The organism is Neorhizobium huautlense (assembly GCF_030811685.1).
Classification (GTDB): domain Bacteria; phylum Pseudomonadota; class Alphaproteobacteria; order Rhizobiales; family Rhizobiaceae; genus Neorhizobium; species Neorhizobium huautlense_A.
In genome coordinates this window covers 115,343-170,659 of record NZ_JAUSRF010000006.1, presented here as the reverse complement: position 1 = coordinate 170,659, position 55,317 = coordinate 115,343, and the positions used below count along the sequence as shown (strand labels likewise).

Below are 55,317 nucleotides of genomic sequence, written 5' to 3'. Positions count from 1 at the left end.
CTCGATGGCGGGCATTATTTTCGCTCTGATCCAAGTCATTCAGATGGCACTGACGCTGTTCGTCTACATCCTTATCGCCAGCGCCATCTTTTCCTGGCTCTATGCGTTCAACGTCATCAACTCACGCAACCAGTTCGTCAATTCGATTGGTTCGTTCCTCTATAACGTCACCGAACCGGTGCTGCGCCCGATCCGCCGCGTGATGCCGAACCTCGGCGGCATCGATATCTCGCCGATCGTGCTGATCCTGATCATCTACTTCCTGCAGATGATCATCGCCAACCCGATTGCACCGGCACTGATCTCGCTGGTTTCCTAAGGGGATCGGCTTGAAAGAGCCCTTCAGCCTTCACGACGATCATTTGCGGCTCTCGGTCCGGCTGACGCCGAACGGGGGCCGCGATTCTATCGAGGGTGTTGAAACGGACGCCGAAGGCAATGCTTATCTGAAGGCACGCGTTTCCGCCGTGCCGGAAAACGGCAAGGCCAACAAAGCGCTGGTTGCGCTTCTTGCCAAGAAACTTCGTGCGCCCAAAAGCACGATCAGCTTCATTTCAGGCGAAACGTCGCGCAAAAAAATCCTCCGGATCGAGGGCGACCCGGAGGATTTGAAAGCGAATCTGGAAGGCCTGATCAGCCCTTGATCAACCTTGGGCCTTGTAACGCTCGATCGCTTCGACGATCAGCTTCTTGGCAACGTCGACGTCCTGCCAGCCGCCGATCTTCACCCACTTGCCGGGCTCCAGATCCTTGTAATGCTCGAAGAAATGCTCGATCTGCTTGAGCGTGATTTCCGGCATGTCAGTGTAGTTCTTGATCTTGTCGTAACGCTGGGTCAGCTTCGGAACCGGCACGGCAATGATCTTCTCGTCCTTGCCGCCATCATCTTCCATGATCATGACGCCGATCGGACGTACGTTGATGACGCAGCCCGGGATGAGCGGACGCGTGTTGCAGATCAGTACGTCGCACGGATCGCCATCTTCCGAAAGCGTGTGCGGAATGAAGCCATAGTTACCCGGATAGGTCATCGGCGTGTAGAGGAAGCGGTCGACGATCAGCGCGCCGGCATCCTTGTCCATCTCGTACTTGATCGGCTGGCCGCCGACCGGCACTTCAACGATGACATTGACGTCTTCAGGCGGGTTTTTGCCGATGGAAATGGCGTCGATACGCATTCTGGTCCTCGAAGTAATTGAACATTCGGGGATTTGGATATCGGGATTTCAGGGACATGGCAACCTGCCATTTACCAAACCCGATTGGGCATCGGGTACTGGCTACAGCCGGAATCAGGGCCAGACGAAACCGATCTTGCGCAGATTGGCACCATCGAAATCTTCCATGCCTTCGGCCAGATCATGACCACCGTGACGACGGAAGAAACGCGTGGCGTTTTCACTGTCTTCCAGGCACCAGACGACAAGGCCGTTGCAGCCCAGCGATTTCAGCAGCCGGCGCGTTTCACCGAAAAGACGGCGTCCAAGGCCGATACCCTGATATTCCGGACGCAGATAGATTTCATAGATCTCGCCATCCTGCGGCAGTGCCTTGGCACGGTTGAGACCCACGGTCGCATAACCGGCAATGGTGCCGGCGACATCGAGCACCAGAAGCGTTGCCGGGCCGCGGGCGGCCTTGCGCCACCAGCCTTCATTGCGACGCTCCAGCATCTGCGTGAGCGGCTTGTGGGGAATGAGGCCCGTATAGGCCTGTGCCCAGGCGGCACGATGCACCTCGGAAATTTCCCTGGCATCGTTCGGCTCGGCGCGCCGCACATCTATGGATAACGTCTTCATAACGTTCACTCTGGTCCGACGGAGGCTGATTCGCCAATCCCGGGAATGACTCCGGTCAGGCTTGCCCACAGGCTAATCGGGTGTTCAATCTTCGTGAAGGTTAACGCTTTTTTAACGACCGCGACAAGCCTGTGTCGTTGCAACGCACATTAAAAAACCCGGCACGAAGGCCGGGTTTTTCCGTCTTGGTTAAGACGCTTGATCAGAGAGCGGCTTTCGACTTGTCGAAGCGCTTGCGGTCGTTGGCGTCGAGGTAGATCTTGCGCAGGCGGATCGACTTCGGCGTCACTTCCATCAGCTCGTCGTCCTGGATCCAGGAGAGCGCACGGTCGAGCGTCATGCGGATCGGCGGGGTCAGGCGAACGGCTTCGTCCTTGCCGGCCGAACGGATGTTCGTCAGCTGCTTGCCCTTCAGAACGTTGACCTCAAGGTCGTTGTCGCGGGTATGGATGCCGATGATCATGCCCATGTAAACCTTGTCGCCCGGCTCGATGATCATCGGGCCGCGATCTTCCAGGTTGAACATCGCATAAGCGACGGCTTCGCCAGACTGGTTGGACAGGAGAACGCCGTTGGTACGACCGGTGATTTCACCCTTGTAAGGCTGATAGTCGTTGAACAGGCGGTTCATGATCGCCGTACCGCGCGTATCGGTGAGCAGTTCCGACTGGTAACCGATCAGGCCACGGGTCGGTGCCAGGAACTTCAGACGAACGCGGCTGCCGCCCGAAGGACGCAGTTCGGTCATCTCGGCCTTGCGCTCGGACATCTTCTGAACGACGACGCCGGAATGTTCTTCATCGACGTCGATGACGACTTCTTCGATCGGCTCCATGGTGGTGCCGTTCTCGTCCTTGTGCATGACGACGCGCGGACGCGATACGGCAAGCTCAAAGCCTTCACGGCGCATGGTTTCGATCAGAACGGCGAGCTGAAGTTCGCCACGGCCGGATACGTAGAACGAATCCTTGCCTTCGGCTTCTTCGATCTTCAGCGCGACGTTGCCTTCGGCTTCCTTGTACAGGCGGTCACGGATGACGCGCGAGGTAACCTTGTCGCCTTCCGTGCCGGCCAGCGGCGAGTCGTTGACGATGAAGGACATGGTGACGGTCGGCGGATCGATCGGCTGTGCCTGCATGGCTTCGGTGACCGAAGGATCGCAGAACGTGTCGGCAACGGTGCCCTTGGAGAGACCGGCGATGGCGACGATGTCACCAGCAATCGCTTCTTCGATCGGCTGACGCTCGATACCGCGGAATGCGAGGATCTTGGAGATACGGCCGGTTTCAACCGTCTTGCCGTCTTGGCTTAGAACCTTGACGGCCTGGTTCGGCTTGATCGAGCCGGAAGCAACGCGGCCGGTGATGATACGGCCGAGGAACGGGTTGGCTTCGAGAAGCGTACCGATCATGCGGAACGGGCCGTCTTCGACCTTCGGCTCAGGAACGTGCTTGAGCACGAGGTCGAGCAGCGGCGCCAGACCTTCGTCCTTCGGGCCTTCCGGGTTGACGTTCATCCAGCCATCACGACCAGAACCGTAAAGGATCGGGAAGTCGAGCTGTTCGTCGGTGGCGTCGAGGTTTGCGAACAGGTCGAAAACTTCGTTGATGACTTCTTCGTGGCGACCGTCCGGACGGTCGATCTTGTTGATCGCGACGATCGGGCGAAGACCGACCTTCAGCGCCTTGCCGACAACGAACTTGGTCTGCGGCATCGGGCCTTCAGACGAGTCGACCAGAACGATCGCGCCGTCCACCATCGAGAGAATACGTTCAACTTCGCCGCCGAAGTCGGCGTGGCCGGGGGTGTCGACGATGTTGACGCGAACGCCCTTCCACTCAACCGAAGTCGCCTTCGCGAGAATGGTAATGCCGCGTTCCTTTTCGAGGTCGTTGGAGTCCATGACGCGTTCTGCAACACGCTGGTTTTCGCGGAACGAACCGGACTGCTTCAGGAGCTCGTCAACGAGGGTCGTTTTGCCATGGTCAACGTGCGCGATGATCGCGATGTTGCGAAGTGCCATATTGGGGTTCTCTGAAGTTGGGGCGCGACAATCGGGAGGAGGCGCCAATTTCGTTGGCGCGCTCTTACCCTGTTTTTCCCGTTTGCGAAAGGGGGCGAAGATTTTCGCCCCTCCCTAACCGCTGCTTGCAAAGAATCAATGACAATTCAAAGGCGAAAAATCAGCCATCACTGCCCGAAAGTTCAGCCATCACGGCAAGCCCTCGTTTCTTCAGCATGGCCGTCGGATCCGGCAGCTTGCCACGGAAAGCCTTGTAGGTGTCTTCCGGATCGATCGAGCCGCCAACCGAATAGATATTGTTCTTCAGCTTGCGGGCCATGACCGGATCGAACGCATTGCCGGTTTCCTCGAAGGCGGCAAAGGCGTCGGCGTCCAGCACTTCCGACCACATGTAGGAATAATAACCGGCCGAATAACCGTCGCCGGAGAAGACATGCTGGAAATGCGGCGTGGCGTGACGCATGACCATGGAGGCTGGCATGCCAAGCTCTTTCAAGACTTCCGCCTGCACGGCGAGCGGGTCCTCGACCGGGCCACGGGTATGAAATGCCATATCGACCAGAGCCGAAGAGGTGAATTCCACCGTCGCGAAACCCGCATTGAACGTGGCTGCCGCGAGTACCTTGTCGAGCAGCGCCTTCGGCATCGGCTTGCCCGTTTCGTAATGCACGGCGTATTTTTCGAGAATTTCCGGCACGGTCAGCCAATGCTCGTAAAGCTGCGATGGCAGTTCCACGAAATCACGCGACACGCCGGTGCCCGACACCGACGGATAGGTCACGTTCGAGAGCATGCCGTGCAGGGCATGGCCGAATTCGTGGAACAGGGTTCGTGCATCATCCAGCGACAGAAGCGCAGGCTTGCCGGCAGCAGGCTTTGCAAAATTGCAGACGTTATAGATGATCGGCAGTTCGCCTTCCGCACCGTTGTTCAGCACCAGCTTGTGCTGCGACTGGAAGGAGCTCATCCATGCGCCCGAGCGCTTCGAAGAGCGGGCAAAATAATCCCCGAGGAACATCGCCTTCAGTGCACCGGTTTCATCACGCACTTCAAAAACCCGCACATCCGGATGGTAGGCGGCAACACCGGAAGCCTCCGTGATATCCACGCCGAACAGGCGCTTGGCGACATCGAAACAGGCCTCGATAATCTTTTCGAGTTGCAGATAAGGTTTCAGTTCGGACTCGGAAAAATCGAACATGCGTTCCCGCAGCTTTTCGGCATAAAAACGCCAGTCCCACGGCATGACCGCATGATTCTTGCCCTCTTCGGCAATCAGGCCGGAAAGGCTCTGCTCTTCCTCCAGCGCCTTGGCGCGCGCCTTTTCCCAGACCTGATGCAGCAGGCCGTTCACCGCTTCGGCGGTCTTGGCCATCGTGTTGTCGAGCTTGAAGGCTGCGAAATCGGCATAACCGAGCAGCTTTGCCTTTTCTGAGCGCAATGCCAGCGTTTCCTTGACGATGCCGATATTGTCGGTCGCACCGCCATTGCGACCGCGCGCCACCCAGGCTTCAAACGCCTGTTCGCGCAGATCGCGGCGTTCGGAAAATGTCAGGAAGGGCTCGATGATCGAGCGCGACAGTGTGACCGCATAAGCACCGGCAGAACCGCGATCCTCGGCAGCGGACGCCATCGCGTCACGCAGGAAGGCCGGCAGACCAGCAAGATCGGCCTCATCCGTCAGGATCAGCGACCAGTCCTTTTCATCGGCCAGAACGTTCTGGCCAAAACTGGCGCCAAGACCGGCCAGGGTTTCATTGATCTTGGCAAGGCGCTCCTGCTCATCCTTGGAAAGTTTTGCGCCGGCCTTCACAAAACCCTTCCAATGCCTTTCGAGAACACGGGTCTGCTCCAGATCGAGATTGAGGGTCGAGCGCGCATCCCACAATGTATCGACACGCGCGAACAGCGCTGCATTCATGCCGATCTTCGAATAGTGCCGCGACATTTTTGGCGCGATGTCTCGCTCGAGAGCCTGAATGGTGTCGTTCGTATGTGCGCCAGCCTTGTTCCAGAACAGTGCCGATACGCGCGACAGCGCATCGCCGGCGATTTCCAAAGCGACGATCGTGTTCTCGAAGGTCGGAGTTTCGGTATTGTTGGCAATCGCATCGATCTCGGCTTCATGCGCGGCAAGCGCTGCATCGAACGCGGCGGCAAAATCCCCGTCCTTCACCAGTTCGAATTTCGGAAGGCCATTCGGACCGTTCCAGTCGACGAGGGCGGGATTGATCTGCGGTTCGGTCGCCATGCGCGCTTTTCCTCTGAATCGATGTGTCTCTGGATCATTACATAGGAGAATGTAGACGGGATTGGGAGGGCAGCATGCGTCAGTCGATCGGCGGCGCGTTTCTGTCACACCTCGCGTGCAGAAAACCTCCATGTTTTTCAGGCTTTTTGGTTTTCCTCAGCGGCATAAATAGGTAAGTGTGCCCGCGACAACGGCAGCAGGATCGATGGACGCAAAGCAGAACACCGACACCTTGACCTTCCTGATTTCCGACAGCGCGCGCGTGCTGCGGGCGGCTTTCGAACGGCGTATCGTTGAAGCCGGGCTGGAGGTTACACCGGCGGAAGCACGCACCCTCCTGAATGTCGAGATATTGAACGGCGCCCGCCAGCTCGACATCGCCGCCCGCATGGGTGTCGAGCCGATGACGGTCTGCGCCTTTCTGGACAAGCTGCAGGCGCTGGACCTGATCGAACGCCAGCCAGACCCCAACGACCGCCGCGCCAAGCAGGTCGTGCTGACCCCCAGATCGCATGATCTCATCAAGCGCATTCGCCACGAACTGGACCAGTTGATCACGCAGGCGACGGATGGCCTCAAGGAAGACGACATCGCGATATTCATGCGCGTGCTCGAAACCGTCCACGACAACCTCGCCGCCGCTCCCTAAACTGCCCCCATATCGAGATCATCCCCGCTCATGACATCTCCTGCGCCGCCGACAGAAAAAACCCGCATGAGCGAGCGCAGGGTTGCGATTTTTGGCGCCGTGCTGACGGCGATCGGCCCGATCTCCATGGCGATATCCACCCCCGCCATGCCGGAAATGGTCAACGCTTTCGGCACAACCCAGGCCTCCATCAAGATCAGCCTCTCGGCCTATTTCGGCGGTTTTGCAGTGGCGCAATTGCTGGCCGGACCGACATCGGACGCGTTTGGACGTCGCGCCGCCACGCTTGGCTTCATGGCCATCTATCTGATCGGCGCATTGATTGCCGTCTTCGCCGCCTCGGTCGAAATGCTGATCATCGGCCGCCTGATACAGGGGATCGGTGCGTCCGTGGGCGTCACCGTTGCCCGCGCCATCGTCCGGGATCTTTTCACCGGCCAGGAGGCGGCCCGGATCATGAACCTGATCGGCATCATGGTGGCGATCGGCCCCGCCACGGGACCGACAATCGGCGGGCTAGCGCTTTCGGCCTTCGGCTGGGAATCGGTGTTCATCCTGATGGCGCTGTTCGGCGCCTGCATCATTGTGGGCGTGCTTGCCCTTCTCAAGGAAACCACAGTTCCCGACCGTTCACGGATCCGTCCGACCCGACTGCTCTCGTCCTATCGGGAGATACTCAGCGAACCGCGCTTTCTGTGCACCTCAATGATCCTCGGTGGGTCCGTCGGTGCGCTGTATGCCCAGGCAACCATGTTGCCATTCGTGTTGATCGGCGCTGTCGGCCTGACACCGACGCAGTTCGGTCTTGCCATGCTGATGCAGTCGGGCGCCTATATTACAGGATCGATCATCCTCAAGCAGGTTTCCCGACGTATCGGCGGCACGGGTGCGGTACGCCTCGGCCTCGCATGCTGCGGACTGGGCGGAATGCTGATGCTGTCATCGAATATGCTTCTGCCGCCCACGCTTATGTCCGTCATGGGCCCCGTTGCGATCTGCACATTCGGCATTGCCTTTCTCACGCCGCAGGTCGTCACGATCGGCCTTGCGCCTTTTCCGCATATTGCCGGTTCGGCCTCGGCACTGATGGGTTTCATCCAGATGAGCTGCGGTTTTGCGGCAGGGCTTGCCGCCGCCGCTGTCGGATCGCCGGTCCTGGCATTTGCCACCATCATCCCGGCCATGGAATTCACTGCCGTCGCCGGTTACCTCGGCTATCTGGCACTCACCCGGCGACGTTGAATTCCGGGCAAAAGAAAACCCGCCCTGCTCAATGCAGGACGGGTCTTTGATCAAGGGATCACATGGCCGAAGCCATCAAGAATCACTTGTTGCGCTTGCCGAGCGTGCGCAGGCGCAGGGCGTTCAGCTTGATGAAGCCGGCGGCATCCTTCTGGTCATAGGCGCCCTGGTCGTCCTCGAAGGTAACCAGCGTGTCCGAATAGAGCGACTTGTCGCTTTCGCGGCCGGTGACCATGACATTGCCCTTGTAGAGCTTCAGCGTCACTTCGCCTTCGACATGCTCCTGGCTCTTGTCGATCAAAGCCTGCAGCATTTCGCGTTCCGGCGAGAACCAGAAGCCGTAATAGATCAGCTCGGCGTAACGCGGCATGATCTCGTCCTTGAGATGCGCCGCACCACGGTCGAGCGTGATCGATTCGATCGCACGGTGAGCGGCCAGCAGGATCGTGCCGCCGGGCGTTTCGTAAACGCCGCGCGACTTCATGCCGACAAAACGGTTCTCGACAAGGTCGAGACGACCGATGCCGTTGTCGCGACCGTAATCGTTGAGGGTCTTGAGCAGGGTTGCCGGCGACATCTCGACACCGTTGATCGAGCAGGCATCGCCCTTACGGAAGCCGACCTTGATCGTGGTTGCCTTGTCGGGAGCGGCTTCCGGCGAGATCGTGCGCATGTGCACATATTCCGGAGCCTCGACGGCCGGGTCTTCCAGAACCTTGCCCTCGGACGAGGAGTGCAGCAGGTTGGCATCGACGGAGAACGGCGCCTCGCCCTTCTTGTCCTTGGCAACCGGAATCTGGTGCTGTTCGGCGAAGTTCAAAAGATCGGTGCGGCTCTTGAACGACCAGTCGCGCCACGGAGCGATGATCTTGATGTCGGGGTTCAAGGCATAGGCCGAGAGTTCGAAACGAACCTGGTCATTGCCCTTGCCGGTCGCGCCATGGGCGATCGCGTCAGCGCCGGTCTTCTTGGCGATATCGATCAGGTGCTTGGAGATCAGCGGACGGGCAATCGAGGTGCCGAGCAGATAAACGCCTTCGTAAACGGCATTGGCGCGGAACATCGGGAAAACGAAATCGCGCACGAACTCTTCGCGGACGTCCTCGATATAGATTTCCTTGATGCCGAGCATCTCGGCCTTCTTGCGGGCCGGCTCGAGTTCTTCGCCCTGGCCGAGATCGGCAGTGAAGGTGACGACTTCAGCGTTCAGTTCGGTCTGAAGCCATTTCAGGATGATCGAGGTATCGAGACCGCCGGAATAGGCGAGAACGACCTTTTTTACGTCTTTGGGGAGAGCCATGTCGAAATTATCCGTCTGTGGTGGTGACGGCTTTGGTGAGGGCCGCCGAATAGGATCGCCGAACTTTTTAGCGAGTTTCATGATCCGCGCAAGGGAAAGCCCGCAAAACGGCGTCAGAGGTGCTGGCGGAAATTCATGCGCTGGTGAAGAATACGGATGATGAAAACCTCCGGACCTCGATAACGATATATGATCCGATGCGATCCTGTAGCGGAACTGAGATATCCGGGATGGACACTATCAATCGGCTTCCCGCGTTTGATACCGCCCGCCAAAGCTTGCATCGAATTTGTCAGATCCCGATAATAGCTGTCGGCTTGGGCGATAGACCACATCTCCCGGGTATAAAGCCAGATCTCGCTAAGATCCCGCTTCGCTCTTGGCGAGAGTTTGTAGCTCTTCTGCTCAGCGGACATGTTTGCGATGCAATTCGGCTAAAAAAGCATCGGACTCAAAGATTTCCGGCTCTCCCGAAGCTTCGCCTTCCTCTATCGCCGCGCGAATTGCTTCGATGGCGGCCTCTTCGCTTTCCATGAGCATCCGCAGTGCATCTTCGATCACGGCGCTCTCGGACGCATAACGTCCGTCGTCCACCTGCTGCCTGACAAATGCCGTCAGTTTCTCGTCCACGCTGATCGATGTGATCTCGCCCATCAGGCCGGCTCCGGTTCAACTTCCCGTCACGTTGACGGATTAGCGACCATCGTACCATATGGCGGCAAACCTTTGAACAGCAGCGTCATAGAGGAGACTTTTCATGGCCGTTACTCATCCCGCTCTGAAGAAGGACAATGTCGCCGTCGTCACCGGCGCCGCTTCCGGCATCGGCCTTGCCACGGCGAAGGAATTTGCGCGGCTTGGTCTCTGCGTTGTTCTCGTCGATCTCGAAGGCGACCGTCTTGCCGAAGCGACGCGTGACGTCATCGCTCTGGCCGAAGACGGCGAGGCCGATGTAGTGGCGATCCCAACCGACGTTTCGCGCATCGATCAGCTGGAGGCGCTGGAGCGCGCCGTCATCCAGCGTTTTGGCCGCGTGCATGTCTTGATGAACAATGCCGGCATCCAGCCCGGTAGCGGTATCTTCGGGCCACAGGCGAACTGGGACAGCGTGCTTGCCGTCAATCTGATGGGCGTGGTCAATGGCAGCCGCGTTTTCGGCCCGGGCATGATCGCGCACAAGGAACCAGCGCTGATCATCAATACCGGCTCCAAACAGGGCATTACCACGCCGCCCGGTGACCCGGCCTACAACGTCTCAAAGGCTGGTGTGAAGGCGTTTACCGAAGCCCTGCAGCACGAATTGCGCAACACGCCCGAATGCAATGTCGAGGCACACCTTTTGATCCCCGGCTTCGTGTTCACGCCTCTTGCCGCCGGTGGCCGCACAGAAAAGCCGGAAGGCGCGTGGACCTCGGAACAGACCGCCGAGTTCATGCTGCAAAGCATCGAGCGCGGCGACTTTTACATCCTCTGCCCCGACAACGATGTCGATCGTGCCACGGATGAGCGCCGCATGGCATGGACAATCGGCGACATTATCGAAAACCGTCCGCCGCTGTCGCGCTGGCACCCTGATTACGCCGAGGCCTCCAAGGCATTCATCACCAAACGCTGATCCATTGGCAGAACCACGAAAGCCGGATACACAGACATATCACCCATCCGGCTTTCGAGTGCACCCATGGATTTCCTGCCCAGCATTGCCACCCTGCTCGCGTTCTCCGCTGCGGGCCTTCTTCTTGCCTTGACGCCCGGCCCGGACATGACCCTGTCCATCAGCCGCGCGCTTGGCCAGGGCCGCAAGCCAGCCATGTACGTGGTGGTGGGCACAACGCTCGGCGTCGTCTGCCACACGCTTCTCGTCGCTTTCGGCATTTCGGCACTGATCACCGCCTCGCCAACGGCATTCTTTATTCTCAAGACGGGCGGGGCAGCCTATCTGCTATGGCTGGCCATCCAGGCCATCCGCTTCGGTTCCAGCCTTTCGGTCCAGAAGGTCGACAGGGCCGAAAGCACTGCGCTTGCCAATATCTCGGTCGGTTTCTGGGTCAACATCCTCAACCCGAAGGTCATCATCTTCTTCATGACCTTCCTGCCGCAGTTCGTGACCGCCGGCGACCCGCACGTCACCGGCAAGCTGATTTTCCTCGGCATCTATTTCATCATCATCTGCATGCCGGTGAATATCGCGGCAGTGCTCGCAGCCGACAAGCTGGCCAACTGGCTTCAAGCCAATCCGAAAGTTCTGCGTGGCATGGACTATACCTTTGCCGGCGTCTTTTCGGTTTTCGCGGCAAAAATCTTTCTGACGCAGGCGCGCTGAACGCATAAAAAAAGCGGCCCGAAAGCCGCTTTTTCTTGAACCCTGCACGATAGGTTCAATCGTCTTCGCCGTGGCCGGCAATCATCATCGCCTCGAAGGCGAGACGGTCGGTCTTGCGCATGCGCTCCGATTCCGATTTCAGCTGGCCGCAGGCGGCAAGGATGTCGCGGCCGCGTGGTGTGCGGATCGGCGAGGCATAACCGGCCTGATTGATGAAATCGGCAAACTTTTCGATCGTCGCCCAGTCAGAGCACTGATAGTTCGTGCCCGGCCATGGGTTGAACGGGATCAGGTTGATCTTGGCCGGAACGCCCTTCAGCAACTGCACCATCGCCTTGGCGTCTTCCAGGCTGTCGTTGACGTCCTTCAGCATCACATATTCGAACGTGATGCGGCGGGCATTCGACAGGCCGGGATATTTGCGGCAGGCGTCGATCAGATCCTTCAGCGGATACTTCTTGTTGATCGGCACCAGCATGTCGCGCAACTCGTCGCGCACGGCATGCAGCGAAATGGCCAGCATCACGCCAATCTCTTCGCCGGTGCGGAAAATTTCCGGCACGACACCGGAGGTCGACAGCGTGACGCGACGCTTCGAAAGCGACAGGCCATCGCCATCGGTGGCGATCAGCAGCGCCGTCTTGACGTTGTCGAAATTGTAGAGCGGCTCACCCATGCCCATCATGACGATATTGGTGACCTTGCGCTCACCCGTCGGCACGAAAGCACCCGGAGGCGTATCCGCACCCGGAAAATCACCGAGACGGTCGCGCGCAAGCAGAAGCTGGCTCAAAATCTCCTCGGCCGTCAGGTTGCGCACAAGGCGCTGCGTGCCGGTGTGACAGAAGGAACAGGTGAGCGTGCAGCCGACCTGGCTGGAAATGCACAGCGTGCCGCGACCTTCTTCCGGAATATAGACGGTCTCGATCTCGACCGGACGACCGGCGCCACGTGGCGGAAAACGCAGTAGCCACTTGCGGGTGCCGTCGTTGGAAATCTGTTCCTCGACCACTTCCGGCCGGGCGATGGTGAAATGCTGCTTCAGCATTTCACGCATGTCCTTGGCGACATTGGTCATCGCATCGAAATCGGAAACGCCGCGAATGTAGAGCCAGTGCCAGAGCTGGTTGACGCGCATGCGCACCTGCTTTTCGGCAACACCCTTATCCTTCAGCGCGGCCCCCATCTCTTCGCGCGTCATGCCGATCAGCGACGGCTTGGAGGCAAAAAGATCCGGATTGGCGACGAGCGGCTTTTTGGCAACGACGCCGGGCGCAAAAACCTCTGTGACTGACATCTTCTATCCCGTTCGAGCACATGACCAGCGCCACCGCGAAACCGGCGCATGATGCAAGGCATGTCTGTTCGTGAAACCTGTAAGGGCCGCGGCAACACATGGCCCGACCTTGTTGAGGCGGGCTTTATCATCAAAACGCCGCCGCGTCACCTGTCTTCGAAAACGAGGAAAGGCCGGTCGTGAAACCGGCCTTCCAGCAACTGCTTGCAAAAAATTCTTACTTGCAGGATTCGATCTGCTTCAGCGCAGCCGAAATGCCCGCCAGCGAATAGGCATAGGAGGTCTTGGTGCCACGACCCGAAACGGCGCTGACGCTCATGTTCGTGCCAGTCTTCATGGCGGCCACCAGTGCCGGTTCTTCGGCAGCGTTTTCGACCCAGGCAGCCTTGTCCTTGGTGAACATGACGAAATTCTTGCCGTCGACGGTAACGGTGACCTTCGAATTCGCCTGCAGGGTGTAACCCATCATCGCTTGCGGTTCGTAGGAAATGTTCTGGCCGGGGCGCTGCGAGACGATGAAGAAAATATCGCCGTGATCGACCGAAGCCGGCTCTTTTGTGGTCGGTACCGACAGGACGTAGCAAACCGTGCCATTGCCCTGCTTGTACGAATAGGCACCCCAAGCCTTGAACTGCTGAATACGGTTCGGTGCCTGCGCGGCGGCAATGCTCGTGCCTGCCAGCATGAGGCTCAGCGCAATGGCAATCTGTCTTGCAAACATGGGTTTCCTGCCAATTTTTTTATGAACGCCGACCGGAAGGCCCTGCGGGCATGGTCGTAATCGCTCTATTTTGACCAAATTTTGGTTACCAAACCGTGAAGACCGGCTTGTAAGCGGTGTGTAAAGGGAAGGAGGTGCACCGCTTGCGGCCCAACTGAACAGTTGCCTGAACCTGGTATTAACCACGTTTTTGACTTTGTTTCACTTGAAGTTCGATTGCGGGCCTGCCAGCCCATGATATTTTACTGACACAAGGAATGGGGCAACAGTTTGTCCTCTTCCAATACGCTGATTTGACATTAGAATACCTGAATGTGAGACGGATTTTTGATTGAATGACTGACGAAGTGCTCAGCGACGGTGACCAGAGAGATCGCTTCGCCGCTTTGGCAAAGGCTGTTGCGGACCACCGTGACCAGCTTGCATTTCGCCAATTGTTCAATCATTTCGCCCCCCGCCTGAACTATTGGTTACACCGCCGTGGCCTTCCCAACGAAGAGGCGGAGGAAATCGTCCAGGAGGTCATGACCGTTCTCTGGCACCGTGCGGAACTCTATGATGCAAGCCGCTCGTCCCTTTCCACCTGGCTGTTCCGCATCGCTCGCAATCGCCATATCGATCTGCAGCGGCGTCTCAAGACACGCATCATCGACGACGCTGAACCCCTTTTGCAGATCGACGATGTGCCCGGCATGGAAACAATGCTGGAGAGCGAGGAACGGGAAGCCAAGGTCCGTGAGGCATTGACGCGCATTCCGGGAGAACAGATGGAACTGGTGCGCGCCTCGTTTTTTCTCGGTTATTCGCACAGCGAAATTGCCGCCTGCACCGGCCTGCCGCTTGGCACCGTCAAATCGAGGATACGGCTCGCCTTCGAACACCTGCGCAAGGCGCTCGACGGTCACGACCGCCTTTCATCGTGAAATCGCTAATTGGCAGGTGACGGGGCGGCCATGTCCGGCTGATCGGCAAGAGCACGGTCTGCCGCATCGTAATGCTCGTCGGTGATATGCACGCTGATCATCTTCAGCGCCGCAGCCAGAACCGCAACATCGTCGGTAAACCCGACCACGACCAGAAAATCCGGAATGATATCGATCGGCAGAACGAAATAGCCGAGAGCCGCGAGCAGCACACCCTTCGCACGCGCGGGCGTTTTCGGATCGGTCGCACAATAGAAGGCAGCGACCAGATCGCGCGAGAACGGCACGTAACGAGCAGCCTTCCTCAAGGTCGGCCAGAATTTGGCCCTGACCTGCGTCTCGCGGCGGTTCTGGGTTTCCTCGTCGCCGGGCAGCAGAATTTCACCGATCTTCACATCATCCATCAAAGCGTCTCCGAAGCGAACCCCGTTGTGCCTCTCATATGGCAATGGCTGGCCGCAGCTTCAATCTTATACGGCAACGCTATCCATCAATTGCGCCAGCTTGAAGTCGAGCTCGGTCAAGCCGCCCGCGTCATGCGTCGACAAAGTCACATCGACCTTCGAGTAGACGTTGAACCATTCCGGATGATGATCGAGCTTTTCCGCATGAAGCGCGGATCGTGTCATGAAGCCGAAAGCCTCGACAAAATTCTTGAACTTGAAGGTTTTCAGAATGGCCTCGCCATCGTCGCGCAATGTCCAGCCGGAAAGCCCGGACAATGCGTTTTCAATGGATTGCCTGTCGAGTTTCTGGGGTCGCATCCAGCACCTCCGAAATCGAGAAGAGCCTCAGTATCGGCTCGTTTCGTAAACCTCACCACCCGCGTGACCGGAATTCCAGACTTCGCTCAGCGGAAAGATTTCTTCGGTCACGTAAGGTCCGCCACCGACTGATTCCTTGGAGGACAGGAGCACGAAGCGGCTTGCCGTAAACGGCATGGCGTGGAAATTGCCGCGACCACCCAGATAATGAACGACATCATCGAGACGGCAGGATTTCAGCCGCCCCAGGGTCACATGCGGCATGAATTTTCGCGGGTCCGCCGGCAGGCCGATGCGCTGGCAGATCCGTTCGATCTCGCCCTGCAGCGCCGCCATTTCCGATGTTGGGGTTACACCCGCCCAGACCGAATGCGGTTTTTTCGACCCGAAGGAGCCGATACCGTTGATGCTGATCTGGAATTCCTGCCGGTCGATGCGGTCAAGCCGATCGACGATCTCGTCGGCTGTACGGTTATCGACATCACCAATGAAACGGAGGGTGATGTGGTAATTCTCCACATCGATCCAGCGCGCTCCGGGAATTCCACCCCGCAGCAAGGACAGGCTCATCGCGACATTGCGCGGTATCTCGAGGGCGGTGAAAAGTCTCGGCATGGGGACCTCCTCGAATCTCTCGGATCTGACAACAGCGGAACATGCATGGCGGTTCCGTGCAAGCTACTATTTCTTCTCCATAAGAATAGAGCGAACAAAGTCCTGCATAACCGGCAACGAGCGCTCGACCATCAGCTTCACGCCCTCCGCATTGGGATGCATGCCATCCGCCAATTGCAGCGATTGCTGGGCCGCGACGCCATCGAGAAAGAACGGGTAGAGCGGCACGTCGTATTTTTCGGCGAGCTTCTTGTAGATCGGATTGAAGCGTTCGGCATATTCGCTGCCCATATTCGGCGGTGCCAGCATGCCGGCCAGAACGATCGGAATGTTGCGTTCCTTCAGCCGCGCCAGCATGGCATCGAGGTTCTTTTCACTCTGCTCCGGCGAGATGCCGCGAAGGGCATCATTGGCGCCGAGTTCAACGATCACGCCCTGCGTTCCATCCGGCACCGACCAGTCGATGCGCGACAGACCACCCGATGTCGTATCACCGGAAACGCCGGCATTCGTGATCGTGACGTTCAGCCCCTCGGCCTTGAGCGCCGCTTCGAGCTGCGCCGTGTAGGATTCGTGCGGAGGCAATTGATAACCAGCCATCAGGCTGTCACCAAAACCGACAATTTGCACCGTTTCGGTCTGCGCCGGGTTTTGCGCGACTGCCGAAAAAGCCGCGAACGACAAACCGGTTATGACGGTGAAGTGAAGTGCGAGCGCTTTCAATCCCATGAAGACCTTCCTAGATTGCCAACCTGTTCGCCGGCCGCGCCGGCATCCCATCATGACCATTGTCTACATGCCAATATAGGACGCCTGCGCGTGACTAAAACCATTATCGAGCTGAAGAAGGCTGATCTTACCCTCGGCAGCGCCGCAGCATCCGTGCATGTATTGAAAAATATCGACGTCCAGATCGGTCGCGGTGAAGCGGTCGGCATTGTCGGCCCGTCCGGCTCCGGCAAATCGACCCTTCTGATGGTTCTGGCCGGACTTGAACGGCTCGACAGCGGCGAAATCATCATTCTCAACACGCCCCTTCACCAGCTTTCCGAGGATGGGCTTGCCGATTTCCGCGGGCGCAATATCGGCATCGTCTTCCAGTCGTTTCATCTGATCGCCAACATGACGGCAATCGAAAACGTCGCCGTTCCGCTGGAACTGGCCAATGTCGCCAACCCGTTCGAGATCGCGCGTCAGGAACTCATCGCTGTCGGTCTCGGTGAGCGCCTCAACCATTATCCCGGCCAGCTGTCCGGCGGCGAACAGCAGCGTGTGGCGATCGCCCGCGCTCTCGCTCCTTCGCCTTCGGTGCTGATCGCCGATGAACCGACCGGCAACCTCGACACCGAAACCGGCCGCCAGATTGCCGACCTCCTGTTTTCCAAGCAGGCGGAACGCGGCATGACCATGCTTTTGGTAACGCATGACAATGCGCTTGCCGACCGTTGCTCGCGCCAGATCCGCGTGCGCTCCGGCGAGATCGTTGCCGAAGGTGCTGCCCCCGGCAGCGTTGGAGAAGCGATCCGCGCATGAGAAACAGCACATCTGCCCGTCTGTCGATCGCGCTTCGCCTCGCCTTTCGTGAAATGCGTGGCGGCCTTTCGGGTTTTTATATCTTTCTCGCCTGTATCGCGCTTGGCACCGGCGCCATCGCCTCGGTCAATTCCGTATCGCGCGCCATTACCGGCGCGATTGCGACGCAGGGCCAGAGCCTCTTGGCGGGCGACGTCCGGTTCGAGCTGAACAATCGCGAGGCAAGCGAAGAGGAACGTGCCTTCCTCAATGGTCTCGGCACTGTATCCGTCTCCACCAATCTCCGGTCCATGGCGCGCCTGCCGGACGGTGCGGACCAGACGCTGGCAGAAGTGAAGGCCGTTGACGGCATCTATCCGCTTTACGGTCAACTCAAGACCGAACCGAACATGCCGATCACCAATCTCTTGACGCACGAGGACGGCATCTATGGTGCGATCGCCGCCCCATTGCTTCTCGATCGCCTGGGCATTTCCGTCGGAGACGAACTGCTGCTCGGCAATGCCCGCATCAGGATCAAAGGCACGATCGTGACCGAACCGGATGCCGTTTCCGAAGGCTTTGGCTTCGCCCCGCGCCTGCTTATTGCCCGTGATGCTTTGGTCGCATCCGGCCTGATCACCACCGGCAGCCTTGTCGAACACGCCTATCGCATCAAGCTGGCAGACCCGACCACCAGCAGGGCGGTCGTGGCGGACGCAAACAAGCAGTTTCCGAGCGCCGGCTGGTCCGTTCGCAGCAGCGACCGCGCAGCCCCCTCCCTGACGGAAAATGTCGATCGCTTTTCGCAGTTCCTGACGCTCGTTGGCCTCACCGCACTCATCGTCGGTGGCGTTGGCGTGGCCAATGCGGTGCGTGCTTTTCTCGATTCGAAGCGCACCACCATCGCCACGCTGAAATGCCTCGGCGCACCGGCTTTCGTCGTGACGATCACCTATCTGTTCCAGATCCTCATTCTCGGCGGAGTCGGCATCCTGATCGGCCTGACGGTCGGGGCCATCGCCCCCTTCGTCGCACTTCGGTTCCTTGACGGCGCATTGCCTGTTCCGGCCGAAGTGACACTTTATCCATCGGCCCTCGGCCTTGCCGCACTCTTCGGCCTGCTGACGACCTTCGCTTTCGCCATCCTGCCACTCGGCCATGCCCGCGAAGTGCCGGCAACCGCACTTTTCCGCGAACAGGGTTTTGAACAGGCGCGCCTGCCATCATGGCCTTATCTTGCAGCCGGCGGCGTGGCTTTGGCCGCGCTTGCCGCATTGGCCATCTTTGCGGCAGAAGACCGCTTTATCGCCTCCGTTTTCCTCGGCGCGGTCGCAGCCGCCTTCATCCTGCTGCGTGTTGTTGCCAGCGGCATCGCCTCGCTGGCGCGCCGTTGCCCGCGCGTCGCCTCGCCGGCGCTGCGGCTGGCCATCGGCAACATCCATCGCCCCGGCGCACTCACACCGTCCGTCGTTCTTTCCCTTGGTCTCGGTCTGGCATTGCTGGTCACTCTGACGCTGATCGACGGTAATCTGCGCCGCCAGCTGAACGGCACGATGACGCAGAACGCGCCCAACTTCTTCTTCATCGATATCCAGAGCGCCGAACGTCAGGGTTTTGTCGACATCCTGAAACAGCAGTCGCCACAGGGAACGATCACGGAAGTGCCCATGCTGCGCGGGCGTATTCTCGCCTTCAACGGCGAGGACGTCGCCAGGATGAACGTGCCGCCACAAGGGCGCTGGGTTCTGCGCGGGGATCGCGGCATCACCTATGACGCCGATCCGCCGGCCGGTTCGAAACTGGTCGAAGGCAAATGGTGGCCGGCAGATTACAGCGGCGAACCGCTCGTCTCCTTCTCGGCTGAAGAGGCCGGCGAGCTGGGACTGAAGATCGGCGACACCGTCACGGTCAATGTGCTCGGCCGCAACATCACCGCAAAGATCGCCAACTTCCGCAAGATCGAGTGGGAATCGCTGTCGATCAATTTTGTCATGGTCTTTTCGCCCAACACATTCAGAGGCGCTCCACATGCCTGGCTGGCGACCCTGACGGATACAGCTGCCTCGCCGCAAACCGAGGCAGCCATCCTGAAAGCCGTCACCAACGCCTTTCCGACCATCACCAGCGTGCGTGTAAAAGACGCGATCGATATCGTTGATCAGTTGGTCGGCCAGCTCGCCACGGCCATCCGCGCGGCGGCCGCCGTTGCGCTGATCGCCTCCGTTCTGGTTCTGGCCGGTGCGCTTGCGGCCGGCAACCGGGCCCGCACCCATGACGCCGTGATCCTGAAAACGCTGGGCGGCACGCGCTCCATGCTGATCCGCGCCTTCAGTTACGAATACATGATCCTTGGCACGGCAACGGCCATCTTCGCGCTGTTCGCCGGCACGGGCGCCGCGTGGTATGTGGTGGCAAAGATCATGCGGCTGCAATCGACCTTCATGCCGGATGTCGCAGTGCTGACGCTGGTGATTGCGCTGGTGCTGACCGTCGGCATCGGCCTAGCCGGTACATGGCGCATTTTAGGGCAGAAAGCAGCACCCGTATTGCGCGAACTTTAACGTGAGGCCTGACGATCGTCAGGTCTGGACATGGGTTGGCGCATTAAATTCTCTTCACTTTCGGGATTCGGGTCTCAAAGCCTTGAATGATAACGCAACTACCAGCATATTCTGCTCATGCTTGCTGGAGCTCCGCAGCGGCGCCCGGGATTTCCCCCGCACACCGAAAAGATCTCGGAGCTTTTGAGAGGAAACCATGGCTGATCCCCACCACTACCAAGACCGCATGGCACGCGGCGGCGTACAGTCGGGCGCGATGATCGATCAGGGCCTGCGGGCCCATATGCTGAAGGTGTACAACCTGATGGCGCTCGGTCTTGCGATCACCGGCCTGGCTGCCTACGGCACCTATACGGCTGCACTCAACAGCCCCGCATTCGCGCAGGCCATGTATGGCTCGCCGCTTCGCTGGGTCGTGATGCTCGCGCCGATCGCGCTTGTGTTCTTCCTCAGCTTCCGCATCCACAAGATGAGCGTTTCTGCTGCGCAGACGACGTTCTGGATTTATGCGGCGCTGATGGGCCTTTCGCTGTCGTCGATCTTCCTGGTCTATACGGGCCAGAGCATCGTGCAGACCTTCTTCGTCACCGCCGCCTCCTTCGGCGCGCTGTCGCTTTACGGCTACAGCACCAAGAAGGACCTGTCGGCGATGGGTTCGTTCCTGATCATGGGTCTGTTCGGCCTGATCATCGCCTCGATCGTCAACATTTTCCTGGCGTCTTCGGCACTCGGCTTCGCCATCTCCGCGATCGGCGTGCTGATCTTCGCAGGCCTCACCGCCTACGATACGCAGAAGATCAAGGAAATGTATTACGAAGGCAATGACGTCGCCACGACCGGCCGCATGGCCATCATGGGCGCTCTGACCCTGTATCTGGACTTCATCAACCTGTTCCTGTTCATGCTGCGCTTCCTCGGAAACCGCGACTAATCAGGAATACATGGATTAGGAAAGGCGGCCTTCGGGTCGCCTTTTTTGTTGCGGGATTTGGCGCAGCCGCATAGCCTCGAAAACATCCCGCCACCGTGACACCCTGCCATGACTTTTCGCCTGCGCGACGCAACCCCCGCCGACCTTTTCGCGATTACCGAAATCTACCGCGACAGCGTGCTCAACGGCACCGCAAGTTACGAGATCACGCCGCCGGATCAGGCGGAGATGACCGACCGCTTCCAGGCGATCAGGGAAAAGGGCTATCCCTACATCGCTGCCGAAGCGGAAGACGGCATGCTTCTCGGTTATGCCTATGCCTCAGCCTTTCGCACGCGCCCGGCCTATCGCTGGCTGGTGGAGGATTCGATCTATCTGGGCCCACAAGCCCGCGGAAAAGGCGTTGGCAAGGCGCTGTTGAAAGAACTGATCATTCGTTGCGAAGCGCTTGGTTTTCGTCAGATGGCGGCCGTCATCGGCGGCGCCAGCCCGGCCTCGGTCGCCGTCCACAAAAGTCTCGGTTTCGAAATGACCGGCACGATGAACGGCACCGGTTTCAAGCATGGCAAATGGCTGGATACGGTTTTCATGCAGATCGCGCTTGGCGAGGGTACGGAGACCGCACCGGACCCGGCGGCTTATCCCGGCTCGCTTTTTTCCGAATAGGAGCGGTCAGTCGACAAGCTTCAGCACCTTGTCGAACACTTTCAGAACCTGCTGCAGATCGTGACCGCGCTTCAGGATCATGCCATGCGTGTTGACGACGGAATAAGCACCCTGCTTGGCAGCAAGTTTCGGATTTTTTTCGATACGGAAGAGCGGCATCTCGCCGGAGCGCTTGAAGACGGAAAACACCGCCTTCTCCTTGGTATGGTCGATGGCATAGTCTTTCCACTCGCCCTCTCCCACCATGCGCCCGTAGATCCAAAGAATAGCATCCAGCTCACGCCGGTGAAACGTGATGGGCAGCGGATCGCGGTTCTGTTTGTACTGGTTGAGATCGACAACGACGCTACCGTCTTCGGGTTTTGATCCCCTCGGAAAATCCGGCTGATCAGTCATCACGGCTCCAGATCGTCTATTGCAGAGATATGACAGTGTGCCTCAGCAGGCATAAAATGCAAGCCGCAGACGGTTGATGTAGCAAAGCCTTGCAAAATCAAAGGATGTAAATTTTTCTCGCCGCATTTCGGTCAAAACAGTGCCCGAATCCGAAGCGAGATTGGCGTTGTTGGTTGACGCCATCGCGTCAAACAAGCCCGGTCCGGAGCGCTGACCCTTACCCCCAGCCCCCCAACGCCTCGGATCGGGCAACCAACACCCTACCGGGCACAACCAGTGCCGGTTTCTCCTCAGAACAGATCGAGCAGAAGAATATCAGTCGCGCTTGCGGCCGGCCATCAGCACGGTTGCGCCGATGATTTCAGCGGGCTCACCGCCCGTCTTGGAAGACTGCAGGAGAATGGCGCAGCCATCCTTCTTGCCCTTGCCCAAGGTACGCGCCGGCACCGTGATCTTCATGTCCTTGCCATCCCACATGCCGACAGTCTGCACATCGTAGACGCTGTGCCAATATTCCATCTGCTTGCCGGTGTTCTCGCCCTTCTGAACCTCGACCTTTTCCTTCTTGGTGAAATAGGCGATGACGATATCGGCCTTGCCGGTGCCGGGACCGATATTGATATCGATCTCCTCACCGTTCATCGCGGCCTTCACCGGTATGGTCAGGCCCTGGCCCGCGCTTTTCATGCCATCCATCTTCTGGTTGATGGCAGCCAGATCCGTTCCGATCAGGTGATCACGGCCGTTGACGACGGCCTGCGGCGTGTAGACGCCGCTGCGATTGAAGGCATGGGCATAGCCATACTGGCGCTCGGTGTTTTCCTTGGAACTCAGCGTATCGGTCCAGCCGAGATAGTTCCAGTAATCGACGTGATAGGAGAGTGCGACGACATCGCCCTGCTCCACGAGTTTCTTCAACGTGGCATCGGCAGGTGGGCATGAAGCGCAGCCCTGCGAGGTAAAGAGCTCAACGACCCCCTTCGGTTCCGCAATATCGCCGGCAACAGCCATACCTGCATAAAACGGGCAAGCAGAAAACAGGCCGATCAGCAATGCGGCACTACGGACAGTCGGAAACATCGAACAAAACCCTCTTGCGAACCGGAACGTCACGGCGGTGACGGAACGGCCACGCACATCTTCCCCTGCAAAATACTCAATCCATCCGGTCAAACGGAAGTCACAACAGGGTGAGGACCAGATACGTGATCGGTTACCCTGTCATGTTTCCTGATGAGTTGCCATGAATTGCTGAAGATTCCAAGAAGGTCAAAGCAGTTTTAGCAGGCCTTGCGTCAGGTAAACTGCCCCGACCCCCGTCACCACCCAACGCGTCCAGCTGCGGAAATTGGCGTCGGTTATCCGTTGCAGGATGCCGTTTCCGGCGCGCGCGCCGAGTATGGCGATCGGGGCAGCGATCAGCACGGCAATGGCATCGACCGTCGGTAGTTGCGAGGCGGCATCCCAGTAGAAGGCGATCTTGGCGAGATGCGAGAGCGTCTGGATCGAAGCCTTGGTGGCGATGACCTTGCGGCGATCCATCTCCGTGCGGATGAAAAAGATATCGACCGTCGGTCCGGCGACGCCGACGCTGATCGTCATGCCACCGGACAGTACCCCGGCGAGAAATGCATGCGAGGGACGCGAGGCGTCGAGCTTCAGTTTGTTGACCGGCAGCCAGACAAGGATCGGCATCAGACCGACACCGATCAGTACCACCAACAGGTTGGGCGTGTAGCTGGTGATGAACAGGATGAGAGCAGAAACCGCCACACCAGAGCACAGGACGGCAAGGATCTTCCAGTCGATATAGGCGCGTGAAAACCATGCGCGCGAACCGTTCGACACCATCTGGATGACGCCCTGGATCGCGATGGCGGTGCCGACTGGATAAAGGAAAAGCAGCACCCAGAGCAGGATCAACCCGCCAGCCATGCCAAAGATGCCGGAGAGCAGCGACGTCAGGAAGACGGTGACTGCCATCCCGATGAAAATGATGAGGGACAAGGGCGGGAAACCTGAGAAATGCGATGCGGGATTTTAGGCGGGACTTTGGAAAGAAAAACACCCGCCGGATGATCCGGCGGGTGTTGTGTTTTTTACGCGGCGAGATCGCGAAGAACGGTTTGCAGAATGCCGCCATTGTTCATGTAGATGACTTCATCCAGCGTATCGATGCGGCAGAGGATTTTGACGTCCTTCTCCGTGCCATCCGCGTAGCTGATCCTGGCGATCTTCCATTCGCGCGGCTTGATATCGCCTTCAAGGCCCTCGATGGTGACGGTTTCGTCACCCTTGAGGTCGAGCGAGGCCCATGTCGTGCCTTCCTCGAAAGTGAAGGGAACGACGCCCATGCCGACCAGATTGGAGCGGTGGATACGCTCAAAGGACTGAGCGATGACCGCCTTGACACCAAGCAGGTTGGTGCCCTTGGCAGCCCAGTCACGCGAAGACCCGTTGCCATATTCGACACCGGCGAAGATGACCAGCGGCGTGCCTTCATCCTTGTACTTCATCGCAGCGTCGTAAATCGACATCTCTTCCTTGGACGGATAGTGGATCGTGAAGCCACCTTCCTTACCGTTCGGTCCAAGCATGTGATTACGAATGCGGATATTGGCGAAGGTACCGCGCATCATCACTTCGTGATTGCCACGACGCGTGCCGTACTGGTTGAAATCGGCAACGGAGACGCCGTTTTCCGTGAGGTAAGCACCGGCCGGCGAGGACGCCTTGATCGAACCGGCCGGAGAAATGTGGTCGGTGGTGATCTTGTCGCCGAAGAGACCGAGCACGCGGGCGCCCTTGATGTTCTTGAGGCCCGAGCCGGTCTTGCCCATGCCGACGAAATAAGGCGGGTTCTGCACATAGGTCGAGTTGTCGTCCCATGCATAGGTATCGCCATCCGGGATCTGCACCGCCTGCCAGTTCTCATCGCCCTTGAACACGTCGGCATATTTTGTTTCGTACAGTTCGCGGGTGACATATGTCTGGATGAATTCCTGCACCTCGGCCGATGTCGGCCAGACATCCTTGAGGAACACCGGCTGGCCATCGCTTCCCGTTCCGAGCGGTTCCGTCGTCAGGTCCTTCTGCACCGTGCCGGCCAGCGCGTAAGCGACAACCAGCGGCGGCGAAGCCAGATAGTTGGCCTGCACATCCGGCGAGATACGACCTTCGAAATTGCGATTGCCGGAGAGAACACCTGAAACGATCAGACCCTTGTCATTGATCGTCTTGGAAATCGGCGCCGGCAGCGGGCCGGAATTGCCGATGCAGGTGGTGCAGCCGAAACCGACGAGGTTAAAGCCGAGCGCATCGAGATCCGTCTGCAGGCCGGACCTGGCGAGATATTCGCCGACCACCTGGGACCCCGGTGCAAGCGATGTCTTCACCCACGGTGCCGTCTTCAGACCTTTGGCAACCGCGTTGCGGGCGAGAAGACCGGCAGCGATCAGCACGGACGGGTTCGATGTGTTGGTGCAGGAGGTGATGGCGGCAATTGCCACGTCGCCATGGCCGAGATCGAAATCGGTGCCTTCAACCGCATAACGGTTATCGAGCTGACCCGGCTTCTTGTAATCGGCGTCCATCGAACCGGCGAAACCGGAAGCAATGTTTTCGAGCGGAATACGACCTTCGGGACGTTTTGGACCTGCCATGGACGGCACGACATCGCCGAGATCGAGTTCCAGCGTGTCGGTGAACACGAGATCGGAGCCGTCGCCGTCACGCCACATCCCCTGCGCCTTCGAATAGGCCTCGACAAGAGCAATCCGGTCATGGGTGCGGCCGGACATGGTCAGGTAATTGATCGTTTCGCCATCCACCGGGAAGAAACCGCAGGTCGCGCCGTATTCCGGGCCCATATTGCCGATCGTCGCGCGGTCGGCGAGCGGCATGTTGTCCATGCCTGCACCATAGAATTCGACGAACTTGGACACCACGCCATTCTTGCGCAGCATCTGCACGACGGTGAGCACGAGGTCGGTCGCGGTCACGCCTTCCTTCAGCTTGCCGGTCAGCTTGAAGCCGATCACTTCCGGCAACAACATGGAAACCGGCTGGCCGAGCATGGAGGCTTCCGCCTCGATACCGCCGACGCCCCAGCCGAGCACGCCGAGACCGTTGATCATGGTTGTGTGCGAATCCGTACCCACGCATGTGTCGGGATAGGCGACGGTTTCACCGTCTTCCTCGTTGGTCCAGACTGTCTGACCGAGATATTCGAGATTGACCTGGTGACAGATACCCGTGCCGGGGGGCACGACGCGAAAATTCTTGAACGCCTGCTGACCCCATTTGAGGAAGCGATACCGTTCGCCGTTGCGCTGGTATTCAAGTTCCACATTGCGGGAAAAGGCAGTCGGCGTGCCGAATTCATCGACGATCACCGAGTGGTCGATGACGAGATCGACGGGCACGAGCGGATTGATCTTTTCCGGATCGCCGCCGAGCGATTTGATACCGTCACGCATGGCGGCAAGATCGACGACCGCCGGAACGCCGGTAAAGTCCTGCATGAGAACGCGGGCCGGGCGATAGGCGATTTCGGCCTCGGTCAGGCCCTTGTTGTTCAGCCATTCGGCAACAGAGAGAATCTGCTCCTTCGTGACGGACTGGCCGTCTTCGAAGCGCAGCAGGTTTTCCAGCAGCACCTTCATGGAAAAGGGCAATTTGGAAACGCCCGGCAGACCGTTCGCCTCGGCCTTGGGCAGGCTGAAATAGACATAGTCCTTACCGCCAACGGTAAGGACGGAGCGACATTGGAAGCTATCGATAGATTTCGTCACGGAAAACAACCCCGCTGATATCAAGAGCCAACACGCGCGTGCGGACGCCTATGCACTTTTAAATGCACTAAGGATGCGGGTGCGGCCATTTCCGCTGTCCGCACGAGAAGATTTGTGGTCTTCAGGTCCGGCGCCAGGTGGAAATCACGCCGACCGCTGGCGTGGTTGCCATGTATATAGATAGTTTCTAAGAAGCCTTCCAGACCCCATGCCGCAAGTCACGTCAGATTTTTTGGCTGGATGATGAAACACAACGAAAGCCCGCAGATGCGACTGACGGTAGAAGCGCTGAGCGCGAGACGCGGAGAAGACCTTATTTTCAAGGATGTCTCCTTCACCCTCAGCGCCGGCGAGAGCCTGATCCTGACCGGCCGCAATGGTTCGGGAAAATCCACGCTGCTGCGGGCAGTCGCCGGACTGCTGCGCCCGGAAAGCGGTCGTGTGACTTGGGAATCGGACGGTGCAGAGCCCGGCACACGGGCATCGGAAGCCTGCCATTATCTCGGCCATCGCAATGCCATGAAAGCGGAACTGTCTGTCCGGGAAAACCTCGAATTCTGGCAGAACTTCGTTGGCGATTTTGCCGGCGGGCGGGGAATGACGGTCACGGGCGCAGCGGACGCCGTTGGGCTTAGCGGCATCACCCACCTTCCCTTCGGATATCTTTCCGCTGGCCAGCAACGTCGTATGGCCTTTGCCAAACTGCTGGTCGCCTGGCGTCCGGTCTGGATCCTCGACGAACCAACAGCGGCACTTGATGTGAGTGCCGAAAGCGTGTTCACCGCTCTGATAAAGGATCACCTCGGTCACGACGGTATCGTACTCGCGGCCACCCATCAGCCGCTCGGGCTGGAGAATGCGCAGGAATTGAAGATGACGGGCTTTGCCGGCGTGATGGAGAGCATGTGGTGATCGCTCTCCTTCTTCGCGACCTCAAACTTTCAGTCCGCGCCGGTGGTGGCGCGCTGATCGGCGTGTTGTTTTTTACCACCGTCGTTGCCGTCATTCCCTTCGGCGTCGGTCCCGACCTCAACCTTCTGTCCCGTATTGGTCCCGCCATCGTCTGGATCGGCGCGCTTCTTTCGGCGCTGCTTGGCCTCGACCGCATGTTCCAGACCGATCGTGAGGATGGATCGCTCGACCTGATCCTCATGCAGGAACATCCGCTGGCGCTGACCGTGCTGGTCAAATGCCTGGCCCACTGGCTGGGCAACGGCCTGCCGCTGGTGATCGCCTCGCCGCTTCTCGGCCTGTTCATGAACATGGACGAGGTAGCGATCGGCGCGACCATGCTGACGCTTCTGGTCGGCACACCGGCGCTGACCTTTATCGGCGCTGTCGGCGCCGCCGTGGCGGTCGCCCTGCCCCGTGGCGGGTTGCTGGTCTCCATTCTGGTCCTGCCGCTGGCGATCCCGGTGCTGATTTTCGGAGTCAGCGCATCCTATGCCGCCGTGCAGGACCCCGCTCCCTTCATGCCGCCATTCCTGATATTGGTGGCAATCACGATGTTTTTTGCCGTTCTTGGGCCCCTTGGTGCTGCCCTGGCATTGAGAAACGCCGGCGATTGACTAGAAGCAAAGCCACGGCCCGCGACACCAAGTAGAAAGCCCTATGCCCCAGATAGCCGTTTTGACCAAGCTGACAGATCTCGCCAACCCAACGCGGTTTTTGGGCCTGGCGTCGCGTCTTCTTCCCTGGATGGCCGGCATCACCGCCATCCTCTTCGCAATAGGCCTCTATCTGAGCTTTGCCGGCGAAGGCGATTACCAGCAAGGCATGACCGTGCGCATCATGTATGTGCATGTGCCGGCCGCCTGGCTCTCTATGATGTGTTATTCGGTGATGGCAGCGTCGGCCATCGGCACGCTGGTCTGGCGTCATCCGCTGGCAGATGTCAGCCACAAGGCCGCAGCCCCTCTCGGCGCTGCCTTCACGCTGATCGCGCTTGCCACCGGCTCACTCTGGGGCAAGCCGATGTGGGGCACATGGTGGGTGTGGGATGCGCGCCTGACCTCTGTTTTCGTGCTGTTCCTGATGTATCTCGGCCTGATCGCGCTCAACCGCGCCATGGATGATCCGGGCAAGGCCGCGCGTGTTTCGGCCGTCCTGATCCTCGTCGGGTTCGTCAACATCCCGATCATCAAGTTCTCCGTCGACTGGTGGAATACGCTGCACCAACCGGCCAGCGTCATCCGCATGGGCGGCTCGACGATCGACAGCACTTTTCTCTGGCCCCTGCTGATCATGGCTTTTGCCTTCACCATGCTGTTTTTCACGCTGCATATCGCCGCGATGCGTAACGAGATCTGGCGCCGCCGCGTCAGCGCGCAACGCCGCATGGCGGCCCGCATGGCCGGCCAGACTTCGGAAAAGGGTGCGTGACATGACCCATACATTCTATATCGCCATGTCCTATGGCATCGCAGCGCTGATCAGCCTCTGTCTTATCACCTGGGTCTGGCTGGATGGCCGGGCTCGAGCCAAGGAACTGGCGGAACTCGAAGCATCCGGCATTCGCCGCCGCTCCGCCCCGAAGCCGGAAGGCAAAGAGGCATGACCAATAGCTCGCAACCAACGGAACAGAAGCAGCCCGAAGGCGCGCGTCGCGGTTTTGGCCGTTATGCACTGGCGCTCATCCCGCTCGCCGTGTTTGCCGGCTTCGCCGCCGTCGCCGGCAAGATGCTTTACGATCAGGATGTCAACGGCCACGATGTTTCGGCCATCCCTTCTGCACTTCTGGGCCAGAAGGCCCCGTCACTGGCCATGCCCGCGCTTGAAGGCGTCAACCTGCCGGCGCTGACAGATGACGCGATCCGGGGCAAGCTGACGCTGGTCAACGTCTTTGCCTCCTGGTGCGTACCCTGCCGACAGGAACATCCGATCCTGAAAAACCTGGCCGAACAGGGCCAGCTGAACATTGTCGGCATCAACTACAAGGATCGCAACGACAACGCGCTGCGTTTTCTGGGAGAACTCGGCAATCCCTACAAGGCGATCGGCGTCGACCCGAACGGCAAGGCGGCGATCGACTGGGGTGTCTACGGCATTCCGGAAAGTTATCTGGTCGGCCCAGACGGCACGATCCTGTACAAGAAGGTCGGCCCGTTCGACAGCCAAAGCCTGACCAACGGCCTATTGCCGGCGATGGAAAAAGCGCTCTCGAAATCCTGAAAACAGACAGGGCCAGCGCTTCAGGCGGCGGTTATGCTGTGAATGGTGGCAGATCCATCGGTTCTCTGTCGACCTTCGATGACGACGCGGTTACGGCCGGCATCCTTGGCTGCGTAAAGGCAGGAATCGGCACGCGCAATCGCCTCATGAACCGAGCGGTCGTTGCGTGAGACGGCGCAGACGCCAAAACTTGCCGTCACCTTGCGGCGGATGCCGGTCGTTTCCCAGCGCCGGTTTGCAAAGGCGTGGCAGATCACTTCCGCATGCACCCCGCCTTCTGTCAGCGACATGCCGGGCAGGAAGGCCACAAATTCCTCGCCCCCGAACCGCGCGATCAGCGCGCCTTCCGGAAGCTGTCGCCGGAACAGTTCGACCAGAATGGTGATGACCACATCGCCGGCCGCATGGCCGTAATCGTCGTTGACGCGCTTGAAATGGTCGACATCGCTGCAGATGACCACGCCACGCTCACCCAGTTCACCAAGCTCGGCAACGGCGCGATCGAAACCGCGACGGTTGAGCGCATTGGTCAGTGGATCGCGATGCGCGGCATCCTGGTGGCCACCGATGACATCGAGAACCGTTGCAGCGAGCGCCGTCAGCGCCATCAGGAAACCGATGATGCTGGCGCCGACCTGCATGACGAAGGCGTAATCGGATGCCAGAAAGCGCTCGAAGCCGACATAGGTCTGATCCGTCATCACCACCGTCATGGTGACCAGCCGCACGAGCGTCTCCAGAAAGACCAGTCCGACGATACCGAACAGGGCGATATCGATAGGGCGGCGAAGATGTCCCACCACGGTTACAAGCGGCAGCGTCAGAAGAGCCAGGCAGAAGAGATCGCTGGTCATCAGCTCGCCGCGCATGCTGTCGGCGACAAGAATGAAATATCCGGCACACGCCATGCCCGCCGCCCAAAGCGCCATACGTGCTTTGCGAAGGCGCGGGCGGCGGAAGCGCAGAAGAAGGGCGTCGCCGTACAGATAGAACCCGGTAAAGAAGAAGGCATTCGCCAGAACGGCCTGCCCGCGTGCCGGCAGGAAACCAAGCAGCATGGGCGTGGCGAAGCCGAGAGCGGCAGCGATATAACCAAAACCCCAGGCAGGGGCACTGCGGTCGCCCAGACGCGCCATCCCGAGAAACACCAGACCGAAGGTCAGGAAAATGAAGGGCAGAAGATAAGCGAAATTATCCTGGGATTCCATGTCGTCCTCGCGACGCGGCCTAAGGGGCTCATCCCCCTCCACGAACTGACAGTCCGGTTCTATGACGCGACTGTTAACGAAACCTGATTGAGAGACAGCAGATACACGCCCTTTACAGGGCTGACTGCCACTCGCGCACCGCATCCACAGGGGAAATCAGCATAAGGACGTTGAGCGTCAGATTGTCGCGGATCAGATAACCGGTCAGCAACTCGAAAAATATAGCGATCGCCACCGTCATCCATACCGGCAGGCGCGCGGCGATAAAAAAACCGATCGCCATGGACACCGTATCCATCGCCGAGTTCAAAATGCTGTCACCGTTATAACCGAGCGCCATTGTGGCAGAGCGATAACGATCGATGATGATGGGCGAGTTCTCGAGGATTTCCCAGGCAGCCTCGATCAACACCGCCAGCGACAGGCGGGCCGAGATCGGCGCGCGGCGCAGCACCAGCCAGCCGAGACCGTAAAACAGAAACCCGTGTATGATGTGGGAGGGCGTGTACCAGTCGGCGATATGCTGCGAATTGCCGGGCGAATTCACGCCCGGTTCGAACAGTTTTATGTAACCGCATTCGCAGATCGGAATACGGCCCATGACATACAGGATGGCGATCTGCGCGATGAACAGAACGAGCGCGCCGATGAGCCAACGGCGCGATTGGGAGCCCGGTTCGGAAAAGCCCGCCGTCGTCACTTGCCGTTATCCGCCGCCGTGTCTTCGATCGTGTGGCGCATGATCAGAGGCATCTGCGAGAGCGTGAAGGCGATGGTGATCGGCATCGTGCCCCAGACCTTGAAATTGACCCAGAACTGATCGGAGAAATTGCGCCAGACGATTTCGTTGATGACGGCGAGGAACAGGAAAAAGATGCCCCAGCGCAAGGTCAGCTTCTTCCAGCCTTCTGCATCCAGCCGGAAGGCGGCATTGAAGACGTAGCCGAGCAGCGACTTGCCGAACAGGAGACCACCGAGCAGGACGACGCCAAACAGCGTGTTGACGATGGTCGGCTTCATCTTGATGAAGGTCTCGTCCTGCAGCCAGATCGACAACCCGCCAAAGACCATGACCACGACGCCCGAAACGAAGGGCATGACCGGCAGGTGCTTGAAAACGATTTTCGAGACGATCAACGAAATCACGGTCGCGACCATGAACAGCGCGGTCGCGATCAAAAGCGGTCCGCCAATGGCGGTCAGTGCCGGAAATTTTTCCGCCAGCCATTCGCCACGCAGGTTGCCGAAGAAGAATACCAGCAAGGGCCCGATTTCCAGCGCCAGCTTGAGGCCGGGATGCTGCTTCTCTTCCTTGGTCGGCGTGGTGTCGCTTTCGATCTGCATGGCATCCAACTTCTTGTGCGAAACTCAACTGGGTTGTACTGGGCAAGCCAGACACGTTCTTCGTGGCATCAATGCGTCAGACCGGCAATGGCATGCGCGAAATCCTTGGCCTCGAAAGGTTCGAGATCATCCACACCTTCACCAACGCCGATGAAATAGACCGGCAGTTTGTGCTTGGCCGCAATGGCCACAAGAATGCCACCGCGCGCGGTACCGTCGAGCTTGGTCATGATCAGGCCGCTGACACCCGCGACATTGCGGAAAATTTCCACCTGGTTCATGGCGTTCTGGCCGGTCGTGGCATCGAGCGTCTGCAACACGGTATGCGGCGCATCGGGATCGAGCTTGTTCAACACGCGCACGATCTTTTCCAGTTCCGCCATCAGTTCCGTGCGGTTCTGCAGACGGCCGGCGGTATCGATGATCAGCACGTCCGACTTGTTGGCACGTGCCTGTTCGAACGCATCATAGGCAAGACCGGCCGCATCGGCGCCGAGCTTGGTGCCGATAAATTGCGAACCGGTGCGATCCGCCCAGATTTTCAACTGCTCAATCGCGGCTGCGCGAAAGGTATCGCCGGCGGCAAGCATGACCTTCAGGCCGGAACCGGAGAGTTTTGCGGCCAACTTGCCGATCGTGGTGGTCTTGCCGGTGCCGTTGACGCCGACGACGAGAATGACATGCGGCTTGTGATCGAGATCGAGCTGCAGCGGCTTGGCGACCGGCGTCAGCACTTTTGTAATTTCGGCGGACATGATGCGGGATACGTCTTCGCCCGTCACATCCTTGCCGTAGCGCTCGGAAGACAGCGTGTCGGTGATGCGCATGGCGGTTTCGACGCCGAGATCGGCCTGGATCAGCAGGTCTTCCAGTTCTTCGAGTGTCTGCTCGTCGAGCTTGCGCTTGGTGAACAGGGCAGAAATCTGGCCGGTGAGCTGCGAAGAGGTGCGGGCAAGGCCGGCACGCAGGCGCTGGAACCATGTGAGTTTTGCAGGAGCGACAACGGCAACCGGTTCGGCTTCCGGCTTGGCGGTGGAAAAACCTTTGGGAAGGACGGGTGTGGCGGGTGACACGCCTTCGCTTTCGCTCGGGGCGTTCGTTGGTTCACCGCTGGTCTCGGCGGGTGTAGAACCACCCTCCTCTGTCCTGCCGGTCATCTCCCCCTCAGGGGGGGAGATCGAATCGTTGCTCACATCCTGCCTCAAGGCAGACACGACATCCTGGGCGGGCGCCTCATCACCTTTTGCACTTTCAGCAAATGGGGTCGAAGCCGGAACATCCGTGATCTCCCCCCCTGAGGGGGAGATGCCCGGCAGGGCAGAGGGGGGTAGATCCGCACCCTCAACCCGCGCGGTTTCCGCCGCAGCCTCAGCTTCCAGCAAGGACAGCGGCACAACGCCAAGATCAGAGGTCTCTTCAACGCCCGGAAGGATCGCGGCAGGCTCTTCCTCAACCGCCTCCACCACATCGCCAGACGGGCCACCGGCCGTCTCGATCTCCACCGCCGCCACCGGGTCAGCGGCAAGCGGCAGGTCCTCATCGCGCGATTTCGGCTCCAGTTCGGCCTGAACGGCCGCGGCATCCGCCGCCCGATCGGGAGCCGGATGTGCAGCCTGATCCTCGACCGGCTTGTCGCCGAAGGTGAAGACACGTTTGATGAAGCTCAATGCCATAAAAGATATCCGTTCCGGTCAGGCCGCCTGCTCGTGACGAGCATCGGCCACGACGGCCATGTCGAGATGTTTGCCGTTGTGCCCTGTTATCATAACGCGCTTGAAGTCGCGGGGAATAAGCGTTGGGGCCGCAACCAGCGAAAAGTTTTCCGTATGCGCCATGCCGTTGTTTTCGACGATGATCACCTGTTCGGTTCCGACCATGCGGTCGAGATGGGCGCGGTGCAGCACCTCTCCACGGGCGCGCAGTCGGCTAGCACGGTCCTTGACCAGCGCGCGATCGACCTGCGGCATGCGGGCGGCGGGCGTGCCGGGGCGCGGACTGTAAGGGAAGACGTGCAGGAAGGAGATGCCGGCCTCTTCGGCAAGCGTGGCCGCGCCTTCGAACATTTCCTCCGTTTCCGTCGGGAAACCGGCGATCATATCCGCACCGAAGGCGATATCGGGCCGCAGGCGGCGGGCCTGCTCGGTAAATGCCAAGGCTTCGGCGCGGCTGTGACGGCGTTTCATGCGCTTCAAAATCATGTCATCCCCATGCTGCAGGGACAGATGCAGATGCGGCATGAAACGCGGTTCGTCGGCAATCAGATCCCAAAGATGATTGTCGGCCTCGATACTGTCGATCGATGACAGGCGCAGGCGACGAATTTCGGGGACCTGTTTCAGCAGCGTTTTAGCGAGATAACCAAGCGTCGGGCTGCCTGGCAGATCGGCGCCATAGCTGGTGGCATCGACACCGGTCAGCACGATTTCGCGATAACCGCTTTCCGTGAGTTTTCGCGCCTGCTCGACCACAGCGCCCATGGGCACCGAGCGGGAATTGCCGCGACCATAAGGGATGATGCAGAAGGTGCAGCGGTGATCGCAGCCGTTCTGTACCTGGATGAAGGCGCGCACATGGCCATCGATATGCTTGACCATTTGCGGCGCGGTCGCCTTGACGCTCATGATATCGTTGACGCGCAGCTTTTCTTCCGACGACACGCCGAAATCCGGCAGGGCGCGATAGGATGTGCTTTTCAGCTTTTCCTCATTGCCCAACACCATGTCGACTTCCGCCATCTCGGCAAAGGTCCCGCTTTCCGTTTGCGCGGCGCAGCCGGTGACGATGATGCGGGCATGCGGATTTTCGCGGCGGACACGACGGATAGCCTGACGCGCCTGACGCACCGCCTCGCCTGTGACGGCACAGGTATTGACCAGAACGGCATTGTTGAGGCCAGCCTTTTCGGCTTCGGCCCGCATCACTTCCGATTCATAGGTGTTCAGCCGACAGCCGAAGGTGATGACCTCGACGCCGCTCAATTCACCCTCGCTTCGGGCTCTTCGTCGCGAACAAAAATGCCGGTGACGGGATCGACCTTGCCGGACCATTCCCATTCGGCAGGGCCGGTCATGACGACGTGGTCGTCTTCCCGCCATTCGATGACCAGCGGCTGGCGGGTCGGAGCCGTCGCGACATCGATCGTAACGGTGCGGCCGGTGCGCCCCGTGCGGGCAGCCGATACGCCAGCGGCACAGGCGGCGGAACCGCAGGCAAGCGTCAGGCCCGCGCCGCGTTCCCACGTGCGGGTGCGCAGGGCATCGCCGGCAATGACCTGTGCCAGCGTGATATTGGCCTTTTCCGGAAACATCGGATGGTTTTCCAGCATCGGGCCAAACCGTTCGAGACAGAAGGTCATCGGGTCCTGATCGACCCAGAAAATCGCATGCGGATTGCCGATCGACATGGCCGAGGGCGAATGCAGCACGGGTGCATCGATCGGGCCGATCTGAAGTTCGATACGGCTCGTGTCGAAAAACTCTTCCGCCAGCGGGATCCTGTCCCAGGCGAAAACGGGCTTGCCCATATCGACCGAGATCGTGCCATCTGCATGCTCCTGCGCATTCAGGATGCCGGCGACCGTCTGGAAGGTGAACGTCTTGCGGCCAGTCTCGGCGCTGAGCGCCTGCACGACACAGCGGGTGCCGTTGCCGCAGGCCTGCGCCTTGGTGCCGTCGCAGTTCAGGATATCGATCCAGGCATCTGTGCCATCGGCCCGCGGATCATGGATGGCCATGATCTGGTCGAACTGCGTGGCCGGATCGGCATTGAGCGCGATCGCGGCAGCCGGCGTCACCATGTCGGCGCGACCGCGCATGTCGACAACGAGGATCTTGTTGCCAAGCCCGTTCATCCGCGCGAATTCGACCTGTCCTGTCATGATGCTGATCCATTCCCGGGCGCTGCGCCCCTATCTTCAAGGCGTATATGGCCGAAAGCGTTGGGAATTACCAGTGGTGACGGATGGCCGGCGGTTACCCGAAAATCCGTTCCACCAGCCCATGCACGCGGCGGAAGGCGGCCTTGGCGCCCTCGGCGGCTTCGATCTCTTCCGCTTGCGACATCGGCAGGTCGTTATAGGCCGAAACGAAATTTCGCCAGTGCAGGCCGCGCCCTTCCGGATGACCGGCAAGATGGCGGGCGCCGAAATCGTCCGACAGATCCAGCTTGATCGCTTCCTTGCGCAGGAAGGCGGCGCCGAGATTGGAGCCTTCGGCGACATAAACCCAGCCGAGTGCTGCGGCAGGGCTGAGAGGTCCGGTGGTGGAGGAGAGTTTTTCCGCCACGCCACCGAGATCGACAATATCCTGACGCAGGGCGTCCAGACGGCAGCGATCGGCAAGGCCCGGAAGCTTTCCATTCAGATCTGCCGACGCATAAAGCGGTGCGACATCGGCATGGAAATGATGCTGGACCTCAAGGAACAGCGCATAGCGCTCGCGGCTGGCAAAAGGCTCCGCCCGCATGATGCGCTTGTCCAGCGTGTCATGTGTTCCCGTCGTCAACGCCTTCAGCCGCTGGATGCGGGTGGCCTCGGTCGGGCGTTCGAGTTCGATCAGCATTTCTTGTCCCTCACACTCATGTTTCGCATGAAGCAAATCAACATGGGTGTCGTCAAGTGCGCGTGGTGGCGGATTGAGATGCAGGCACGTCAAAAATCTCGCCCGGCCGCATGGGACGGAAACGCTCACGGGGGATCTTGCGTGTATCGAGCGCGATATGAAGCGCCTCTACCGGCTGTTCGATACCTTCATTGGTGAGCTTTACCGTACCCCAGTGATGGCCGGCCACAAAAGCGGCGTCGCAAAGCAACATGCCTTCCACCGCCTCTTTCGGGTTCTGGTGCTGCGGCGCCATGAACCAGCGCGGCTCGTAGGCGCCAAAAGGCAGGTTGGCGAGGCGGAAACCGCCATGCTTTTCCTTCGCCGCACGATAATTGATGCCGCTGTGAAAACCGGTATCGCCGATGGGATAGATTTTTCCCGCCGGGGTTTCGAACACGAAGGCTGCCCAAAGCGCCTGTCGGCGGTCATTCAGACCACGTGCCGACCAGTGATGGCAGGGTTCGCAATGGAAGATAATACCGGGCGCGACGGTTTCCTGACCACCCCAATCCATTACCGTGATTTTTGCATCCGGAACCTTGCTGCGGATGATGGCGTCATTGCCGAGAGGGGTAATGAAATGCGGCTTGTCGCGGCCCTGCAGCACCCAAAGGGTTTCGAGATCGAGATGGTCGTAATGATTGTGGGTGACAAGCACGATATCGATCGGCGGCAGATCACCGATGCGAATGCCGGGCGGGTTGACGCGTTTCGGGCCGGTCCAGTTGAACGGGCTGGTGCGCTCCGACCAGACGGGATCGGTGAGGATATTGAGGCCGGCGACCTGTATGAGCATGGAAGCATGGCCGACCATGGTAACGACGAGGCGGTCGCCGCTGACGCGGGTTTCCGGCATGGCCTGCGGAAACGGGCTGGCAAATGTTTCGGGCCAGGGAATGTTACCGTTGCCGAGTTTCCAGCGCAGCAGATCCATCATGCCCGCCGGTTCTTCGCCATTCGGATTGAAGAAATGCGTGCCGTCGAAATGATCCGAGACGGGACCGCTGTAATATTTGTTGCCAGCCATGGCGCTCCTTGCCGTCACACCACCGGCAAGCGCGGCGATGGCAGCAAGACCGGTCCATTTGAAAAAATTGCGACGGTTCATGACGGGCTATGTAAGGGTTGAGTTTGGAGGAACAATATCTTGCTGGTTACGAGCTGACGATTTCTAATCGACACCGGTGCCCCGCTGTTCTGCTGCGATTTCACCCCGATCAAAAGACATAGGCGATGGCGGCTCTTTTTCGGGTGCTTTGAGAACTTTGGCAAGCGCCATTCCGATAGCCTGTTCCATGGTTTTGGCGCCGTACATGCGCTTCACCTCGTTTGCGAGCGCCAGGACTTCTGCGTCATGAATAGTGAAACCCATGCTAATCCTCCTCCACCAGAGAATTGCCGTTTCGGAAAGATAGCGTTGTTTGATACCGCTGCCCATAGCCCAAATCCGGCCCTTCCCTTGACTCTGCGCCCCACTTCATGTTTAAGCCCGGCAACCTGCTGACAAGTCACGACTTGGAGCCGCCGACCGGGGCCGACATATTGAGCCCGGAGGTCAACATCCGACAGCGCGTTGCGCCCTCGGGTGCTTTTTGGCTTTGCGCGCGCCTTGGCGTCTTGTTTTCAGCGGTAAAAGACCCGACGTTTCCGGGCACCCGGAAACGAAGAAGGAAGTTGCGATGTTTGAGAACCTGCAGGACCGTCTTGGCTCCATTCTGAATGGACTGACCGGCCGTGGCGCGTTGAGCGAGGCGGATGTTTCCGCAGCGCTCCGTGAGGTTCGCCGTGCACTTCTGGAAGCCGACGTCGCGCTCGAAGTCGTTCGCGCCTTCACCGACAAAGTGCGTGAAAAGGCCGTCGGCGCCGAGGTTCTGAAGTCGATCAAGCCCGGCCAGATGGTCGTCAAGATCGTTCATGACGAACTGGTCGAGATGCTGGGTTCGGAAGGCGTCGGCATCAGCCTGGCAGCCGCCGCCCCCGTCGTTATCATGATGGTCGGCTTGCAGGGCTCGGGTAAAACCACGACCACCGGCAAGATCGCCAAGCGGCTCACCGACCGCGAAAAGAAAAAGGTGCTGATGGCGTCGCTCGATACGCGCCGCCCGGCAGCCCAGGAACAGTTGCGCCAGTTGGGCGTGCAGACAGGCGTCGATACGCTGCCGATCATCGCCGGCCAGTCGCCGACCGATATCGCCGCGCGCGCCGTGCAGGCCGCAAAACTCGGCGGCCATGACGTCGTCATCCTCGACACCGCCGGCCGCACGCATATCGACGAACCGCTGATGGCCGAAATGGCGGAGATCAAGCGGAAGTCCAATCCGCATGAAATCCTGCTCGTTGCCGATAGCCTGACCGGTCAGGACGCCGTCAATCTCGCCCGCAATTTCGATGAACGCGTCGGCATTACCGGCCTCGTTCTGACCCGCATGGACGGCGATGGCCGTGGCGGTGCAGCGCTTTCGATGCGCGCCGTTACCGGCAAGCCGATCAAGCTGATCGGTGTCGGCGAAAAGATGACGGAGATGGAGGAATTCCATCCCCGCCGTATCGCTGACCGTATTCTCGGCATGGGCGATATCGTTTCGCTGGTCGAAAAGGCTGCCGAAAACATCGACGCCGAAAAGGCGGCTGCCATGGCCGCCAAGATGGCCAAGGGCAAGTTCGACCTCAACGATCTCGCCGACCAGCTGCGCCAGATGAAATCGCTCGGCGGCATGGGTGGCATCATGGGCATGATGCCGGGCATGGCCGGCATGAAGGACAAGCTCGCCGCATCCGGCATGAACGATAAGATGTTCGACCGCCAGATCGCCATCATCTCCTCGATGACCAAGGCTGAGCGCGCCAACCCGGACATGCTGAAACATTCCCGCAAGAAGCGCATCGCCGCCGGCTCTGGCACGGATGCGGCGGAAATCAACAAGCTTCTGAAAATGCACCGCCAGATGGCCGACATGATGAAAATGATGGGCGGCAAGGGCAAGGGCGGCATGATGAAGCAGATGATGGGCGGCCTTGCCTCCAAGATGGGCATGGGTGGAATGGGCGGCATGCCCGACCTTTCCAAGCTCGACCCGAAACAGCTCGAAGCCCTGCAGAAGCAGGCCGAAGCCGCGGGTTTGAAGCCGGGTGGCGGCCTGCCGGGTGGTCTTCCGGGCGGACTTCCGGGTTTGGGCGGCGGTGGCCTGCCGGGTCTCGGTGGTTTCCCGGGCCTGCCGGGTCTGCCGGGCAAGAAGAAATAAGAGGGAGCGCGAAGAATGGTTGACCCGCAAGTGAAGGCAAAGCTTCTGAGCTACCGCCAGTCGATCGACAATATCGACGCGGCGCTGGTGCACATGCTGGCCGAACGTTTTCGCTGCACCAAGGAAGTGGGCCACCTCAAGGCTCAATACGATTTGCCGCCGGCTGACCCGGCGCGTGAAGAATTCCAGATCGAACGCCTTCGCCAGTTGGCGAAGGATGCCAATCTGGACCCGGATTTCGCGGAAAAGTTCCTGAACTTCGTCATCAAGGAAGTCATCAGGCACCATGAAGCGATTGCCGCCGAACATGGCGGCGCCAAAGAGACTGCATAACCAAGTTTTCAAGACACGGCCCGCCGGATGGCGGCCCAAACCTAGGAGAATAACAATGTCCCTGAAGATTCGTCTGGCCCGCGGTGGTTCCAAGAAGCGTCCTTACTACACCGTCGTTCTGGCTGACGCCCGTTCGCCGCGCGACGGCCGCTTCCTGGAGAAGCTCGGTTCCTGGAACCCGATGCTGGCCAAGGACAACCCGGCCCGTATCGAACTGAACGCCGAGCGCATCCAGCATTGGATTGCCAACGGTGCACAGCCGACCGACCGCGTTCTGCGCTTCCTGGCCGACGCCAATATCGCGACCCGCGAAGCCAAGAACAACCCGGAAAAGGCAAAGCCGGGCAAGAAGGCAACCGAGCGCGCCGCTGAAAAGGCTCAGAAGATCGAAGACGCCAAGGCAGCTGCTGCCGAAGCCGCCGCTTCTGCTGAATAATCTTTTCCGACCGCAAGGTTGAGAAAGTTACGGGTGGCATGGCAACATGCCGCCCGTTTCCTTTTGCGAGATCGGCGACACGATAACGGCGCTTGCCCGACAATCTCTGCCGCCGTAAAAGACCGAAAACGACACGAAGGATCGGCACGCCCGTATGGCCAAGCTTGAAAACCCAATCCTGATGGCCACGATCGGCGCGGCGCAGGGCCTGCGCGGCGAAGTACGCGTGCGTCCGTTTACCGAAGATCCGATGGCGATCGGCGATTACGGCAACCTGCGCAGCGAAGATGGTCGCGTGTTCGAGATCCTCGACCTGCGCGAAGCCAAGAACGTCGTGGTCGTGCGCTTTCGCGGCATCAACGACCGCAATGCGGCGGAAGCGCTCAACGGACTGGAACTGTTCATCGACCGCGACAACCTGCCGGACGACGAACTGGAAGAAGACGAATTTTATTATGCCGATCTCGAAGGCCTGGAGGCCGTCGATGCCGAAGGCAAGAGTTACGGCAAGGTGACGGCCGTGCATGATTTTGGCGCCGGCGACCTCTTGGAACTGAAAGGTCCGGGCCGTCGCCCTGCACTGATCCCGTTTTCCGAAGCCGCCGTTTTGGAAATCGATCTTGAAGGTGGTCGCCTTCTTATCGATCCGATGGCGGCCGGCCTGATCGAGGACCCCAATGAGGGCAAGGGCCAGGACGGCTTTCCCGGCGGCAAGTGAACGATGACCTTTCGCGCCACCATCCTGACGCTTTACCCCGAAATGTTTCCCGGGCATCTCGCAACCTCGCTGGCCGGCAAGGCCGCCGTGCGTGGCGAATGGTCGGTTGAACCCGTGCAGATCCGCGACTTTGCGGAGGATAAACACCGCACCGTCGATGACACGCCAGCCGGCGGTGGCGCCGGCATGGTGCTGAAGCCAGATATTCTGGCGAAGGCGATCGACTCCGTCGCAGCAGACAACCGTCCCCGTCTGCTGATGAGCCCGCGTGGAAAACCGCTGACGCAGGCACGCGTGCGTGAACTGGCAGCCGGCGATGGCGTCGTCATCGTCTGCGGCCGTTTCGAAGGCGTCGACCAGCGGGTGATCGATGGCCGCGAACTCGAGGAAATCTCGATCGGCGACTATATTCTGTCGGGCGGCGAGCCGGCGGCGCTGATCCTGCTCGATGCGGTGGTGCGCATCCTGCCGGGCGTGATGGGCAATGTACTCTCCGGCACGCATGAAAGTTTCGAGACCGGCATGCTGGAACACCCGCATTATACCCGGCCGCAGGTGTTCGAAGGTCAGGAAATCCCGGCGGTCCTGACGTCCGGCAACCATGCCGCCATCGAAAAATGGCGGCAGCAGCAGGCGCTGAAACTGACAAAAGAGCGCCGCCCGGACCTGTTGGACTGACACCGCGCCTCAACCGGCGTTCAACGTGCCGGAAACCCGGTCTTTCCGTCATAAAAATGCAACCGACGGGATGACAAGCGGCCGCCTTTGGTGTATTGGCGCGCTCGGACATGGGCAAACGCCCGTAACCGACAAGCAAAGAATGGCGAACCCGCTCTGCCCACAAGGCTGATCCGGCGGCATTGACCGACAAGGTCATGACCAAGGGATGATCATCGAGCGCTCTGGCTGTTTCAGAAAAACGAGAGAGTTACATCGATGAACATCATCCAGCAGCTTGAGGCCGAACAGGCCGCCAAGATCGAAGCACAGCGCACGCTTCCGGAATTCGCTCCGGGCGACACCGTTCGCGTCAACGTACGCGTCAAGGAAGGCGCCCGTACCCGTGTACAGGCTTACGAAGGCGTCTGCATCGCTCGTTCGGGCGGCGGCATCAACGAGAGCTTCACGGTTCGCAAGATTTCCTACGGTGAAGGCGTCGAGCGCGTATTCCCGGTTTACTCGCCGCTGGTCGAAGGCGTCGAAATCGTTCGCCGCGGTAAGGTCCGTCGCGCCAAGCTGTACTACCTGCGCGATCGTCGCGGCAAGTCGGCTCGTATCGTTGAAAACACCGGTACGCGCGCCCGCAAGCTGAACGAAGCCGAACGCGCTGCAGCTGCCGAGGAAAAGGCACGTCTGGAAGCCGAAAAGGTAGCAGCAGCACAGGCACTGGCCGCCGAAAAGGCAGCTCAGGAAGCCGCTGAAGCCAAGGCTGCAGAAGAAGCAGCTGCTGCAAAGGCAGCAGAAGCTTCTGCCGAATAAGATTTGCCGTCATGGCATGATGAAAAGGCGGCCTTCGGGTCGCCTTTTTTATTGCCGTCATGACAAAAGTTAAAAATTGCGGGTGAGCCCGCGTTTGGCGGGAACTCTTGGGCGCTTTCCGCATTTTTCGCTCTGGATTGCCAACCGGAGCTTTTTCCCGTGAAGCCGATCGTCGCCGTACCGTTGAAACTCGCAACCTGCCTCTCCCTGGGTGTCGCTGGCGTAATCGGCGCGGTCTATGCGGCCTCCTTCGTGATCACCGATTACACACCGCATCATTTTGCCCACATGGATGCACCCTTGTGGACCGACAAACCGGTTGTCGTCGATCGCAGCACGCAGCAGCTTGAACGGCTGCCGGCACTTGTTGCAGCCGCAGACATGCCCGCTCAGGAAAACCCGCTCGGCGGCGAGATCGACAGCATTGCCAATGCGGTACCGCCGCAACGATCGGCCGATCGTCTTGAACTGGCCTCATCCCAAAATGACGATCCGATGTTCGAGGGCGCGCAAGCGACAATGGGCGGCCAGGCCGATGGCAGCCTGATCGAATTGAGCGCCGCCCATATCGACTGGTGTTTTGCCCAGTACCGATCCTACCGCATCGAGGACAACAGCTATCAGCCGTTCGATGCGCCGGAACGCCGTGAGTGCCAATCGCCACATGAAGGCGGCATGCCTGTCGCGGATACATCCGGCACGAATGATGCCGCCATGCCGGTGGATACCGCGCAGGGGATCATGGCCGAACAGCCAATGATGGCCGAAGAACCGCAGATGATCGCGGATTCCGGCAGCGTCGATACCGGCTGGTGTTTTGCGCAATACCGCTCCTATCGCGCGGAAGACAATACGTACCAGCCCTATGATGGCGGGCCGCGTCGCCAGTGCGTGCCAAGAGAGCGCAGCTACTGACACCAATCGGCAACGGCGCAGGTATCGGTCATCACACCATCACACTCCCGATTGCCGACATTTCATCGAACTGCTATATAAGCCGTCATGGGATCGAAATTCGGATGTCTCGCCAAGGAAGTTTTTGTGCTGCAGGACCACAAGCGTCTGCCGGCACGTTTCTTCGCGCGCGTTTCCGGGGCGCTTTGCAGCCGACTTAGCTGACCGGGCCGACATGCCCGGCACGGCGGTATTTACCGCCCGCATTCCCTACCTTCAAAACATGACCATTTGAAATGGATGTCAGCCATGAGCGCACCGCGTACCCTCTATGACAAGATCTGGGACGACCACGTCGTATCGGAAGAAAACGGAACCTGTCTTCTCTATATCGACCGTCACCTCGTTCACGAAGTGACGTCGCCGCAGGCATTCGAAGGCCTGCGCATGGCCGGCCGCAAGGTGCGCGCACCGGAGCGCACGCTCGCCGTCGTCGACCATAACGTGCCGACTACCGCCGACCGCCATCTCGGCATCAAGAACGAGGAAAGCCGCATCCAGGTGGAGGCGCTGGCCCAGAATGCTGCCGATTTCGGCGTCGAATATTATTCGGAAAAGGATGTCCGTCAGGGCATCGTGCACATTGTCGGCCCGGAACAGGGCTTTACCCTGCCGGGCATGACCATCGTCTGTGGTGACAGCCACACGTCCACGCATGGTGCTTTCGGTGCCCTGGCGCATGGTATCGGCACGTCCGAGGTCGAGCACGTTCTCGCCACCCAGACGCTGGTGCAGAAAAAGGCCAAGAACATGCTGGTGCGTGTCGATGGCAAGCTGCCGGAAGGTGTCACCGCCAAGGACGTGATCCTCGCCATCATCGGCGAGATCGGCACCGCTGGCGGCACCGGCCACGTGGTCGAATTTGCCGGCGAAGCGATCCGTTCGCTCTCCATGGAAGGCCGCATGACGGTCTGCAACATGACGATCGAAGGCGGCGCCCGCGCCGGCCTGATCGCGCCGGACGAAACCACCTTTGAATATATCAAGGGCAAACCGCGTGCGCCAAAGGGTGCGGCACTCGACATGGCGATCGACTACTGGAAGACGCTGCACAGCGACGAAGGCGCGCATTACGACAAGGTGATCGTGCTCGACGGCGCCAACCTGCCGCCGATCGTTTCCTGGGGCTCCTCGCCGGAAGACGTCATCTCGGTCGAGGGCGTGGTGCCGAACCCGGACGATATCCAGGAAGAAAACAAGCGCACGTCGAAATGGCGCGCGCTGGAATATATGGGCCTCAAGCCCGGCCAGAAGATGACCGACATCACCGTCGACCGCGTCTTCATCGGCTCCTGCACCAATGGTCGCATCGAGGATCTGCGCGCGGCGGCCGCCATGGTCGAGGGCAAGACGGTGGCATCCACCGTCAACGCCATGATCGTGCCGGGCTCGGGCCTCGTGAAGGAACAGGCGGAAGCCGAAGGCCTCGACAAGATCTTCAAGGATGCCGGTTTCGAATGGCGCGAGCCGGGCTGTTCCATGTGCCTTGCCATGAACGACGACCGCCTGAACCCCTATGAGCGCTGCGCGTCCACCTCGAACCGCAATTTCGAAGGCCGCCAGGGCTACAAGGGCCGCACGCATCTCGTCTCGCCGGCCATGGCGGCGGCTGCGGCGATTGCCGGTCACTTTGTCGATATCCGCGACTGGAAATGATTTTTTGCAAGGGCCGGGAATTTCCTGGCCCTTTCTTTTCCGAGCGCTTCATTTCGGCGCGTGCGGCCCCATCAACGCATTGACAGACGTCACGCCGATTTTATGTTGGCGCGACAAGAATCTTCAGCTGCGTCGAAGGCGCCTTCCCCCTTGAACATGACAATGATCGGCCTGGCGCTGTTTGCGGCCATTCTGCACGCCAGCTGGAACGCCTTTTTGCGCTCGGGCGCCGACCGCATGTGGTCGGTGACGGTGATGAGCATTTCCGGCACGATCGTTTCCGTGCCGCTGATCCTCATCTATCCCCTGCCCTCGCCAACAGCACTTGCCTTCATTATCGCCTCCTCGGCGCTGCAGACGGCCTACAGCTTCATTCTGGTCGCGGCCTACCGTTATGGCGATCTTGGGCAGGTTTATCCGATCGTGCGCGGCACGGTGCCGCTTCTGGTGACGTTGGCGAGCATCCTGTTTCTGGGCGTGCATCTGGAAACGCCGCAGATTGCCGGCGTGGCCCTGATTGCCACCGGCATCATGAGCCTCGTTCTGGGGCGTTCCGGCGTTTCCCCGGTGTCGCTCGGGCTGGCGCTCGTCTGCGGTTCGATCATTTCCACCTACGCCCTGATCGATTCAAGCGGCGTCCGCCATGTCGATGAGACGATGACCTATTCCGCCTGGGTTCTGCTGATCTATGGCGTGATGATGGTTGCGGTCTATTGCGTCATGCGCGGGCGCCTGAGCATTGACTTCCGCTCGCGCGAAACACGGAAGGCATTGGGTGGCGGCGTGTTTGCGCTGATCGCCTATGCCGCCGTCGTTGCCGCCTATTCGCTCGGCCCTGCCGGGCCGGTGACGGCGATCCGCGAAACCAGCGTGGTGTTTGCCGTCATCATCGGACGTCTTTTCTTAGGCGAAGCACTGACGCCGAAACGCATCTTTGCCTGCGTGGTGGTGGCGGCAGGCGCCATCCTGATCGGTCGCTGATCAGAGAACCTTCACCACCGTTCCCTTGCGGATGAAGCGCAACAGCCGCTGCATGTCCCGCAACTTGACGGCGACGCATCCCGCCGTCGGCTGATAACCGGGACGGATGAGGTGAAAAAAGATCGCCGAGCCGCGATTCCGTTGGCGCGACGAAACATTCCAGTCGAGCACGAGGCAGACGTCGTAAAGCCCGTCTTCCCGCTTCATCTCCTCATGGCTGGGTTTGAACGGCGCCTTGACGAGCCGATTGTAGCTCGGGTGTTCCGGCTGGTCGCACCACAACATGTCGGGCCGGATGCGGCGCATGGGCAAGGCGGTAGGCAGCGCACGGACGCGATCACCGCGCACGAAACCGTAAAGAACGGGCATGGCGGCGATCGGTGTTGCACCGTCTCCCTCGCGCTTGAACGCGGTTCGGCCGGAGCGTCCGATGGCCGCCGGAAGCGTCACCGGACCGAGCTGGACGAGGGCGCGCGAGCGGTTTCCGGGCACCTGGCGTACGACAATCGTCGAAGCCCCCCTTTTCTTTTGGCAATCTGCTCGCATTTTCCTCACAAGTTTTTGCTTTGCTCATGATTTTATTTGAATTCATAGCAAGCTAGCACTTACATCAAGTGCCCGAAACAGTCGGCCGCGCACCATCCGTGATGGCCCGCGACAACAAAGAGGCAAGTTCTTACATGGCAGCACGCACCATCCTTCTGGTCGACGACGATAACGACCTGCGCGAAACCCTGGTCGAGCAGCTTTCCTTCTATGAAGAATTTAACATTCTGCAGGAAAGCAACGCCACCAAGGCGATGCAGGCAGCCAAGGCCGGCCAGATCGATCTGCTGATCATGGATGTCGGCCTGCCGGACATGGACGGTCGCGAGGCGGTGAAACTGCTGCGCAAGGGCGGCTTCAAGGCGCCGATCATCATGCTGACCGGCCACGACACCGACAGCGACACCATTCTCGGTCTCGAAGCCGGCGCCAACGACTATGTGACCAAGCCCTTCCGTTTCGCGGTTCTGCTGGCCCGTATTCGCGGCCAGCTGCGCCAGTACGAGCAGAGCGAGGACGCCACCTTCACCGTCGGGCCTTACGTGTTCAAACCGAGTCAGAAGCTTTTGACCACCGATGACGGCAAAAAGATCCGTTTGACGGAAAAGGAAGCGGCGATCATCCGTTATCTCTACCGCGCCGGACAGAAGGTTGTGACACGAGACGTGTTGCTGGAAGAGGTCTGGGGTTATAATTCCGGCGTCACCACGCACACGCTGGAAACCCATGTCTACCGCCTGCGCCAGAAAATCGAGCGCGACCCGTCCAACGCGGAAATCCTCGTGACGGAAAACGGCGGCTACAAGATCGTACCGTAAGGATTTTCGACAATGGCACTTGCCGACGACATTCGCCTGCTTTCGCAGGTGCCATTGTTTTCCGACATGGATGGCGACCAGCTGCGGCTGATCGCCTTCGGCGCCGAACGCCGCACCATCGCGCACGGCCAGGCGCTGTTTCGCGAACACTCCCCAGCCGAATCCGCCTTCGTGGTGGCAAGCGGGCGCTTTCAGCTTTCCACACTGGGACGCGATGGCCACATGCAGGTGGAAAAGGAAGTGAGTGCCGGCACACTGCTTTCCGAACTGGCCCTGATCACCATGGTCGAGCGCAAATATACGGCAGTCGCTGTGCAGGACAGCGATGTGCTGAAAGTGACGCGCACCCTTTTCCACCGCCTGCTGGAAGAATATCCGCGCGCGGCGCAGATTTTGCAGGCACGCATCCGAGACAATCTGGTGCGCATGGCGCAGGCGGCGGCGGCGATGGAAAGCCGTTTCCAGTAGGAAATGACGCCGGGCCATTCAGCCCGGATTTTTCATCAGAACTTGAACGTCGCCGTGACCGGCACATGGTCGGACGGCTGGTTCCAGCCGCGCGCTTCCTTCAGCACCTCTATTCTGTCGAGGAAGGGCCCGAGCTCCGGCGATGACCAGATATGGTCGAGGCGGCGGCCCTTGTTGGCGGCTTCCCAATCCTTGGCGCGGTAACTCCACCACGTATAGATCTTTTCCGGCTCCGGCGTGTACTGGCGCATCAGGTCCAGCCAGCCGCCCTTGGCGATGACCTCCTTCATGCCGTCGGTTTCCACCGGCGTATGGCTGACGATCTTCAAAAGCTGCTTGTGCGACCAGACATCGTGCTCCAGCGGCGCGATGTTAAGGTCGCCGACGAGAATGGAGGAAACGCCCGGCATATCCGCCCTCAGCGCCTTCATCTCTTCGAGAAAATCGAGCTTGTGGCCGAATTTCGGGTTGATGGCGCGGTCCGGCTCGTCGCCGCCGGCGGGGACGTAGAAATTGTGCAGACGGATGCGACGCGAACCACGCTCGAAAATCGCCGAGATGTGGCGGGCATCACCGACATTGCAGTAATTCTGGCGATGGTCTTCCGACAGCGGGATACGCGAGGCGATCGCCACACCGTGATAACCCTTCTGGCCGTGAATGATGATGTGCTCGTAACCGAGCGCTTTCAGCGGAGCGAGCGGAAATTCGGGCTCCTGGCACTTGATTTCCTGCAGGCAGAGAATGTCGGGCTGGCGGCGCACGATGAACTGCTCAACGATCGGCATGCGCAGCCGCACCGAATTGATGTTCCAGGTGGTGATGGAAAATGACATTCGAAAGATCCCCTGCTGATGGGCAAGGGTCTATGAAATTTCCGATGTGCTGAAAAGCAGAAAGGCCGCGTTTTCCGCGACCCTTCGGTTTCTCGTCCTGCCCATAAACAGCTTATCGGCGGTGAACGGCCTGGTAATCGATCTGAAACACCTTGTCGTCGAACTTCGTGCCGTTCTGGACATTGTAGATCATCACCGAAGTTTCCTTGTTTTGAAGGTCGGTAATCGTCCACTGGCGCAGGTCGTAGGTCTTTGGATCGAACATCATGGTAATGGTGCTGTCGCCAAAGATGCTCTTGTTGCCGAGCACGATGGTGATCAGGTCCGACTCTTCCTTGACGTCGCGCACGGTCTGGTTCTGCAGATCGATCTTGTCCGACAGAAGCAGGCTCAGCGGCGTCTTGGACAGGGGATAGATGTCCCAGGTCTTCAGCTTCAGGTTACCGATAACCACGTTCTTGCCGTCGGCGATAACGCGGATCGGCGACGGATCCTCGAAATTGAAACGCAGCTTGCCGGGGCGTTCGATGAAGAATTTGCCGCCGGTCTGCTCACCGCGCGGGCCGAACTGAACGAATTCGCCCATCATGGTTTTGACCGAGGAAAAATGGTCGGCGATCTTCTGCGCCGAGGCGGTGCCCTGCGCAAGTGCAGGCAGGCCGATAAGACTACCAAAAGCCGTGGCCGTGACGCCGGTGACAAAAGCGCGGCGGCTGAGGGAGGGCGTCAGGATCTGCGGCATGGTCTTCAGTGTCATTCAGTATTCTCCTTCAGTCTCTTCCTCACCATGAAAGGCGGCGGCTTGATGGCCGCGCCTGATCACAGCGCGGTTACCGATCGAGAATATCGTTCTCTGTCGGCACAAGTATCTCTCTTTTGCCGGCATGGTTGGCCGGGCCGATCAGCCCTTCCTGCTCCATTCGCTCGATCAGCGATGCAGCGCGGTTGTAACCGATGCCCAGCCGACGCTGGATATAGGACGTCGACGCCTTGCCGTCACGCAGCACGATTGCCACTGCCTGATCGTAGGGGTCATCCGAATCGGAAAGATTGGATGTGCCCGCCGGGCCGCCTTCGTCGTCATCCTCGTCGTCTGCCGTAATTGCTTCGAGATATTGGGGCGCACCCTGGCTTTTCAAGTAGGAGACGATTTCCTCGACTTCGTTATCCGACACGAACGGACCATGGACACGCTGGATACGGCCCCCACCGGCCATATAGAGCATGTCGCCCATGCCGAGCAGCTGTTCGGCACCCTGCTCACCCAGAATGGTGCGGCTGTCGATCTTCGACGTCACCTGGAAGGAGATGCGGGTCGGGAAATTGGCCTTGATCGTGCCAGTGATAACGTCGACGGACGGACGCTGCGTCGCCATGATCACATGGATGCCGGCGGCACGTGCCATCTGCGCCAGACGCTGCACCGCGCCTTCGATATCCTTGCCGGCGACCATCATCAGGTCGGCCATTTCGTCGATGACGACGACGATATAGGGCAGCGGCTTCAGATCGAACTCTTCCGTCTCGTACATCGCTTCGCCCGTCTGGCGGTCGAAGCCGGTCTGCACGGTGCGGGTCAGAACCTCGCCCTTGGCAAGCGCCTGTTCGACGCGGGTATTGAAGCCATCGATGTTGCGGACGCCGATCTTCGACATCTTCTTGTAGCGCTCTTCCATCTCGCGGACGGTCCACTTGAGCGCGACGACGGCCTTTTTCGGATCGGTGACGACAGGCGAGAGCAGATGCGGAATGCCGTCATAGATCGACAGTTCCAGCATTTTTGGATCGATCATGATCAGGCGGCATTTTTCCGGGCTGTGCCGGTAAAGCAGCGACAGGATCATAGTGTTGATGGCGACAGACTTACCCGAACCGGTGGTACCGGCAACGAGAAGATGCGGCATCTTGGCGAGATCGGCGATCACGGGTTCGCCACCGATCGTCTTGCCGAGCGCCATGGCGAGCTTGGCCTTGCTGCCCTCGAAATCACGGCTACCGATCATTTCGCGCAGATAGACGGTTTCGCGGGTGGAATTCGGCAGTTCGATACCGATCGCGTTGCGGCCGGGAACGACGGCGACACGGGCAGCGATCGCGCTCATAGAGCGGGCGATATCGTCGGCAAGACCAATGACGCGCGACGACTTGATGCCGGGGGCCGGCTCCAGTTCGTAAAGCGTGACGACCGGGCCGGGGCGGACATGGATGATCTCGCCCTTGACGCCAAAATCTTCGAGCACGCCTTCCAGCATGCGGGCATTCTGCTCCAGCGCATCGGCGGAAAGAGACGCATCGCGGGCAACGGCCTTCGGTTCCGTCAGCAGATGCACGGAGGGCAGCTGGAAACCTTCGGGATCGATAAACGAGGACTGGGCTTCGCGACCGACACGGGCGCTCGGTTTTGGCGGGGTAGCAGCCGGCGTCACACGCGAATTGCCACGGCCGCGCGGGCTCGAGACGAACTCGTCGTCATCCGGCAGGATGCCGGCCGGGCGACGCATGCCGACATCGTCGTCATAATCGTCTTCGTCCTCATGTGACATGGGCGGGGCAGCGATGGCGCGACGCGCCATCGTGCGGTTGGCAAACTCGCCGCCATCCATGGACGGCTCGCGGCGTTCGCCACGGTTCGCCTTGGCGCGGACAGGCTCGTTCAGGCCGCCGAATTCGTCATCGTTGAAATCGTAAGGCTGTTCGTGCTGGCCGCCCATGCGCGACCGCGACTTGATGCCGAACAGACGACGGAACTGGGCCTGCCCCATATACCAGTAATGCGCAAGCGCGCCGAAAGCGAGGAAACCGCCAAAGCCGCCTTCGTCATCCTCGTCTTCATCCTGCGCGGCATTGCGGCGCGGCGGTTCGGGGATATCGTCTTCATCGACTTCCACAGCTTCGCGGTGACCGATCATGCCCGAGGCAAACAGCATCAGCCAGGCGGTCGGCAGGGCAAAGATGCAGCCGAGAATGGTGGCGAGCATGCCGGTGGGGTAAGCGCCGACAAAAAGCGCCGGGAAGCGCAGGATCATGTCACCCAGAACACCACCGATACCGTTGGGGATGGGCCAGGTGAGCGGAGCAGGAAAACAGCCGATCGTGGCGGCACCGGCAAGGGCGGCACCCGCCCAAGCGGCGATGCGGGCAGGAAGGCGATCGATGTGGCGACCGGTGATCAGCGCCATTGCCCAGGCGAGAATGGGCAGCAGGGCCAGCACGCTGGCGAGCCCTAAAAACTGCATCATCATGTCGGCAAAGGCCGCACCCGGTGCGCCGAGAATATTGCTCGGCTGGTTATCCGTGGCATAAGAGAAGCTCGGATCAGCAACGTTCCACGTTGCCAGCGCGGCAATGGCCAGCGCAAGCCCGAGAAAGATCCCGAAACCCAGAAGCGCCAGAACCTGACGCATGACGAAAGCGGTAAGCACGACGCGCGTCGAACGATGCGCCATGGCTGCCGAATTGCTTCTGCTCATTATCACCAGCCTGTAACCAGTTTTGGGCATGGCGGTCGAATCGGCGGCCCGACACGCAATGCGCCCAGATGAGAGCAAGCTAACGAAAGCAGGTTAACGCAACTTTAACCACGCCTGTAAGGGCAAAATTTACCCACGGAAAAGGCCCGGAACACGATGTTTCCGGGCCTTTCGTGTTGTTCAGGATGCACGGCGGTAGCGGTCCGCCGCGTTCAGAACCATCAATCGTGGTAGGCGGCTTCGCCGTGCGAGGCGAGGTCCAGACCTTCGCGTTCGGCTTCGACCGTGACGCGCAGACCGACGATCAGATCGACGATCTTGTAGAGGACGAAGGAACCGATACCGCACCATGCGATGGTGACGAGAACAGCCTTCAGCTGGACCCAGAACTGCGCACCCATGGTGACGCCTTCGGCATAACCGATGCCGCCGAGCGACGAGGAGGCGAAGATGCCGGTGGCCAGAGCGCCGAAGAAGCCGCCAACGCCGTGGACGCCAAACACGTCTGCCGTATCGTCATAACCGAACTTGTTCTTCACCACGGCGACGAAGAAGTAGCACAGCGGCGAAACCAGAAGGCCCATGATAATGGCGCCCATCGGACCGGCAATGCCGGCAGCAGGCGTGATGGCGACGAGGCCGGCAATCATGCCCGAAACGGCACCGAGCAGCGAAGCCTTGCCGCGGGTGAAGGTTTCAACGACGCACCACGACAGGATGGCGGCAGCGGTGGCAACGAAGGTGTTGACGGTTGCGAGCATCGCGCCGCCGGACGCTTCGAGGTTGGAGCCGGCGTTGAAGCCGAACCAGCCGAACCACAGCATGGCGGCGCCAACGAGCGTCAGCGTCATCGAGTGCGGCGCCATCATGTCCTTGCCGAAGCCGGTACGCTTGCCGACCATGATCGCGCCGATGAGACCTGCGAGACCCGCATTGATGTGAACGACGGTGCCGCCAGCGAAATCAAGTGCGCCCCAGCCGAAGATCAGGCCGTTAGCATCCCAGACCATGTGGGCGATCGGGAAATACACGAAGGTGACCCACAGGATGCAGAACAGAACAGCTGCCGAGAACTTGATGCGCTCGGCAAAGGCGCCGACGATCAGGGCAGGTGTCAGGGCTGCAAAGGTCATCTGGAACATCACGAAGATGAATTCCGGAATGGCGACGCCATCAGAGAAGGTAGCAGCGGTCGAATCGACCGTAACGCCCGAAAGGAACATCTTTGCCGTGCCGCCCCAGAAGGCAGACGTGCTGCCGCCGAAGGCGAAGGAATAACCATAGGTCACCCAGATCAGCATGACGGCGGCTGCAACAACCGTGCACTGCATCAGGACGGACAGCATGTTCTTGGTGCGCACGAGGCCGCCGTAGAACAGGGCGATGCCCGGCATGATCATGAAGAACACGAGAAGCGTGCAGATGAACATGAAGGCGGTATCGGCCTTGTCCGGAACCGGTGCTGCGGCAGCGGCTTCAGCGGCGGGTGCGGCTGCTTCCTGCGCAAAGGCGACGGCCGGAGCGAGGAATGCCGAAGCGGCAGCTCCCACGCGTCCAAGGGTAGAAAATTTTGTAAACGACATAGCTGGAAAACTCCCCTGTCCGGCCCGCTTAAAGCGCTTCTGTGTTGGTTTCGCCGGTACGGATGCGCACGGCCTGTTCGATCGAGTAGACAAAGATCTTGCCGTCGCCGATCTGGCCCGTCTTGGCGGACGACGCGATGGCTTCCACGGCCTTTTCGACCACGTCGGCTGCGACGGCGATTTCGATCTTCAGCTTCGGCAGGAAGCTGACGGCATATTCGGTGCCGCGATAGATTTCGGTATGTCCCTTCTGGCGCCCGTAACCCTTCACTTCGGTCACGGTCAGGCCCTGGATACCGACAGCCGTGAGCGCTTCACGCACTTCATCGAGCTTGAACGGCTTGATAATGGCCATCACGATTTTCATGTGGTTTCCCATCCTTCGTTATCTCGGCGCCAATGGCCGATGTTCCCTGATCGACGGCTGATCAGGCACATCGACTGATCCGTACCATTCAAGGCCCGTGCCAGATTCGAAACGACAATCAAGACGTTGAAAAGAATAGTAAAAATACAAAACCGCCAAACTCTGGGAGTTTGACGGCTTCAATATCGCCTAATTTTTTAGCGTAATTTTTTAAATGACGACAAATTAGTCATTTGCCCGTTTGCGAATCAGGCCCTCCTGCGCCACGGACGCCACCAGCACGCCGGAACGCGTAAAAATGCTGCCACGGGTCATTCCGCGGGCATTTCGCGCATTG

Annotated in this window: 60 protein-coding genes (2 of these 60 only partly in view); 27 read left to right on the top strand and 33 right to left on the bottom strand. The window is 59.6% G+C overall.

All coding sequences use genetic code 11. The features are described 5' to 3' along the window. A protein-coding gene (locus tag J2T09_RS10910; RefSeq protein WP_306834195.1) for a YggT family protein crosses the window boundary here: on the top strand, window positions 1-319 show its 3' portion. 26 nt of this gene lie to the left of the window's left edge; 319 of the gene's 345 nt are visible here — the last part of the coding sequence; its start codon lies off the left edge, out of view; its stop codon occupies window positions 317-319. 10 nt (window positions 320-329) lie between these two features. Next, on the top strand, window positions 330-644 hold the full coding sequence (locus J2T09_RS10905; RefSeq protein WP_306834193.1) for a DUF167 domain-containing protein: 315 nt from the start codon (window positions 330-332) through the stop codon (window positions 642-644). Here the strand turns inward: J2T09_RS10905 and ppa are convergent, their stop codons facing one another. The 4 genes from ppa to J2T09_RS10885 form a co-directional block, all read right to left on the bottom strand. Further along, entirely contained in the window at window positions 645-1,178 is a 534-nt protein-coding gene (gene ppa, locus J2T09_RS10900; RefSeq protein ID WP_306834191.1) for an inorganic diphosphatase, read from the bottom strand. A 114-nt stretch (window positions 1,179-1,292) separates the two neighbouring features. Continuing rightward, entirely contained in the window at window positions 1,293-1,799 is a 507-nt protein-coding gene (locus tag J2T09_RS10895; protein WP_306834189.1) for a GNAT family N-acetyltransferase, read from the bottom strand. A gap of 202 nt (window positions 1,800-2,001) precedes the next feature. Beyond that, entirely contained in the window at window positions 2,002-3,822 is a 1,821-nt protein-coding gene (typA, locus tag J2T09_RS10890) for a translational GTPase TypA (protein WP_306834187.1), read from the bottom strand. Window positions 3,823-3,982: 160 nt separating this feature from the next. Next, window positions 3,983-6,073: a M3 family metallopeptidase gene (locus tag J2T09_RS10885; protein ID WP_306834186.1), complete on the bottom strand. Its 2,091-nt coding sequence runs from the start codon at window positions 6,071-6,073 to the stop codon at window positions 3,983-3,985. A 205-nt stretch (window positions 6,074-6,278) separates the two neighbouring features. On the opposite strand from J2T09_RS10885, the gene J2T09_RS10880 reads away from it, so the two are divergent. Next, a complete protein-coding gene (locus J2T09_RS10880) occupies window positions 6,279-6,722 on the top strand; it encodes a MarR family winged helix-turn-helix transcriptional regulator (RefSeq protein ID WP_306834184.1) in 444 nt (147 codons plus the stop codon). A 66-nt stretch (window positions 6,723-6,788) separates the two neighbouring features. After that, window positions 6,789-7,964 carry a multidrug effflux MFS transporter gene (locus J2T09_RS10875; protein WP_306834181.1) on the top strand — a complete coding sequence of 392 codons (1,176 nt, stop codon included), beginning with the start codon at window positions 6,789-6,791 and terminating at the stop codon, window positions 7,962-7,964. Between the two features lie 82 nt (window positions 7,965-8,046). Here J2T09_RS10875 and J2T09_RS10870 read toward each other — a convergent pair whose 3' ends face one another. The 3 genes from J2T09_RS10870 to J2T09_RS10860 form a co-directional block, all read right to left on the bottom strand. Beyond that, a complete protein-coding gene (locus J2T09_RS10870; RefSeq protein WP_306834178.1) occupies window positions 8,047-9,264 on the bottom strand; it encodes an argininosuccinate synthase in 1,218 nt (405 codons plus the stop codon). Between the two features lie 113 nt (window positions 9,265-9,377). Beyond that, the gene (locus J2T09_RS10865; RefSeq protein ID WP_306834176.1) at window positions 9,378-9,680 is read right to left on the bottom strand and encodes a type II toxin-antitoxin system RelE/ParE family toxin; all 303 of its coding nucleotides are present in this window, start codon (window positions 9,678-9,680) and stop codon (window positions 9,378-9,380) included. Continuing rightward, window positions 9,670-9,918, bottom strand: coding sequence for a type II toxin-antitoxin system ParD family antitoxin (locus J2T09_RS10860; RefSeq protein WP_306834172.1), 249 nt, complete (start codon window positions 9,916-9,918; stop codon window positions 9,670-9,672). Before J2T09_RS10860 ends, J2T09_RS10865 begins: the two co-directional genes overlap by 11 nt. Window positions 9,919-10,021: 103 nt before the next feature. Between J2T09_RS10860 and J2T09_RS10855 the strand changes: the two genes are divergently transcribed. Continuing rightward, the gene (locus J2T09_RS10855) at window positions 10,022-10,879 is read left to right on the top strand and encodes an SDR family NAD(P)-dependent oxidoreductase (protein ID WP_306834170.1); all 858 of its coding nucleotides are present in this window, start codon (window positions 10,022-10,024) and stop codon (window positions 10,877-10,879) included. A gap of 66 nt (window positions 10,880-10,945) precedes the next feature. After that, window positions 10,946-11,587 (top strand): LysE family translocator, encoded by a 642-nt coding sequence (locus J2T09_RS10850; protein ID WP_306834168.1) that lies wholly within the window; start codon window positions 10,946-10,948, stop codon window positions 11,585-11,587. 55 nt (window positions 11,588-11,642) lie between these two features. Here the strand turns inward: J2T09_RS10850 and rlmN are convergent, their stop codons facing one another. Then, a complete protein-coding gene (gene rlmN, locus J2T09_RS10845) occupies window positions 11,643-12,884 on the bottom strand; it encodes a 23S rRNA (adenine(2503)-C(2))-methyltransferase RlmN (protein ID WP_306834166.1) in 1,242 nt (413 codons plus the stop codon). A gap of 217 nt (window positions 12,885-13,101) precedes the next feature. Then, complete coding sequence (locus J2T09_RS10840; protein ID WP_306834164.1) at window positions 13,102-13,605, bottom strand: invasion associated locus B family protein; 504 nt, start codon at window positions 13,603-13,605, stop codon at window positions 13,102-13,104. 335 nt (window positions 13,606-13,940) lie between these two features. Here J2T09_RS10840 and J2T09_RS10835 point away from each other — a divergent pair, with 335 nt between their 5' ends. Continuing rightward, on the top strand, window positions 13,941-14,528 hold the full coding sequence (locus J2T09_RS10835) for a sigma-70 family RNA polymerase sigma factor (protein ID WP_306834162.1): 588 nt from the start codon (window positions 13,941-13,943) through the stop codon (window positions 14,526-14,528). 5 nt (window positions 14,529-14,533) lie between these two features. Here the strand turns inward: J2T09_RS10835 and J2T09_RS10830 are convergent, their stop codons facing one another. The 4 genes from J2T09_RS10830 to J2T09_RS10815 form a co-directional block, all read right to left on the bottom strand. Further along, on the bottom strand, window positions 14,534-14,932 hold the full coding sequence (locus J2T09_RS10830; RefSeq protein ID WP_306834160.1) for a YkvA family protein: 399 nt from the start codon (window positions 14,930-14,932) through the stop codon (window positions 14,534-14,536). 66 nt (window positions 14,933-14,998) lie between these two features. Continuing rightward, window positions 14,999-15,292: a 4a-hydroxytetrahydrobiopterin dehydratase gene (locus J2T09_RS10825; RefSeq protein WP_306834158.1), complete on the bottom strand. Its 294-nt coding sequence runs from the start codon at window positions 15,290-15,292 to the stop codon at window positions 14,999-15,001. 27 nt (window positions 15,293-15,319) lie between these two features. Continuing rightward, on the bottom strand, window positions 15,320-15,907 hold the full coding sequence (gene thpR / locus J2T09_RS10820) for an RNA 2',3'-cyclic phosphodiesterase (RefSeq protein WP_306834156.1): 588 nt from the start codon (window positions 15,905-15,907) through the stop codon (window positions 15,320-15,322). A 66-nt stretch (window positions 15,908-15,973) separates the two neighbouring features. Then, complete coding sequence (locus J2T09_RS10815) at window positions 15,974-16,636, bottom strand: arylesterase (RefSeq protein WP_306834154.1); 663 nt, start codon at window positions 16,634-16,636, stop codon at window positions 15,974-15,976. Window positions 16,637-16,726: 90 nt separating this feature from the next. Here J2T09_RS10815 and J2T09_RS10810 point away from each other — a divergent pair, with 90 nt between their 5' ends. The 4 genes from J2T09_RS10810 to J2T09_RS10795 all read left to right on the top strand — a co-directional run bounded on the left by J2T09_RS10810 (window position 16,727) and on the right by J2T09_RS10795 (window position 21,580). After that, the gene (locus J2T09_RS10810) at window positions 16,727-17,440 is read left to right on the top strand and encodes an ABC transporter ATP-binding protein (RefSeq protein ID WP_306834152.1); all 714 of its coding nucleotides are present in this window, start codon (window positions 16,727-16,729) and stop codon (window positions 17,438-17,440) included. Further along, window positions 17,437-19,983: an ABC transporter permease gene (locus tag J2T09_RS10805; RefSeq protein ID WP_306834150.1), complete on the top strand. Its 2,547-nt coding sequence runs from the start codon at window positions 17,437-17,439 to the stop codon at window positions 19,981-19,983. The genes J2T09_RS10810 and J2T09_RS10805 overlap by 4 nt, the downstream gene beginning before the upstream one ends. Before the next feature lie 196 nt (window positions 19,984-20,179). Then, window positions 20,180-20,914: a Bax inhibitor-1/YccA family protein gene (locus tag J2T09_RS10800; protein ID WP_306834147.1), complete on the top strand. Its 735-nt coding sequence runs from the start codon at window positions 20,180-20,182 to the stop codon at window positions 20,912-20,914. 108 nt (window positions 20,915-21,022) lie between these two features. Beyond that, window positions 21,023-21,580: a GNAT family N-acetyltransferase gene (locus tag J2T09_RS10795; RefSeq protein WP_306834145.1), complete on the top strand. Its 558-nt coding sequence runs from the start codon at window positions 21,023-21,025 to the stop codon at window positions 21,578-21,580. Between the two features lie 6 nt (window positions 21,581-21,586). Here J2T09_RS10795 and J2T09_RS10790 read toward each other — a convergent pair whose 3' ends face one another. The 4 genes from J2T09_RS10790 to acnA all read right to left on the bottom strand — a co-directional run bounded on the left by J2T09_RS10790 (window position 21,587) and on the right by acnA (window position 26,769). Beyond that, on the bottom strand, window positions 21,587-21,976 hold the full coding sequence (locus tag J2T09_RS10790; protein WP_306834143.1) for a DUF2794 domain-containing protein: 390 nt from the start codon (window positions 21,974-21,976) through the stop codon (window positions 21,587-21,589). Window positions 21,977-22,291: 315 nt separating this feature from the next. Next, window positions 22,292-22,987, bottom strand: a complete 696-nt coding sequence (locus J2T09_RS10785; protein ID WP_306834529.1) for a DUF1223 domain-containing protein — start codon at window positions 22,985-22,987, stop codon at window positions 22,292-22,294. A 258-nt stretch (window positions 22,988-23,245) separates the two neighbouring features. Next, complete coding sequence (locus tag J2T09_RS10780; RefSeq protein WP_306834142.1) at window positions 23,246-23,983, bottom strand: sulfite exporter TauE/SafE family protein; 738 nt, start codon at window positions 23,981-23,983, stop codon at window positions 23,246-23,248. Window positions 23,984-24,075: 92 nt separating this feature from the next. After that, entirely contained in the window at window positions 24,076-26,769 is a 2,694-nt protein-coding gene (gene acnA, locus J2T09_RS10775) for an aconitate hydratase AcnA (protein WP_306834140.1), read from the bottom strand. A gap of 267 nt (window positions 26,770-27,036) precedes the next feature. Between acnA and ccmA the strand changes: the two genes are divergently transcribed. The 5 genes from ccmA to J2T09_RS10750 are packed head-to-tail and all read left to right on the top strand — an operon-like array spanning window position 27,037 to window position 29,940. Then, complete coding sequence (gene ccmA / locus J2T09_RS10770; protein WP_306834138.1) at window positions 27,037-27,681, top strand: heme ABC exporter ATP-binding protein CcmA; 645 nt, start codon at window positions 27,037-27,039, stop codon at window positions 27,679-27,681. After that, the gene (gene ccmB / locus J2T09_RS10765; protein ID WP_306834136.1) at window positions 27,678-28,337 is read left to right on the top strand and encodes a heme exporter protein CcmB; all 660 of its coding nucleotides are present in this window, start codon (window positions 27,678-27,680) and stop codon (window positions 28,335-28,337) included. The genes ccmA and ccmB overlap by 4 nt, the downstream gene beginning before the upstream one ends. Window positions 28,338-28,380: 43 nt before the next feature. After that, window positions 28,381-29,151, top strand: a complete 771-nt coding sequence (locus J2T09_RS10760) for a heme ABC transporter permease (protein ID WP_306834134.1) — start codon at window positions 28,381-28,383, stop codon at window positions 29,149-29,151. A gap of 1 nt (window position 29,152) precedes the next feature. Beyond that, window positions 29,153-29,326, top strand: a complete 174-nt coding sequence (gene ccmD, locus J2T09_RS10755) for a heme exporter protein CcmD (protein WP_306834132.1) — start codon at window positions 29,153-29,155, stop codon at window positions 29,324-29,326. Next, on the top strand, window positions 29,323-29,940 hold the full coding sequence (locus tag J2T09_RS10750) for a DsbE family thiol:disulfide interchange protein (RefSeq protein WP_306834130.1): 618 nt from the start codon (window positions 29,323-29,325) through the stop codon (window positions 29,938-29,940). Before ccmD ends, J2T09_RS10750 begins: the two co-directional genes overlap by 4 nt. Before the next feature lie 20 nt (window positions 29,941-29,960). Here the strand turns inward: J2T09_RS10750 and J2T09_RS10745 are convergent, their stop codons facing one another. The 9 genes from J2T09_RS10745 to J2T09_RS10705 all read right to left on the bottom strand — a co-directional run bounded on the left by J2T09_RS10745 (window position 29,961) and on the right by J2T09_RS10705 (window position 38,531). Continuing rightward, window positions 29,961-31,148, bottom strand: a complete 1,188-nt coding sequence (locus J2T09_RS10745; RefSeq protein WP_306834128.1) for a GGDEF domain-containing protein — start codon at window positions 31,146-31,148, stop codon at window positions 29,961-29,963. Window positions 31,149-31,260: 112 nt separating this feature from the next. Beyond that, entirely contained in the window at window positions 31,261-31,848 is a 588-nt protein-coding gene (locus J2T09_RS10740) for a DUF2585 domain-containing protein (protein WP_306834126.1), read from the bottom strand. After that, window positions 31,845-32,492 carry a septation protein A gene (locus J2T09_RS10735; protein ID WP_306834124.1) on the bottom strand — a complete coding sequence of 216 codons (648 nt, stop codon included), beginning with the start codon at window positions 32,490-32,492 and terminating at the stop codon, window positions 31,845-31,847. Before J2T09_RS10735 ends, J2T09_RS10740 begins: the two co-directional genes overlap by 4 nt. 68 nt (window positions 32,493-32,560) lie before the next feature. Continuing rightward, window positions 32,561-34,165, bottom strand: coding sequence for a signal recognition particle-docking protein FtsY (gene ftsY, locus J2T09_RS10730; protein ID WP_306834121.1), 1,605 nt, complete (start codon window positions 34,163-34,165; stop codon window positions 32,561-32,563). 18 nt (window positions 34,166-34,183) lie between these two features. Then, window positions 34,184-35,470: a tRNA (N(6)-L-threonylcarbamoyladenosine(37)-C(2))-methylthiotransferase MtaB gene (mtaB, locus tag J2T09_RS10725; protein ID WP_306834119.1), complete on the bottom strand. Its 1,287-nt coding sequence runs from the start codon at window positions 35,468-35,470 to the stop codon at window positions 34,184-34,186. Next, a complete protein-coding gene (gene dapF, locus J2T09_RS10720) occupies window positions 35,467-36,369 on the bottom strand; it encodes a diaminopimelate epimerase (RefSeq protein ID WP_306834117.1) in 903 nt (300 codons plus the stop codon). Before dapF ends, mtaB begins: the two co-directional genes overlap by 4 nt. Before the next feature lie 94 nt (window positions 36,370-36,463). Beyond that, window positions 36,464-37,051, bottom strand: coding sequence for a biliverdin-producing heme oxygenase (locus J2T09_RS10715; protein WP_306834115.1), 588 nt, complete (start codon window positions 37,049-37,051; stop codon window positions 36,464-36,466). Window positions 37,052-37,103: 52 nt separating this feature from the next. Then, window positions 37,104-38,201 (bottom strand): MBL fold metallo-hydrolase, encoded by a 1,098-nt coding sequence (locus J2T09_RS10710; protein ID WP_306834113.1) that lies wholly within the window; start codon window positions 38,199-38,201, stop codon window positions 37,104-37,106. A gap of 63 nt (window positions 38,202-38,264) precedes the next feature. Beyond that, window positions 38,265-38,531, bottom strand: a complete 267-nt coding sequence (locus tag J2T09_RS10705) for a hypothetical protein (RefSeq protein WP_306834111.1) — start codon at window positions 38,529-38,531, stop codon at window positions 38,265-38,267. Window positions 38,532-38,772: 241 nt separating this feature from the next. Here J2T09_RS10705 and ffh point away from each other — a divergent pair, with 241 nt between their 5' ends. From ffh to J2T09_RS10660, 9 genes are all read left to right on the top strand, one after another. After that, a complete protein-coding gene (gene ffh / locus J2T09_RS10700) occupies window positions 38,773-40,335 on the top strand; it encodes a signal recognition particle protein (protein WP_306834108.1) in 1,563 nt (520 codons plus the stop codon). Between the two features lie 15 nt (window positions 40,336-40,350). Further along, the gene (locus J2T09_RS10695) at window positions 40,351-40,668 is read left to right on the top strand and encodes a chorismate mutase (RefSeq protein WP_306834107.1); all 318 of its coding nucleotides are present in this window, start codon (window positions 40,351-40,353) and stop codon (window positions 40,666-40,668) included. Window positions 40,669-40,723: 55 nt separating this feature from the next. After that, window positions 40,724-41,104, top strand: a complete 381-nt coding sequence (gene rpsP / locus J2T09_RS10690) for a 30S ribosomal protein S16 (protein WP_112728913.1) — start codon at window positions 40,724-40,726, stop codon at window positions 41,102-41,104. Window positions 41,105-41,258: 154 nt separating this feature from the next. Then, a complete protein-coding gene (gene rimM / locus J2T09_RS10685) occupies window positions 41,259-41,822 on the top strand; it encodes a ribosome maturation factor RimM (RefSeq protein ID WP_306834105.1) in 564 nt (187 codons plus the stop codon). Window positions 41,823-41,825: 3 nt separating this feature from the next. Then, window positions 41,826-42,500, top strand: a complete 675-nt coding sequence (trmD, locus tag J2T09_RS10680; RefSeq protein WP_306834103.1) for a tRNA (guanosine(37)-N1)-methyltransferase TrmD — start codon at window positions 41,826-41,828, stop codon at window positions 42,498-42,500. A 258-nt stretch (window positions 42,501-42,758) separates the two neighbouring features. Continuing rightward, on the top strand, window positions 42,759-43,301 hold the full coding sequence (gene rplS / locus J2T09_RS10675; RefSeq protein WP_306834101.1) for a 50S ribosomal protein L19: 543 nt from the start codon (window positions 42,759-42,761) through the stop codon (window positions 43,299-43,301). A gap of 159 nt (window positions 43,302-43,460) precedes the next feature. Beyond that, window positions 43,461-44,216, top strand: coding sequence for a BA14K family protein (locus tag J2T09_RS10670; RefSeq protein WP_306834099.1), 756 nt, complete (start codon window positions 43,461-43,463; stop codon window positions 44,214-44,216). 288 nt (window positions 44,217-44,504) lie between these two features. Beyond that, on the top strand, window positions 44,505-45,911 hold the full coding sequence (leuC, locus tag J2T09_RS10665; protein ID WP_306834097.1) for a 3-isopropylmalate dehydratase large subunit: 1,407 nt from the start codon (window positions 44,505-44,507) through the stop codon (window positions 45,909-45,911). Between the two features lie 156 nt (window positions 45,912-46,067). Next, complete coding sequence (locus J2T09_RS10660; RefSeq protein WP_306834527.1) at window positions 46,068-46,892, top strand: DMT family transporter; 825 nt, start codon at window positions 46,068-46,070, stop codon at window positions 46,890-46,892. On the opposite strand, the gene J2T09_RS10655 is transcribed toward J2T09_RS10660, so the two are convergent. After that, on the bottom strand, window positions 46,893-47,438 hold the full coding sequence (locus tag J2T09_RS10655) for a L,D-transpeptidase family protein (protein WP_306834095.1): 546 nt from the start codon (window positions 47,436-47,438) through the stop codon (window positions 46,893-46,895). Window positions 47,439-47,572: 134 nt separating this feature from the next. On the opposite strand from J2T09_RS10655, the gene J2T09_RS10650 reads away from it, so the two are divergent. Together J2T09_RS10650 and J2T09_RS10645 are read left to right on the top strand one after the other, a co-directional pair. Further along, window positions 47,573-48,256 carry a response regulator transcription factor gene (locus J2T09_RS10650; RefSeq protein ID WP_306834093.1) on the top strand — a complete coding sequence of 228 codons (684 nt, stop codon included), beginning with the start codon at window positions 47,573-47,575 and terminating at the stop codon, window positions 48,254-48,256. Window positions 48,257-48,268: 12 nt separating this feature from the next. Beyond that, a complete protein-coding gene (locus J2T09_RS10645) occupies window positions 48,269-48,724 on the top strand; it encodes a cyclic nucleotide-binding domain-containing protein (RefSeq protein ID WP_306834091.1) in 456 nt (151 codons plus the stop codon). Between the two features lie 35 nt (window positions 48,725-48,759). On the opposite strand, the gene J2T09_RS10640 is transcribed toward J2T09_RS10645, so the two are convergent. The 6 genes from J2T09_RS10640 to tesB form a co-directional block, all read right to left on the bottom strand. After that, window positions 48,760-49,560: an exodeoxyribonuclease III gene (locus J2T09_RS10640; RefSeq protein ID WP_306834089.1), complete on the bottom strand. Its 801-nt coding sequence runs from the start codon at window positions 49,558-49,560 to the stop codon at window positions 48,760-48,762. Between the two features lie 112 nt (window positions 49,561-49,672). Beyond that, window positions 49,673-50,317, bottom strand: a complete 645-nt coding sequence (locus J2T09_RS10635) for an outer membrane lipoprotein carrier protein LolA (protein WP_306834087.1) — start codon at window positions 50,315-50,317, stop codon at window positions 49,673-49,675. 73 nt (window positions 50,318-50,390) lie between these two features. Beyond that, window positions 50,391-53,030 carry an FtsK/SpoIIIE family DNA translocase gene (locus J2T09_RS10630; protein WP_306834084.1) on the bottom strand — a complete coding sequence of 880 codons (2,640 nt, stop codon included), beginning with the start codon at window positions 53,028-53,030 and terminating at the stop codon, window positions 50,391-50,393. Window positions 53,031-53,251: 221 nt separating this feature from the next. Further along, entirely contained in the window at window positions 53,252-54,613 is a 1,362-nt protein-coding gene (locus tag J2T09_RS10625) for an ammonium transporter (RefSeq protein WP_306834082.1), read from the bottom strand. A 28-nt stretch (window positions 54,614-54,641) separates the two neighbouring features. Beyond that, a complete protein-coding gene (locus J2T09_RS10620; RefSeq protein WP_165932080.1) occupies window positions 54,642-54,992 on the bottom strand; it encodes a P-II family nitrogen regulator in 351 nt (116 codons plus the stop codon). Between the two features lie 213 nt (window positions 54,993-55,205). Continuing rightward, window positions 55,206-55,317 carry the 3' end of an acyl-CoA thioesterase II gene (gene tesB, locus J2T09_RS10615; RefSeq protein ID WP_306834080.1) on the bottom strand. Its footprint extends 776 nt past the window's final position, so only the last 112 of its 888 coding nucleotides appear in the window; the start codon falls outside the window, past its right edge — the gene reads right to left on this strand; the stop codon is at window positions 55,206-55,208.

Bases quoted from the DNA above. Each gene is read 5' to 3' on its own strand.
- J2T09_RS10760 (WP_306834134.1), top strand. From the start codon at position 28,381: ATGCCCCAGATAGCCGTTTTGACCAAGCTGACAGATCTCGCCAACCCA.
- J2T09_RS10785 (WP_306834529.1), bottom strand. From the start codon at position 22,987: ATGGCTGTTGCCGGCGATATTGCGGAACCGAAGGGGGTCGTTGAGCTC.
- J2T09_RS10815 (WP_306834154.1), bottom strand. From the start codon at position 16,636: ATGGGATTGAAAGCGCTCGCACTTCACTTCACCGTCATAACCGGTTTG.
- thpR (WP_306834156.1), bottom strand. From the start codon at position 15,907: ATGCCGAGACTTTTCACCGCCCTCGAGATACCGCGCAATGTCGCGATG.
- J2T09_RS10875 (WP_306834181.1), top strand. From the start codon at position 6,789: ATGAGCGAGCGCAGGGTTGCGATTTTTGGCGCCGTGCTGACGGCGATC.
- J2T09_RS10895 (WP_306834189.1), bottom strand. From the start codon at position 1,799: ATGAAGACGTTATCCATAGATGTGCGGCGCGCCGAGCCGAACGATGCC.
- J2T09_RS10640 (WP_306834089.1), bottom strand. From the start codon at position 49,560: ATGTCATTTTCCATCACCACCTGGAACATCAATTCGGTGCGGCTGCGC.
- J2T09_RS10825 (WP_306834158.1), bottom strand. From the start codon at position 15,292: ATGCGACCCCAGAAACTCGACAGGCAATCCATTGAAAACGCATTGTCC.
- J2T09_RS10885 (WP_306834186.1), bottom strand. From the start codon at position 6,073: ATGGCGACCGAACCGCAGATCAATCCCGCCCTCGTCGACTGGAACGGT.
- J2T09_RS10620 (WP_165932080.1), bottom strand. From the start codon at position 54,992: ATGGGAAACCACATGAAAATCGTGATGGCCATTATCAAGCCGTTCAAG.
- trmD (WP_306834103.1), top strand. From the start codon at position 41,826: ATGACCTTTCGCGCCACCATCCTGACGCTTTACCCCGAAATGTTTCCC.
- ccmD (WP_306834132.1), top strand. From the start codon at position 29,153: ATGACCCATACATTCTATATCGCCATGTCCTATGGCATCGCAGCGCTG.
- J2T09_RS10840 (WP_306834164.1), bottom strand. From the start codon at position 13,605: ATGTTTGCAAGACAGATTGCCATTGCGCTGAGCCTCATGCTGGCAGGC.
- J2T09_RS10630 (WP_306834084.1), bottom strand. From the start codon at position 53,030: ATGAGCAGAAGCAATTCGGCAGCCATGGCGCATCGTTCGACGCGCGTC.
- J2T09_RS10735 (WP_306834124.1), bottom strand. From the start codon at position 32,492: ATGCAGATCGAAAGCGACACCACGCCGACCAAGGAAGAGAAGCAGCAT.
- rlmN (WP_306834166.1), bottom strand. From the start codon at position 12,884: ATGTCAGTCACAGAGGTTTTTGCGCCCGGCGTCGTTGCCAAAAAGCCG.
- J2T09_RS10635 (WP_306834087.1), bottom strand. From the start codon at position 50,317: ATGACACTGAAGACCATGCCGCAGATCCTGACGCCCTCCCTCAGCCGC.
- dapF (WP_306834117.1), bottom strand. From the start codon at position 36,369: ATGACAGGACAGGTCGAATTCGCGCGGATGAACGGGCTTGGCAACAAG.
- J2T09_RS10790 (WP_306834143.1), bottom strand. From the start codon at position 21,976: ATGACTGATCAGCCGGATTTTCCGAGGGGATCAAAACCCGAAGACGGT.
- J2T09_RS10695 (WP_306834107.1), top strand. From the start codon at position 40,351: ATGGTTGACCCGCAAGTGAAGGCAAAGCTTCTGAGCTACCGCCAGTCG.
- rplS (WP_306834101.1), top strand. From the start codon at position 42,759: ATGAACATCATCCAGCAGCTTGAGGCCGAACAGGCCGCCAAGATCGAA.
- J2T09_RS10870 (WP_306834178.1), bottom strand. From the start codon at position 9,264: ATGGCTCTCCCCAAAGACGTAAAAAAGGTCGTTCTCGCCTATTCCGGC.
- J2T09_RS10745 (WP_306834128.1), bottom strand. From the start codon at position 31,148: ATGGAATCCCAGGATAATTTCGCTTATCTTCTGCCCTTCATTTTCCTG.
- J2T09_RS10705 (WP_306834111.1), bottom strand. From the start codon at position 38,531: ATGGGCAGCGGTATCAAACAACGCTATCTTTCCGAAACGGCAATTCTC.
- J2T09_RS10660 (WP_306834527.1), top strand. From the start codon at position 46,068: ATGACAATGATCGGCCTGGCGCTGTTTGCGGCCATTCTGCACGCCAGC.
- J2T09_RS10645 (WP_306834091.1), top strand. From the start codon at position 48,269: ATGGCACTTGCCGACGACATTCGCCTGCTTTCGCAGGTGCCATTGTTT.
- J2T09_RS10860 (WP_306834172.1), bottom strand. From the start codon at position 9,918: ATGGGCGAGATCACATCGATCAGCGTGGACGAGAAACTGACGGCATTT.
- leuC (WP_306834097.1), top strand. From the start codon at position 44,505: ATGAGCGCACCGCGTACCCTCTATGACAAGATCTGGGACGACCACGTC.
- J2T09_RS10625 (WP_306834082.1), bottom strand. From the start codon at position 54,613: ATGTCGTTTACAAAATTTTCTACCCTTGGACGCGTGGGAGCTGCCGCT.
- J2T09_RS10850 (WP_306834168.1), top strand. From the start codon at position 10,946: ATGGATTTCCTGCCCAGCATTGCCACCCTGCTCGCGTTCTCCGCTGCG.
- ffh (WP_306834108.1), top strand. From the start codon at position 38,773: ATGTTTGAGAACCTGCAGGACCGTCTTGGCTCCATTCTGAATGGACTG.
- ppa (WP_306834191.1), bottom strand. From the start codon at position 1,178: ATGCGTATCGACGCCATTTCCATCGGCAAAAACCCGCCTGAAGACGTC.
- J2T09_RS10710 (WP_306834113.1), bottom strand. From the start codon at position 38,201: ATGAACCGTCGCAATTTTTTCAAATGGACCGGTCTTGCTGCCATCGCC.
- J2T09_RS10855 (WP_306834170.1), top strand. From the start codon at position 10,022: ATGGCCGTTACTCATCCCGCTCTGAAGAAGGACAATGTCGCCGTCGTC.
- J2T09_RS10835 (WP_306834162.1), top strand. From the start codon at position 13,941: ATGACTGACGAAGTGCTCAGCGACGGTGACCAGAGAGATCGCTTCGCC.
- ftsY (WP_306834121.1), bottom strand. From the start codon at position 34,165: ATGGCATTGAGCTTCATCAAACGTGTCTTCACCTTCGGCGACAAGCCG.
- J2T09_RS10800 (WP_306834147.1), top strand. From the start codon at position 20,180: ATGGCTGATCCCCACCACTACCAAGACCGCATGGCACGCGGCGGCGTA.
- J2T09_RS10830 (WP_306834160.1), bottom strand. From the start codon at position 14,932: ATGGATGATGTGAAGATCGGTGAAATTCTGCTGCCCGGCGACGAGGAA.
- typA (WP_306834187.1), bottom strand. From the start codon at position 3,822: ATGGCACTTCGCAACATCGCGATCATCGCGCACGTTGACCATGGCAAA.
- J2T09_RS10805 (WP_306834150.1), top strand. From the start codon at position 17,437: ATGAGAAACAGCACATCTGCCCGTCTGTCGATCGCGCTTCGCCTCGCC.
- rpsP (WP_112728913.1), top strand. From the start codon at position 40,724: ATGTCCCTGAAGATTCGTCTGGCCCGCGGTGGTTCCAAGAAGCGTCCT.
- J2T09_RS10880 (WP_306834184.1), top strand. From the start codon at position 6,279: ATGGACGCAAAGCAGAACACCGACACCTTGACCTTCCTGATTTCCGAC.
- rimM (WP_306834105.1), top strand. From the start codon at position 41,259: ATGGCCAAGCTTGAAAACCCAATCCTGATGGCCACGATCGGCGCGGCG.
- J2T09_RS10655 (WP_306834095.1), bottom strand. From the start codon at position 47,438: ATGCGAGCAGATTGCCAAAAGAAAAGGGGGGCTTCGACGATTGTCGTA.
- J2T09_RS10750 (WP_306834130.1), top strand. From the start codon at position 29,323: ATGACCAATAGCTCGCAACCAACGGAACAGAAGCAGCCCGAAGGCGCG.
- J2T09_RS10795 (WP_306834145.1), top strand. From the start codon at position 21,023: ATGACTTTTCGCCTGCGCGACGCAACCCCCGCCGACCTTTTCGCGATT.
- J2T09_RS10715 (WP_306834115.1), bottom strand. From the start codon at position 37,051: ATGCTGATCGAACTCGAACGCCCGACCGAGGCCACCCGCATCCAGCGG.
- J2T09_RS10865 (WP_306834176.1), bottom strand. From the start codon at position 9,680: ATGTCCGCTGAGCAGAAGAGCTACAAACTCTCGCCAAGAGCGAAGCGG.
- ccmA (WP_306834138.1), top strand. From the start codon at position 27,037: ATGCGACTGACGGTAGAAGCGCTGAGCGCGAGACGCGGAGAAGACCTT.
- J2T09_RS10650 (WP_306834093.1), top strand. From the start codon at position 47,573: ATGGCAGCACGCACCATCCTTCTGGTCGACGACGATAACGACCTGCGC.